The sequence below is a fragment of the Streptomyces sp. NPDC037083 genome, assembly GCF_055606485.1.
In genome coordinates this window covers 115,343-172,374 of sequence record NZ_JBVJSQ010000011.1, presented here as the reverse complement: position 1 = coordinate 172,374, position 57,032 = coordinate 115,343, and the positions used below count along the sequence as shown (strand labels likewise).

At 70.3% G+C, this 57,032-nt stretch carries 51 protein-coding genes and 1 riboswitch (2 of these 52 running past the window's edge); of the genes, 13 read left to right on the top strand and 38 right to left on the bottom strand.

Going from position 1 to position 57,032, the window contains the following annotated elements:
• From ACZ7DE_RS27780 to ACZ7DE_RS27730, 11 genes are all read right to left on the bottom strand, one after another.
• Positions 1–165, bottom strand: partial view of a C45 family autoproteolytic acyltransferase/hydolase gene (locus tag ACZ7DE_RS27780; protein WP_470765773.1) — the 5' end (the start) only. Its footprint begins 936 nt before the window's first position; 165 of the gene's 1,101 nt are visible here — the first part of the coding sequence; its start codon is at positions 163–165; its stop codon lies off the left edge, out of view.
• The gene (locus ACZ7DE_RS27775; protein WP_470765771.1) at positions 162–776 is read right to left on the bottom strand and encodes a GNAT family N-acetyltransferase; all 615 of its coding nucleotides are present in this window, start codon (positions 774–776) and stop codon (positions 162–164) included. Before ACZ7DE_RS27775 ends, ACZ7DE_RS27780 begins: the two co-directional genes overlap by 4 nt.
• Before the next feature lies 1 nt (position 777).
• On the bottom strand, positions 778–1,038 hold the full coding sequence (locus tag ACZ7DE_RS27770) for a phosphopantetheine-binding protein (protein ID WP_470765769.1): 261 nt from the start codon (positions 1,036–1,038) through the stop codon (positions 778–780).
• A complete protein-coding gene (locus ACZ7DE_RS27765; RefSeq protein ID WP_470765767.1) occupies positions 1,028–2,566 on the bottom strand; it encodes an AMP-binding protein in 1,539 nt (512 codons plus the stop codon). The genes ACZ7DE_RS27770 and ACZ7DE_RS27765 overlap by 11 nt, the downstream gene beginning before the upstream one ends.
• Positions 2,563–4,578, bottom strand: a complete 2,016-nt coding sequence (locus ACZ7DE_RS27760) for a class I tRNA ligase family protein (RefSeq protein ID WP_470765765.1) — start codon at positions 4,576–4,578, stop codon at positions 2,563–2,565. Before ACZ7DE_RS27760 ends, ACZ7DE_RS27765 begins: the two co-directional genes overlap by 4 nt.
• Positions 4,575–5,651 (bottom strand): NAD(P)/FAD-dependent oxidoreductase, encoded by a 1,077-nt coding sequence (locus ACZ7DE_RS27755; protein ID WP_470765763.1) that lies wholly within the window; start codon positions 5,649–5,651, stop codon positions 4,575–4,577. The genes ACZ7DE_RS27760 and ACZ7DE_RS27755 overlap by 4 nt, the downstream gene beginning before the upstream one ends.
• A 3-nt stretch (positions 5,652–5,654) precedes the next feature.
• Positions 5,655–6,950, bottom strand: a complete 1,296-nt coding sequence (locus tag ACZ7DE_RS27750) for a lysine N(6)-hydroxylase/L-ornithine N(5)-oxygenase family protein (protein WP_470765761.1) — start codon at positions 6,948–6,950, stop codon at positions 5,655–5,657.
• A 110-nt stretch (positions 6,951–7,060) separates the two neighbouring features.
• Complete coding sequence (locus ACZ7DE_RS27745) at positions 7,061–8,296, bottom strand: acyl-CoA dehydrogenase family protein (protein ID WP_470765758.1); 1,236 nt, start codon at positions 8,294–8,296, stop codon at positions 7,061–7,063.
• A 455-nt stretch (positions 8,297–8,751) separates the two neighbouring features.
• A complete protein-coding gene (locus ACZ7DE_RS27740; RefSeq protein WP_470765755.1) occupies positions 8,752–9,669 on the bottom strand; it encodes a 3-oxoacyl-ACP synthase in 918 nt (305 codons plus the stop codon).
• Between the two features lie 441 nt (positions 9,670–10,110).
• Positions 10,111–10,569 carry an acyl carrier protein gene (locus tag ACZ7DE_RS27735; RefSeq protein ID WP_470765753.1) on the bottom strand — a complete coding sequence of 153 codons (459 nt, stop codon included), beginning with the start codon at positions 10,567–10,569 and terminating at the stop codon, positions 10,111–10,113.
• 737 nt (positions 10,570–11,306) lie between these two features.
• Positions 11,307–11,867: a TetR/AcrR family transcriptional regulator gene (locus tag ACZ7DE_RS27730; RefSeq protein ID WP_470765751.1), complete on the bottom strand. Its 561-nt coding sequence runs from the start codon at positions 11,865–11,867 to the stop codon at positions 11,307–11,309.
• Between the two features lie 114 nt (positions 11,868–11,981).
• Between ACZ7DE_RS27730 and ACZ7DE_RS27725 the strand changes: the two genes are divergently transcribed.
• Positions 11,982–12,674, top strand: coding sequence for an SDR family oxidoreductase (locus ACZ7DE_RS27725; protein WP_470765749.1), 693 nt, complete (start codon positions 11,982–11,984; stop codon positions 12,672–12,674).
• 57 nt (positions 12,675–12,731) lie between these two features.
• A complete protein-coding gene (locus ACZ7DE_RS27720; protein ID WP_470765747.1) occupies positions 12,732–13,787 on the top strand; it encodes an aldo/keto reductase in 1,056 nt (351 codons plus the stop codon).
• Positions 13,788–14,003: 216 nt separating this feature from the next.
• Here ACZ7DE_RS27720 and ACZ7DE_RS27715 read toward each other — a convergent pair whose 3' ends face one another.
• The 4 genes from ACZ7DE_RS27715 to ACZ7DE_RS27700 form a co-directional block, all read right to left on the bottom strand.
• Complete coding sequence (locus ACZ7DE_RS27715) at positions 14,004–14,261, bottom strand: hypothetical protein (protein ID WP_470765746.1); 258 nt, start codon at positions 14,259–14,261, stop codon at positions 14,004–14,006.
• 410 nt (positions 14,262–14,671) lie between these two features.
• A complete protein-coding gene (locus ACZ7DE_RS27710) occupies positions 14,672–16,273 on the bottom strand; it encodes a tropomyosin (RefSeq protein ID WP_470765745.1) in 1,602 nt (533 codons plus the stop codon).
• A gap of 763 nt (positions 16,274–17,036) precedes the next feature.
• Positions 17,037–18,377, bottom strand: a complete 1,341-nt coding sequence (locus tag ACZ7DE_RS27705) for a class I SAM-dependent RNA methyltransferase (RefSeq protein ID WP_470765744.1) — start codon at positions 18,375–18,377, stop codon at positions 17,037–17,039.
• Between the two features lie 140 nt (positions 18,378–18,517).
• A complete protein-coding gene (locus ACZ7DE_RS27700; RefSeq protein WP_470765742.1) occupies positions 18,518–20,605 on the bottom strand; it encodes an APC family permease in 2,088 nt (695 codons plus the stop codon).
• Between the two features lie 438 nt (positions 20,606–21,043).
• Here ACZ7DE_RS27700 and ACZ7DE_RS27695 point away from each other — a divergent pair, with 438 nt between their 5' ends.
• Together ACZ7DE_RS27695 and ACZ7DE_RS27690 are read left to right on the top strand one after the other, a co-directional pair.
• The gene (locus ACZ7DE_RS27695; protein WP_470765740.1) at positions 21,044–21,712 is read left to right on the top strand and encodes a potassium channel family protein; all 669 of its coding nucleotides are present in this window, start codon (positions 21,044–21,046) and stop codon (positions 21,710–21,712) included.
• Positions 21,712–22,389, top strand: a complete 678-nt coding sequence (locus ACZ7DE_RS27690; RefSeq protein ID WP_470765737.1) for a potassium channel family protein — start codon at positions 21,712–21,714, stop codon at positions 22,387–22,389. Before ACZ7DE_RS27695 ends, ACZ7DE_RS27690 begins: the two co-directional genes overlap by 1 nt.
• 312 nt (positions 22,390–22,701) lie before the next feature.
• On the opposite strand, the gene ACZ7DE_RS27685 is transcribed toward ACZ7DE_RS27690, so the two are convergent.
• The 8 genes from ACZ7DE_RS27685 to ACZ7DE_RS27650 all read right to left on the bottom strand — a co-directional run bounded on the left by ACZ7DE_RS27685 (position 22,702) and on the right by ACZ7DE_RS27650 (position 30,679).
• Positions 22,702–23,460: a DUF3159 domain-containing protein gene (locus tag ACZ7DE_RS27685; RefSeq protein ID WP_470765736.1), complete on the bottom strand. Its 759-nt coding sequence runs from the start codon at positions 23,458–23,460 to the stop codon at positions 22,702–22,704.
• A gap of 3 nt (positions 23,461–23,463) precedes the next feature.
• Positions 23,464–23,862, bottom strand: coding sequence for an OB-fold nucleic acid binding domain-containing protein (locus ACZ7DE_RS27680; RefSeq protein WP_470765734.1), 399 nt, complete (start codon positions 23,860–23,862; stop codon positions 23,464–23,466).
• 114 nt (positions 23,863–23,976) lie between these two features.
• Positions 23,977–24,693, bottom strand: coding sequence for a response regulator (locus ACZ7DE_RS27675; RefSeq protein WP_470765732.1), 717 nt, complete (start codon positions 24,691–24,693; stop codon positions 23,977–23,979).
• Positions 24,687–27,239, bottom strand: coding sequence for a DUF4118 domain-containing protein (locus tag ACZ7DE_RS27670; RefSeq protein WP_470765731.1), 2,553 nt, complete (start codon positions 27,237–27,239; stop codon positions 24,687–24,689). Before ACZ7DE_RS27670 ends, ACZ7DE_RS27675 begins: the two co-directional genes overlap by 7 nt.
• 170 nt (positions 27,240–27,409) lie before the next feature.
• Entirely contained in the window at positions 27,410–28,567 is a 1,158-nt protein-coding gene (locus ACZ7DE_RS27665; RefSeq protein ID WP_470765730.1) for an alginate lyase family protein, read from the bottom strand.
• A 213-nt stretch (positions 28,568–28,780) separates the two neighbouring features.
• On the bottom strand, positions 28,781–29,545 hold the full coding sequence (locus tag ACZ7DE_RS27660) for a DUF3710 domain-containing protein (protein ID WP_470765728.1): 765 nt from the start codon (positions 29,543–29,545) through the stop codon (positions 28,781–28,783).
• Position 29,546: 1 nt separating this feature from the next.
• The gene (dut, locus tag ACZ7DE_RS27655) at positions 29,547–30,098 is read right to left on the bottom strand and encodes a dUTP diphosphatase (protein ID WP_470765727.1); all 552 of its coding nucleotides are present in this window, start codon (positions 30,096–30,098) and stop codon (positions 29,547–29,549) included.
• Positions 30,095–30,679, bottom strand: a complete 585-nt coding sequence (locus ACZ7DE_RS27650; protein ID WP_470765725.1) for a PaaI family thioesterase — start codon at positions 30,677–30,679, stop codon at positions 30,095–30,097. Before ACZ7DE_RS27650 ends, dut begins: the two co-directional genes overlap by 4 nt.
• A 58-nt stretch (positions 30,680–30,737) precedes the next feature.
• Between ACZ7DE_RS27650 and ACZ7DE_RS27645 the strand changes: the two genes are divergently transcribed.
• The gene (locus ACZ7DE_RS27645) at positions 30,738–31,202 is read left to right on the top strand and encodes a DUF3093 domain-containing protein (RefSeq protein ID WP_470765723.1); all 465 of its coding nucleotides are present in this window, start codon (positions 30,738–30,740) and stop codon (positions 31,200–31,202) included.
• A gap of 36 nt (positions 31,203–31,238) precedes the next feature.
• Here the strand turns inward: ACZ7DE_RS27645 and ACZ7DE_RS27640 are convergent, their stop codons facing one another.
• The 4 genes from ACZ7DE_RS27640 to ACZ7DE_RS27625 form a co-directional block, all read right to left on the bottom strand.
• Complete coding sequence (locus tag ACZ7DE_RS27640) at positions 31,239–32,246, bottom strand: hypothetical protein (RefSeq protein ID WP_470765722.1); 1,008 nt, start codon at positions 32,244–32,246, stop codon at positions 31,239–31,241.
• 13 nt (positions 32,247–32,259) lie between these two features.
• The gene (locus tag ACZ7DE_RS27635; RefSeq protein ID WP_003993510.1) at positions 32,260–32,556 is read right to left on the bottom strand and encodes a DUF4193 domain-containing protein; all 297 of its coding nucleotides are present in this window, start codon (positions 32,554–32,556) and stop codon (positions 32,260–32,262) included.
• A gap of 396 nt (positions 32,557–32,952) precedes the next feature.
• Positions 32,953–34,185, bottom strand: coding sequence for a sensor histidine kinase (locus tag ACZ7DE_RS27630; protein ID WP_470765720.1), 1,233 nt, complete (start codon positions 34,183–34,185; stop codon positions 32,953–32,955).
• Between the two features lie 6 nt (positions 34,186–34,191).
• Positions 34,192–34,845, bottom strand: coding sequence for a response regulator transcription factor (locus tag ACZ7DE_RS27625; protein WP_003993508.1), 654 nt, complete (start codon positions 34,843–34,845; stop codon positions 34,192–34,194).
• A 417-nt stretch (positions 34,846–35,262) separates the two neighbouring features.
• Between ACZ7DE_RS27625 and ACZ7DE_RS27620 the strand changes: the two genes are divergently transcribed.
• On the top strand, positions 35,263–35,436 hold the full coding sequence (locus ACZ7DE_RS27620; RefSeq protein ID WP_198655097.1) for a hypothetical protein: 174 nt from the start codon (positions 35,263–35,265) through the stop codon (positions 35,434–35,436).
• A gap of 80 nt (positions 35,437–35,516) precedes the next feature.
• Here ACZ7DE_RS27620 and ACZ7DE_RS27615 read toward each other — a convergent pair whose 3' ends face one another.
• A complete protein-coding gene (locus tag ACZ7DE_RS27615) occupies positions 35,517–36,332 on the bottom strand; it encodes an inositol monophosphatase family protein (protein WP_470765716.1) in 816 nt (271 codons plus the stop codon).
• A gap of 8 nt (positions 36,333–36,340) precedes the next feature.
• On the bottom strand, positions 36,341–37,468 hold the full coding sequence (locus tag ACZ7DE_RS27610) for a ferrochelatase (protein WP_470765714.1): 1,128 nt from the start codon (positions 37,466–37,468) through the stop codon (positions 36,341–36,343).
• Positions 37,469–37,705: 237 nt separating this feature from the next.
• On the opposite strand from ACZ7DE_RS27610, the gene ACZ7DE_RS27605 reads away from it, so the two are divergent.
• The 3 genes from ACZ7DE_RS27605 to sepH all read left to right on the top strand — a co-directional run bounded on the left by ACZ7DE_RS27605 (position 37,706) and on the right by sepH (position 41,800).
• Positions 37,706–38,944, top strand: a complete 1,239-nt coding sequence (locus ACZ7DE_RS27605; protein WP_470765712.1) for an MFS transporter — start codon at positions 37,706–37,708, stop codon at positions 38,942–38,944.
• Positions 38,904–40,223 carry a D-arabinono-1,4-lactone oxidase gene (locus tag ACZ7DE_RS27600; RefSeq protein WP_470765711.1) on the top strand — a complete coding sequence of 440 codons (1,320 nt, stop codon included), beginning with the start codon at positions 38,904–38,906 and terminating at the stop codon, positions 40,221–40,223. The genes ACZ7DE_RS27605 and ACZ7DE_RS27600 overlap by 41 nt, the downstream gene beginning before the upstream one ends.
• 533 nt (positions 40,224–40,756) lie before the next feature.
• The gene (gene sepH, locus ACZ7DE_RS27595) at positions 40,757–41,800 is read left to right on the top strand and encodes a septation protein SepH (protein WP_470765709.1); all 1,044 of its coding nucleotides are present in this window, start codon (positions 40,757–40,759) and stop codon (positions 41,798–41,800) included.
• A gap of 260 nt (positions 41,801–42,060) precedes the next feature.
• Here sepH and ACZ7DE_RS27590 read toward each other — a convergent pair whose 3' ends face one another.
• On the bottom strand, positions 42,061–42,912 hold the full coding sequence (locus ACZ7DE_RS27590; RefSeq protein WP_470765708.1) for a sulfurtransferase: 852 nt from the start codon (positions 42,910–42,912) through the stop codon (positions 42,061–42,063).
• On the opposite strand from ACZ7DE_RS27590, the gene ACZ7DE_RS27585 reads away from it, so the two are divergent.
• Positions 42,911–43,051, top strand: coding sequence for a hypothetical protein (locus ACZ7DE_RS27585; protein WP_470765706.1), 141 nt, complete (start codon positions 42,911–42,913; stop codon positions 43,049–43,051). The two genes, ACZ7DE_RS27590 and ACZ7DE_RS27585, sit on opposite strands and share 2 nt — an antisense overlap.
• A gap of 81 nt (positions 43,052–43,132) precedes the next feature.
• Positions 43,133–43,936, top strand: coding sequence for a VOC family protein (locus ACZ7DE_RS27580; RefSeq protein WP_470765704.1), 804 nt, complete (start codon positions 43,133–43,135; stop codon positions 43,934–43,936).
• A 28-nt stretch (positions 43,937–43,964) separates the two neighbouring features.
• Here ACZ7DE_RS27580 and ACZ7DE_RS27575 read toward each other — a convergent pair whose 3' ends face one another.
• The 4 genes from ACZ7DE_RS27575 to ACZ7DE_RS27560 all read right to left on the bottom strand — a co-directional run bounded on the left by ACZ7DE_RS27575 (position 43,965) and on the right by ACZ7DE_RS27560 (position 49,762).
• A complete protein-coding gene (locus ACZ7DE_RS27575; RefSeq protein WP_470765702.1) occupies positions 43,965–44,612 on the bottom strand; it encodes a thymidine kinase in 648 nt (215 codons plus the stop codon).
• A gap of 82 nt (positions 44,613–44,694) precedes the next feature.
• Positions 44,695–45,885 carry an alkaline phosphatase family protein gene (locus tag ACZ7DE_RS27570; RefSeq protein ID WP_470765700.1) on the bottom strand — a complete coding sequence of 397 codons (1,191 nt, stop codon included), beginning with the start codon at positions 45,883–45,885 and terminating at the stop codon, positions 44,695–44,697.
• Complete coding sequence (locus tag ACZ7DE_RS27565; protein WP_470765698.1) at positions 45,885–46,472, bottom strand: DUF5998 family protein; 588 nt, start codon at positions 46,470–46,472, stop codon at positions 45,885–45,887. The genes ACZ7DE_RS27570 and ACZ7DE_RS27565 overlap by 1 nt, the downstream gene beginning before the upstream one ends.
• 452 nt (positions 46,473–46,924) lie before the next feature.
• A complete protein-coding gene (locus ACZ7DE_RS27560; RefSeq protein ID WP_470765697.1) occupies positions 46,925–49,762 on the bottom strand; it encodes a bifunctional acetate--CoA ligase family protein/GNAT family N-acetyltransferase in 2,838 nt (945 codons plus the stop codon).
• A 181-nt stretch (positions 49,763–49,943) separates the two neighbouring features.
• On the opposite strand from ACZ7DE_RS27560, the gene ACZ7DE_RS27555 reads away from it, so the two are divergent.
• Positions 49,944–50,225: an HPr family phosphocarrier protein gene (locus ACZ7DE_RS27555; protein WP_069767459.1), complete on the top strand. Its 282-nt coding sequence runs from the start codon at positions 49,944–49,946 to the stop codon at positions 50,223–50,225.
• A 124-nt stretch (positions 50,226–50,349) separates the two neighbouring features.
• Here the strand turns inward: ACZ7DE_RS27555 and ACZ7DE_RS27550 are convergent, their stop codons facing one another.
• The 4 genes from ACZ7DE_RS27550 to ACZ7DE_RS27535 form a co-directional block, all read right to left on the bottom strand.
• On the bottom strand, positions 50,350–51,045 hold the full coding sequence (locus tag ACZ7DE_RS27550) for a GntR family transcriptional regulator (RefSeq protein WP_470765694.1): 696 nt from the start codon (positions 51,043–51,045) through the stop codon (positions 50,350–50,352).
• 187 nt (positions 51,046–51,232) lie between these two features.
• Complete coding sequence (locus ACZ7DE_RS27545; protein WP_470765693.1) at positions 51,233–51,979, bottom strand: M23 family metallopeptidase; 747 nt, start codon at positions 51,977–51,979, stop codon at positions 51,233–51,235.
• 14 nt (positions 51,980–51,993) lie between these two features.
• Positions 51,994–52,160: riboswitch (cyclic di-AMP (ydaO/yuaA leader) on the bottom strand.
• Positions 52,161–52,359: 199 nt separating this feature from the next.
• On the bottom strand, positions 52,360–53,748 hold the full coding sequence (locus tag ACZ7DE_RS27540; protein ID WP_470765691.1) for a M16 family metallopeptidase: 1,389 nt from the start codon (positions 53,746–53,748) through the stop codon (positions 52,360–52,362).
• On the bottom strand, positions 53,745–55,094 hold the full coding sequence (locus ACZ7DE_RS27535; RefSeq protein ID WP_470765689.1) for a M16 family metallopeptidase: 1,350 nt from the start codon (positions 55,092–55,094) through the stop codon (positions 53,745–53,747). The genes ACZ7DE_RS27540 and ACZ7DE_RS27535 overlap by 4 nt, the downstream gene beginning before the upstream one ends.
• A gap of 271 nt (positions 55,095–55,365) precedes the next feature.
• Between ACZ7DE_RS27535 and ACZ7DE_RS27530 the strand changes: the two genes are divergently transcribed.
• Positions 55,366–57,032: the 5' portion of a DNA gyrase/topoisomerase IV subunit A gene (locus tag ACZ7DE_RS27530; protein WP_470765687.1), read on the top strand. 796 nt of this gene lie beyond the right edge of the window; only the first 1,667 of its 2,463 coding nucleotides appear in the window; it begins with the start codon at positions 55,366–55,368; its stop codon lies beyond the right edge, outside the window.

Here is a 57,032-nt window from a genome sequence, read left to right as displayed (position 1 = left end):
GAGCCCGGCCGTCGTGACCGGTTCGTCCAGAAGCAGGTTGAGGCGACAGAGCGAGTCGTCGACGAAGCCGCGCAGCGGACCGGCGAGAGCCGCCCCGTGCTGTCGGCCGACCTCATAGGGATCGCCGCGGAGATGCAGATGGGTGACGCCCGCTCCGCCGGTCACACCGCCGTGCCCTGACGGGTCACCTTCGCGTGGGTGGCCAGCTCGTCCTTGAGCCACGACCACTCACCGCGCAACACGCTGTAGTAGACAGCGTCCCGGCGCCTGCCGCCCGGCATCGGGTTGAAGCTGCGAAGGACGCCCTCCTCCAGGGCGCCGATGTTGCGCAGGCCCCGTCGGGCCTGCGCGTTGAGCTGGTCCGTCTTGAACTCCACGCGCTCGGCGCCCAGGTTCTCGAAGGCGTGCTCGAGCAAGAGGTACTTGGCCCAGCGGTTGATGCCGCGGCCCTGGAAGTCGACGCCCAACCAGGACCAGCCGATCTCCAGGCGCGAGTCCGCCTCGGAGAGGTTGCCGAAGCTCATGCTCCCCGCGCATCGCCCCGTCGTCTTGTCGGTGATGTGGAAGACCACACGCCTGCCTGCCGCGTGGTCGGCGACCATGCCCTGGAAGAAGGCGTCGAAGTCCTCCTCCGTCTCGACCAGGCTCACGAAGTAGCGCCAGATCACCGGGTCCATCGCGATGTCGTGGATCGACTCGCGGTCCTCGGGACTGATCGGACGCAGCCTCACGTGGTCATTCTCCAGCGTGGCCGCGGCCAGCTCTGCCCAACTCACTCTAGGAAGCCTTTCCGGCGTAGCGTGACAGTGTGTCGACGACGTCGTGGAGCGTGCGCATCTCTGCGACGTCGCGCTCGGTCAGATTCGCGAGGTCGACCGCGAGGTCCTCGCAGAGCCGAGTCAGGAACAGGACCTTCTGCAACGAGGTCAAGCCGTAGTCGGTCAACTCGAGGTCTGGTTCGATCTCGTGCGGATCCGCGGCCGGCTGGAGCGCGGCCGACAGGTTCTCCCGCGCGATGGTCTCGACGTCACTGGGCATGGATACCGTCCTGGTTGTTCGTGATCTCCGACTGGAAGGCAGCGAAAATGGCCTGCCGTTTCGGCTTGAACTGCGAAGTGAGCATTCCGTTGGCGATACTGGGCCGCGGGCTCGCGACCACGACCTTGCGAATCTGTTCATCAGGGCCGAACGAGGCGTTGGTGCGGGCCAGTTGTTCGGCGATCGCCTCGAGGTCGGCCGTGTCGGAGGAAGGCGAGACCACCGCCACCAGTGACGTCTGCGCGGGGCAGAACACCACGCACTCCTCGATCGCCGGACTCGTCCGCATGTGCTCCTCGATCCGCCGGACGATCACCTTCTTGCCGTTCCCGAGCACGATGACGTCGTCGGCGCGCCCCTGGATGAACAGGAAGCCGTCCTCGTCCACGTAACCGAGGTCACCGGTGCGCACCACCCCGTCCGCGACGAACATCCGCTCGGAGTCACCGGGCTCGGCGAACTCGTAGCGCTGGTTCACCGGATGCTCGCTTCGTACGAGGATCACGCCGTCCTCGTCGAACAGCACCTCCTTCCCCCGCAGTACCCTCCCCGCGCTGCCCTCCCGGTGAGCACCGGGATGGTTCTTGCTGACGATGCACGTCTCGTTCAGCCCGTAGCCCTCGTAGATGGGAAGGCCCGCGTCGGTGAGGTAGCGCAGTACCCCCCTGTCCGCCGGCGCCGATCCCGTCCACAGGTAGCGGATCCGATCGCCGAACAGCCGCCGCGCGGCCGCGCGGCGAGCCTCCTCCGGCGCGACGCCGTCCATGCGAGCGGCATCCTGGCTGATCTGCTGCCTGGCGGCCTCGAAGAACGCCGGCACGCCCATCACCACGGTCGGCCGGGCCGTTCCCAGTGCGGCGAAGGCCGCCTCGTACGTGGTGACCGTCGCATCGTGGCCGAAGCACAGGGCGGAGTAGAGCCAGTACCGCTGCTGCAGCAGCGACAGCGGAAGGAAGACGAAGAGATTGTCGTCTCCCCGGTGCTCGAAGATCTCCTGCACAGCCTGGATCGACGCGTCGATGCTGCCGACCGTGGCCCCGAGTCCCTTCGGCGCACCGGTGCTGCCGGAGGTGAACTTGATCGTCGTCACGTCCTCGGGCTCGTACACGACGGGCCCGGGCGGCTCCGGCCATGCCTGCCTCGCAGCCTCGGCGACTTCGGTGAAAGTGCGGACAGTCGCCGGCGCGTCCGCCGGCACGTCCCGGTCGGTGAACACAACCGTGAGCCCGTAGCGTGCCAACAGCTCTCCGGCATCGGTGAACTTGCCCGGCTCGAAACCCGCGACCACAACCTTGAGCCGCAGCGCGGCAAGGTCCAACAGAACCCATTCGAGGCTGTTGGCCGCCAGGATTCCGATGCGGTCCCCGGACTCGACGCCGAGGCTCCGCAGGTAGGCGGCGACATGGCCTGACTGTTCGTAGAGTTCGGTCAGGTCCAGCGTCCTGTGACTGCCGAGCCGGATGAAGGAGATCCGGTGGCCGGGAGCCGGCGGCCCCGCCACCAAGCGGTTGATCACAGAGTCCGTCATCGCGTGGCTCCCTCGGCGAGCGACCAGTCCGACGGCAGGGCCTCGAAGTAGGACTGTTGTTCGAGGTCGATCCGGGTGCCGGCCGCGACCAGCTCGACCTGGGAAGGCCAGGACGAGAGGTCGGTCGTCCCCAGCGCCTGGGCGAGTCGGGCGGCGAATCGAGGCATGATCGGCGTGGCCGCGCGGGCCAACAGTTGTGCCGCGGCCAGTTCCAGCGCGATGGCCGTTCGGGCCTCGTCCTTCCAATCGGCGATCAGCGCGGTCCGTGCCTCTGCTTCAGCGAACCGCCGAGTGTCGTCGACGATCCCGTCCAATTCGGCGGCCGCACGGTTCAGCGAGAATCCGTCCTGTCCGAAGCTGTCGGCGACAGCGGCGAGCCGTACTCCCAGGCGGTTGAGGAACGCCGTGTGCTCAGGAGTCCAGACACCGGCGTCGGGGGCGATCCCGCCGTACTGCCCGGCGACCCGCGCGCCCAGGTCGTTCAGCCAACCCTGCCAGCCGTCCACCAGGACCCGCTGGACGGTCTCCGTGTACGCCTCGAGTTCGAAGTTCGTCCGTCGCCGTTCCGGACGCGTGAGCGCCAGGTAGTAGCGCACCGCGTCCACGGTCTGCGGTCGCAGGATCTGCTTGCCCCAGATGGCATGGCGCCTGCTGGTGGAGAACTTGCCGTCCTCCAACAGGTAGAACTCATTGACGTGGTAATCGACATCGGGATTCCACTGCGGGTACGCCAACCGGTAGAGAGCCGGGTAGAGCACGGCATGGTAGAAGCTGTTGTCGTAGCCGAAGAAGTGGACGAACTTCCAGTCCTGTTCGGGAGTCACGGCTTGCCAGTCACGGCCCAGACGGCCGCCGAGGGCCTCGATGCCGTGGAGAAAGCCGTAGGACATCTCGGGCCAGACCCAGATCACCTGCCCGTCCACTGTCGTATCCGCGGGCGCGACGCCCCAGTCCGAAGGGTGGGTCACGGGAATGTCGAGCCTGGTACGCGCGAACACCCGGTCCGCCAGTTCGCGGAGTCGGGCCGGGACCCGACCGAGACGGTGGTGATCGGCGACCTCGCTGCCGAACTCGTGGAGGGGCAGGACGAAGCGTGCGACAGGTTGCTGCTTCGGCGGCGCCTCCGACCGGCTGCTGCGCGGGTTGACCAGGTCGACGCAGACATTCGGTTCGCCGCACTCTTCGCAGATGTTGCCGCTGGTGCCGCCCCCGCATCCGGGACAGCCGCCCGAGACGTCCACCTCGTAGAGGTAGGCGCCCGTCTCGTCGTCCACCAGGGCAGCCGTCTGCTGGACGGTGACCGCCCCCGAGTCGACCAGCTTCGAGAAGTATCCGCGTAGACCGTCCCGGTAGCCGGGGTCCTCGTTGGTCACCGTGTACTGGTCGACCTCGATGTCCATCAGACGGAGCGTCGCGGCGATCTCGGCACTGTAGTGCTCGGCGGTACGCGCCGGTTCGCGCTCCTCACGGCGGGCGCGGTCGACCACGTAGCTCTGGAAGTCGTCGCTCCCGGTCAGGTGCCATGCCTCGGTGCCCTGCATGCGTTGGAACCGGACGTAGGCGTCAGCTCCCAGGTAGGGACCGGACAGGTGACCGAGGTGGAGGTCGCCGTTGGGAGTGGGCGGGGTCGAGAAGACGAAGACCGGCCTCTCGTGGAACCGGCGGCGTGTACCGCCTGCCGCTGCGGCCTGGGCGGCGCGCACCGGGTCGCGCCAGTACAGGTCGAAGAAGACCAGGTCGACGTCTCCGTCGTTCTCGACGACGTGTGTCTCGAAGGGCTCGAACTGGCACACCGTTCCCGGCTCCACCCGGACACGCCGACCATCGAAGGCCACCCATCCGGCTCCGGCGACGACGACGAACATCTCGATCTCGTCGTGCTGGTGTGGATCGGAGGTGACGCCCGGAGCGACCCGGCCCCAGCCGGCTCCGGCGCTCATCTTCTCCACGGAGCTCATCTCGATGCCGAATGCCTGGTGCAGTTCCTCCGTGGAAAAGACGCTCACGTTCATCGGTGGCTCCCTTGGTCGGAAACGTTCTCAACGGCTGTACGGAGCAGGTCCGCCGCCTCTGCGGCGATGGCGGGTGCGAGCCTGTAGCCGGAGCCGTTGGCGGAACCCGCGAACACCAGTCGGCCCTCCTCGTCCAGAGCGCGTACCAGCGGCTCCCGATCTGCGCTGTACGCGTCGCAGAACACCCTTCCGCTGCGGGCGGAGTCGGCCAGGCGGGGGGCGCGGCTGATCAGCACCTCGCGGGCCTCGGCCAGGTCCGACGGGGAGACACTGCCGGTGAGCCGGTCGGGGTCGACGTCCCAGATCCGACTGGTGTGGCTGAAGAGCCAACGCCTCTGCTCGTGCAGCGGGAGCAGAAACGCGTCCTCGTCGTGGAAGACGACGACTCCGTCCTCTGCCGCGGGCGGCTGTTCGATGTGCAGCGCGACGATCTTCTTCACCCTGACGTCCAGGGGGGTGAGCCGTTCCCGCCAGGCTGGTGCGGCCAGCCACGGGCCGGGTGCGAGCACGACCGAGTCGGCCGTGACGCGTTCTCCTGTGCCGAGCCCGAGTTCGTAGCCGCTCCCGACCCGGTCCAGGGAGTCGACGCAGACCCCTTCCCTGAAACTCGTCCGTGGCCGCAGGGACCGGGCCAATGCTCGGGTCAACGCCCCGACATCGGCGTACTGGCAGCCCTCGCCCGTCCAAGCCGCCGTCTCGTCCGACAGTGGTGGCAGCCAGTCCGGCAACGCGTCCACGCGGGACAGTCCAGCCTCGTCAAGATAGGCGGGCTCCACCAGGTCCACGGTGGCACGGTCGGACACCACCAGCATGGGAACCGGATGAATGGGCAACGCCGGATCAGCGTCGAGCAGGGCCCTGTAGTAGGCCTGGCTGTAGCGGGCCATGCGGCGCACACGCTCCGTCGCACCACGAGGGAAATGCAGACCGGCCGACCGGCGACTGGCTCCGGAGCCGACGGCATCCCTTTCGAGCACCAACACGGAAGCGTGCGGAGCCCGTAGCACCAACTCCCGCGCGATCATGCAGCCGATGACGCCGCCACCGACGATTGCGAAGTCGACATGCGTCATGGCTCACCCCACGCTCTCGTCCGGGCTGAGCTTCGCCGACCATTCGATGAACGAAGGAACCGGATCGTCACTGCGCACACATCGAACGCGGTCGATGATCCGCTGGCTCCGCCAGGCAAGCAGGCTGAGGTTCTTGTCCGCGAGTCCGCGCTGTCCCAGAGCCGCGTTCTGGAGGAAGATGCTTCGGTTCGAAGGACCGTCCCACTTCACGGCGAAATCACTGTCGATCCGGTACTCGTCGCCCTCACGCTCGAGTCGGTCCGCGATCGGCGCGAGGAAGTCGGGCGTCACGGTGCGAAATCCGGTCGCCCAGACCACCACGTCGGCGTCGACCTGCCCGAGGACCGCCGGATGGTTGCCGTTGTACAGCTTCAACGACCACGCGTTGTCGGAGGCGGAGACCGCGATCACGTTCCGGTTCGGGTACAGCGAGACCAGGTCGGTGTTGCCGTGGATGAACCGCTCGGCGTAGATGCGCTGGTAGATCTCGCGGAGTGTGCCCTCGGAGATGCCGTCACTGGTGAGGACGTGCTCCCGGTTGAGCGATTCGCGCGTCCCCTGGTCCAGCCTGGAGAAGTAGTCCGAATAGCCGGGCATGTAGAAGTCGTTGGTGAAGGGCGAGTCGTCGATGGGGTAGAAGTTGTGGCGGCGTGACACCCACGAGACCCGGCGCGGTCGCTCAGCGGACGGACGCGAGATGAGGTCGAGGAACGCCTCTGCGCCCGACTGGCCGCCGCCGACCACGCAGACCCTCTTCCCCGCCAAGTCGCGGCTGAGAGGCACGAATTCGCTGATGTGGAACTGAGTGAGGCCGAGGTGGTCACGGGCCACCGGCGGCACCCAGGCATGTCTGCCGATGCCGATGGACACGTTGTTCGCCGTGACAGTGCGTCGGTTGGTGCGCAGAACGAATGTGCCGTCGAAGTCGACGGACACGACCTCCTCGCCGAACACCACGTTCTGGTTGCGCCGGCTCGCCCATTCCAGGTAGTTGCGGAACTCCTGCCGCGGCACCTCGCCGAACTGAGCGTTGATGAAGTGGTAGATCCGCCCTTTGTCCTTCAGGTAGGACAGGAACGAGAAGGGACTGGTCGGGTCCGACAGACTCACCAGATCCTTGAAAATGGACACCTGGAGGGTCGCATCGGGGATCTGCTGTCCATCATGCCAACTGAACACCTCACGCTTCTCAAGGAAGAGGTTCGGCAGTCCCGGACGACCGTGCAACAGAGATGCAAGACTCAGGTTCGCAGGGCCGACGCCTATGCCGACACACTCGTAGTGCTGTTCGTCACTCATGGCTCTCCCCGTGTATGCATCGGATGTCTTTCCGCGCCCGGCAGCCGGTGCGAGCCAGGATCCACGGGTACGGATCTGCCCGTGTCACCGCTACGACAGGGGACGACAAGTCAGCGCTCCACTCGACTTGCACTGCGTCCGGATGCCGCTCGGGATCGGCCCGCGTGCGGCCGTCGTCCCAGCGCGTCCGCGATGATCAGCTTCTGGACCTCGGACGCTCCCTCGTAGATACGCAGGGACCTGACCTGCCGGTACAAGCGCTCGGGGACGCTGTCGGCAACCAGGCCGGCTGCCCCGTGGACCTGGACGGCAGCGTCGACGATCTCCTGCGCGGCCTCGGTGGCGGCCAACTTGGCGATACTCGAGTGCTTCGCGTAGCCGGGGTTCCCGTGGTCGAGCTCCCACGCAGCCCGCGCGACCAACATCGCAGAATAGTTCAGCTTTATTTCCATGTCGGCGAGCGCACCCTTCACCAGCTGAAGGTCCATCAGCTTGCCGCCGTGGATCCGCCGCTCACGGGCCCGCTGGACTGCCGAGTCGAAAGCGCGCCGCGCAAACCCCACCGCGGCCGCCCCCACCGTCATCCGGAATCGCTCCAGCAGGTCCGTCGCGACCACGAACCCCTGTCCGGGGCCTCCGAGTACGCTCGATTCTGGGACCAGGCAGTCCTCGAAGGCCAGGTGTCCGAACGAGCGCGGAGCAACCAACCGCACCTCCTCCAGCACCCGGACTCCAGGCGTGCGCGCCGGCACCAGAAACGCCGTGAGCCCGAGCGCACCGGGTCCCCCACCCGTTCGCGCGATCACGCAGTGCAAATCCGCGATGCCGGCATTGGCGATCCAGGCCTTTCGGCCGTTCAACAGATAGCCGTCGGAGACTCGGTCGGCGGTCAGACCGACTGCCGAGATGTCGGAGCCGGCCTCCTCCTCCGAGATCGCAAACGATCCCGTCACCTCGCCCGACGCCATGCGCGGCAGATACTCCAGCTGCTGCTCACTGTTTCCGTATCGGACGATCGGGGTCGCCGACAGCGCTTGGATGGAGAAGGCGAAGTCCGCCAGATCGTCGTTGTACGCAAGGATTTCCCTGGCCAGACAGATTGAGCGGTGGTCACCGGCGGCGGACCCGTTCGCGGGATCGAGGAATCCCAGCCATCCGGCGGAGCCAAGCGCACTCAGAATTTCCCTGCCGGCCTTCTCCGGGGTCTGCTCCAGAGGACGTGACCACAGGCCGGAATGGCCGGCGCACCAATCGGCGAGCTCCACGGCCAACGTGCGGTGCTGCTCCTCGTAGAACGGCAACGCCAGTATGTCCTCATCGAGACCACCGAGCAGCGCGTAAGTCATGTCGCCCTTTCAAATCCGCAGGTCAGCATCGGTTGAGACGGCCGCGACCCCGGCGGCACTTTGATCAGGCGATGCTCGATGAAACGTACGCGACCGAGGCTTGTCCCCGCCAGATCCGCCGCCCTCTCGCGGCACCACGCCGATATCGGCGCCATGAAGGGCGCCCTCCCATCAGGAAACGACGATGGCCGTGGATTCTCGGGCATGACAGACGGCGAAATCGTGGATCACTAAGCGCATCTTCTAATCACCGATGCCGGTTGAGCACCTGGTGGCGGGGATTCGGCAAGAAGACACGGAACCTGATGATCGTCTGGTGTCGGACACCTACGACCGCAGGATCCGCGCTCCGCCTGCCACTTCGCCATGAGCCTGCTGCGACCTATCGGCCGACGCGTGTCTCGCCAGCGAGACACGCCCCCGCAACGACCATTCCGATGATGCCGGTTCGAGTGCTAGCGCGTCTGCTTGCAAAGCAGAACCCCGTACCGTACCCCCGGAACCGAGGCGGCCAGAAGGTAGTGCCCGTTGTCGCGAAGGCGGCCGGCTGCCGCGAGGTCCGTCAGGTTGATGATCGGGTCAGCGGCGAAGCAGTGGCCTACCCGTGAGATGTTGTCCGTATACAGCTGCGCTGCGGCAAATCCCGCCTGAAGCTCTTTCATGACGATGATGGCTTCGAAGATATTGGCGTGCATGACGATGTCGACCTGGTCGATTCCTATGGATGCACGTTTCATCAGCTGCGTGTTCACACGGCGGGAGAGGTCCGGACTGATCTGGTTCGACCAGTCCAGGTCCTTCATCTCGTGCGCTGCGGCACTTGCGACGATCTCGTACTCCCCGTCGGTGTCCGACACCAGCACACCGGCCGCGCCATCGCTGAACAGGGCGAACTTGGCGAGTCTTTCCGCCTCGGCGGTGACTCGATCGGTGGTGACGACCAGGACCCGCCGATGAGTTCCGGCAGCTACGAAGGCCTCGGCGACTCGCAGGCCCGCCAGCAGGTTCGTGCATCGGTCGAGCGTGATGCCGAGGAAGTCGGCCTCACGCATTCCCAACCCCTCCGAGATGGTCCGCACGAAACCGCCGTGACTGTCCGGCCCCCCTGGAAAACTGGTGCAGCACAGCACCAGCGCGTCGACGGAGGAGGGGTCGACGCCGGCGGCGCGGAGAGTCGCCCTGCCCGCCTCGACCGCCAGGTCCTCCAGCGACTTGTGGCTCCGGTGCACGTGGCCCCAGCCCCAGAGCTCCGGGGCGTACGGCACCCCTAGTTCACCGGCCCGCGCCTCCAGATCCGGAGTCTCGCTATGGTGCGACGCGATCTCCCCCAGCACGTATTGCGGTCCGCTCAGGAAGACAGAGGAGGAACTCATCGAGGCTCCACAACGGGATGTGTATTTGGTCGGTCAAGCCACGGCGGTGACTGGCTCGGGCCCGGCACCGGCCGCCGATCGACGGCCCGGCGAATTCTGCGAACGACGCCGTCGTGCCCAGCTTCCCGTTGGCATCACGACACCGGCCGGGAGGGAGAGGAGCAGGAACGGCAGCACGCCGAGGCTGACAGGATCGCGACTTCCAGCGTCGATGACCTGAGCAGGACGACGCGCCAAGCGGGATCGTCAGGAGGGAGACCGACGAGCCGAGTTCACCGGCACGGTAGGCACGTGATCGACAAGCCGAGGACGCGATTCCCAAGAGTCCCTGTCGTACAACGCGCGGGTCATCGATCACGGGATTCACCAGTAGAGCCTCGATCACCGCACAGGCCGTCGGCCGGCACGAACGATGGACGGCCCGTGTCGGGGAGGCCGAGCTCAGTCCGCGGGCGTTGTCTCGGATCCGGGTCCGAGTCCGGCCGCCAGGCGCTCCATCCCCGCCTCGTCCAGGCCGTCGAGGGTCGCCAGCAGCTGCGCGGCCGCCTCCGGAGAGGCGTCGTCGAGGTCTGCTCCGGCGGGTCCGCCGGCAACCGGTCCGGCAGCGGACGCGGCGACAGACCCGCCTTCCGCCCGCACCCGCGCCGTCAGGCCATCCAGGGTGAGGTCCAGCAGCTCGTTGGCCGGGACGTCCACACCGAGGTCGGTCCGCAGCCGGCTCCACAGCTCGATGGCCGCGAGCGAGTCGAACCCGAGCGAGACCAACGGGACGTCGGAGCTGAACGGGCTGGTCACTCGCGCCCGGATCAGCCCGTCGAGATAGCCGCGGACGGCCAGGAGGCCGTCGCCGTCGCCGATCGTCACCTGCCCGCCGCCTCTCCGCCGCGACTCATCGGCCATCTCCCTGATCCTCGAACTGGGTTCGCCATGACTCTCCTGTGCAAACAATCCGACACTCGACATCCGAACGGCGGCCGACACCAACTTCGTCGCGGCACACGAACACCCTCGCGGGCCTCCCCATGCTGCGTCTGTCTCGCCGGCGAGACAACACCGCGCAGACCATTCCGGCCCGCTCCGCACGCAGTGGTCCGCAAGCGCGGCCGTTCCCACATCATGATGTGAATCCGAGGATGTGGAACGGGTGTTCTGCCCGTCGTGCTGCCCAGCGGGTGGCTTCGGTGGTGTCGTCGCGTCCGTGCGGGTGAAGCGCCCCGATGGCGAGGTTCCGCAGCGCGGCCATGGCACGCGGGCCGGAACATATGAGGGTTGGTGCCGGGGCGGGTACGAGATCGAGCTCGCCGACATCCCCGCCTGGCGCCTTGCCGTCCTCAAACCCATCACATCTCCGTGCCGTCGCGGCTCGCGCGTCCGCACACCGTGGTGCAGGCCGTACAGAGCGAAACCCAACCGCTGGGCCTCACGAAGCCCGTCCAAGGACGTGCCCTCCGGCTCCTCCAAGGTGTCGGGCTGCGGGGTGTCGTCGAGTGTGTCGGTGTAGGAGACGCGCACACGCAGCCGGGAGGGATCTCCAGCCAACACCAGCGACCTCCTCCCCCGCCCCCCAACCTCCGCCTGACCGCGGATGCCTCGTCGCCCACGAGCGCGGTCGATGTGCACCCGCGCCGCGCCCTTGATCAGCCTGCCTCGGTCAAGGCTGCGTGCGCGGCGGCGAGGATCTCTCCGGAGAGCGGGGAGCCCTTGGTGGCCCGGGACAGGACGAGCGCACCGAACAGGGTGCAGAGGCGGACGATGCCGTCCTGGTCGTCACTGGCCAGGAAACCGGCGAAGTCGGCCACCCCCTCGGCGTAGACGCGACGGGCCTCGCGCCCCCCGCCCTCGCGCGCGATGTCGGTGGCGAGCGCGGCGACCGGGCAGCCGTCCGCCGGGTCGTCGCGGTGCTCGACGGAGAGGTATGCGTCGATCAGCGCCTGCTGGGCGGCGGCGCGCTGCCCGTCGTGCCACGCGAGCCCGGCGCTGTAGCGCTGGGCGAGCTCGGCGAAGGCGTGGGCGGTGGCCTCGTCGACGAGCGCCTCCTTGGAGTCAAACTGCTTGTAGAAGGCACCGTGGGTCAGACCGGCTGCCTTCATCAGGTCGGCGACGCTGACCTGCATGCCCTGCTCCCGGAACAGCCGGGATGCGGTGTCCACCACCCGCCTGCGATTTTCCTCCGCCTGCGCCTGTGATACGCGGCCCATGACCACCTCCCATTTGGATGTCGACTGGCATCTATCATAGAGCCGTGTTTAGATTGGATTCATAATCTAATCTGTGCGGGTGGCCGACGGCGCCCGCCACGACCAGGAGCGAGCATGGAACTGAAGAACGCGGTCGCGGTCGTCACCGGCGCCAACCGGGGCCTGGGGCGGCACCTGGCCGCCCAGCTCGTCGAGCGCGGCGCCAAGGTGTACGGCGCGGCCCGACGGCCCGAGACGGTCGACGTGCCGGGCGTCATCCCGCTGCGGCTGGACGTCACGGACGAGGCGGCGATACGAGAGGCCGCGCGCGTGGCGTCCGACGCGACACTGCTGATCAACAACGCGGGCATCTCCACCGGCGCGACGCTGATCGGAGGCGACGTGGCTGAGGTGCGCCGGGAGATGGAGACCAACTTCTTCGGCCCGCTCGCCGCGACCCGCGCCTTCGCCCCCGTGATCGAGGGCAACGGCGGCGGTGCCGTACTCAACGTCCTGTCCGCCCTGTCTTGGTTCCACCCGGCAGGACTCGGCTCCTACGCCGCGTCCAAGGCCGCCGCCTGGGCGCTGAGCGACGCGACCCGTGAGGAGCTGGCGCCCCGCGGCATCTCCGTCTCGGCGCTGCACGTCGGCTACATGGACACCGACATGGCCGCCGACGTGCCCGCCGACCAGAAGGTCGCCGCCGACGACGTCGCGGCCCAGGCCCTGTACGGCATCGAGACCGGCCTGCCCGAGATCCTCGCCGACGAGACCAGCCGGTACGTCAAGCAGAGCCTGTCCGCGGCACCCCAGCCGAACGCGGGCTGACGCTCACCCCTCCACCCCGGCGCGACCCCCTTCACCCACCTCAGGCAAGGACATCTCATGCGCTACACGACCTTCGGCCACCGGACCGGACTGCGCGTGTCCGAGTACGCGCTCGGCACCGCGAATTTCGGCACCGGCTGGGGCGCAGGCGCCGAGCCTGAAGAGGCGCGGCGGATGTTCGACCGGTTCGCCGAGGCCGGCGGCACCTTTCTCGACAGCGCGGACGGCTATCAGTTCGGCGAGTCGGAGGAACTGACCGGAAAGCTGATCTCCGCCGACCGCGACCACTTCGTCCTGGCCACGAAGTTCACCCTCGGCGCCGCCCCGCAGCCGGACATCTCCAAGACCGGAAACAGCCGCAAGAACATGGTTGCCTCGGTCGAGGCCAGCCTGCAGCGCCTGGGGACCGACTACATCGACCTGTTGTGGGTGCACTTCCCCGACGAGCTCACCCCGATGGAGGAACTCCTGCGCGGGCTCGACGACCTGGTGAGCGCCGGCAAGATCCACCACGCCGCGCTGTCCAACTTCCCCGCCTGGCGCGTCTCGCGCGCGGTAACCCTCGCGGACCTGAAGAACTGGGCCCCGATCGTGGGCATCCAGCACGAGTACAGCCTCGTCGAGCGCACCGCCGACCGTGAGCTGCTGCCGATGGCCGAGAGTCTCGGGCTCGCCGCAGCGCTGTGGTCCCCGCTCGGCGGCGGACTGCTCACCGGCAAGTACCGCAGCTCCGCCGAGGGGCGCCTGAGCGACCTGGGCATGGTCATCCACACCGAGAGCACCGGCCAGAAGACCGTCGTCGTCGACACCGTCCTGGCGATCGCCGAGGAGACCGGCGTGACGCCCGCCCAGGTGGCGGTGGCCTGGGTACGCGAGCGCGCCGCCCGCTCCGTGGCCACGCTCGTCCCGATCATCGGCCCGCGCAGTCTCTCCCAGCTCGACGGCTACCTCGGCGCCCTCGACGTCCAGCTGACCGATGAGCAGTACACCCGCCTGGCAGAGGTCAGCGCGGTGCCGCTCGGTGTGCCCCACGAAGGGATCGCCGCCACCCTGGACCGCCTCCAGGGCGGCGCCGCCGACCGCGTCACCGCCCCGGTCGTGCCGGTGGCCTGACGGGTGAACGCGGCTGAGGACGAGGTGCGCCCGCACCGCAGCCAGGAGAGCAACACGAATCATCTCGTACTGGGAGAAGCCCGGGGCGAGCGGAGACCCCGGCCTTTCACGGACGGGAAGCGGAACGGAGACGACGACGGCTTTCATGGTCGAGAAGTACGGCGACCAGGCCGGGATGCGCACCGCCGAAACACCCGACCCCCAGGCAGGACTCACTCAGGCCGACACCTTGGGGATAAGGTCGGTCTGTAGTGGTGCGGGAGCAGAACGCCGGGCGCTGTCCGGGACGGGCAGGACGTTCCGACGCTGCAAATCGGCGACGCTGACCAGCGGTGACGTGAGAACACGGTCGAGCAGCTCATTCTTAGCCGGCTGCAGCTCGACCAACTCAGGATGAAGGCGAGGACGCAGCTTCCAGCGCGCCCCGAATGTCTCCACCAGCTTCGCCACCGGCAAGCTGATGGACGCCTCCATGTCGCTGACCCGCAGACGCCCCCTGCACTCGGACCCACAGTCCGACAGGAGAGTCCGTATCCACTCCTCCGGCACCTTGTCCCCCTCCAAGCTGTGGACGCGGACGGTGGATCACCGCAGACACAGCTTGTTGGAGGCGAAAGGACCGGCTCAGTGCGCACGGGGGGGCGCGAGGGGCACGGACGGCGCGTTCCGTGACCGCTGGGAAAAGAGGGGCGGATGTTGGTTCGGGAAGAGACCTCCAGAGCCCCCTTGACCGCCCCCTCAGGCGGGAAGGCGCTCTCGGGACGCCATTCCCGAGGGGTGCTGGAATCCTTCCTTCATTCCGTCATCGGAGCGATTCACAGTGTGCGAGTCACCGAGGTGGTCACCATGAGTGCCCACGGATGCCAGGTGTCCGCCGGGGCCGGCTACAGGTGCAGTCCCACATGGTTCACGATGAACCGCTCCTCCTCGGAGTCGAGGGCGAAGTAGATGCGTCCGACCTCATTGGGCGAGACGGCGTCCCGGACCTTGATGTGCGGCAGTCCGTCCCAACGCTTTCCGTTGAACATGAAGTAGCGCTTGTCCTTGTCCTTGCTGAGTTTCTCGTCGTTGGGCGCGAATTTCAGTCCGTGGTTGTCGTAAAACCACTGGGCCAGCCTGGGCATCCTGCCGCAATTGGAGTACAGGTCCGTCGCAGCCTGCGCGAGGGCGGTCAGCCGGTCGGTCATCTCCTGGGGGTACGGGTAGCGGGAGTCCTTCCAGGCGCGCGCCGCTCTCGCCGTGAACACGATGTGCTCCTCCGATGCCTTGGCGAGAGCTTCGAAAGTGGGTACGGCGTCCGTTCCCAGAGGAGGGATCTCGCTCCAGGCGTCGAATGTGGCCGCCTGCCCGCTCCCGCCCTTCGACAGGTTTACGTACTCGTTCTTCCAGTAGTCCCGGTCCTGACGCAGGGCCTCAGCGGTGGCGGCATCGTCTCGCGCCTTGTCGCGTTCCTCCATGCAGCTCTGTGCCATGTCCTCCCAGGATGTGGCGTCCTCTTCAAGCTGCCGGACACGTTTCTGCAGCGCTTCGAGCTCGGCGGTCGTGTCTCCGGCGGCCTGGGCGCGCGACAACTGCTCCGCCGCCCTGCGGGCTCCCGCGCGGTACGACGCCTGTCGCGCACGCTCCCACGCCGTGTCACTGCCGCGGGCGATGACAGAGAGATGGGCGAGCGACGGCATCAGCCGCCGTTCCACGAAGGGCGTCTGAGACACCTCCTCCCGTGAGTAGGCGGGGTGCTCCAGGCCGAGGTCGGGCCAGACCAGCCGGGCGCCACCGCTGGGTACGGCCACCTGCTCGTGGGCCCGGCGGACGGCATGTGCGGTCACGTAGTTCAGGGTCACCACCTGGGCCAGGCCCGCGAGTTGTCCCGACGCGTCGGCCGCCGCGCTCCATCCCGCCTGGTCCCTGGGGTGCATCAGGAGAATGGGGAGGCGCGTGCGCAGCGCCAGGACGTCGAGGAGTACGTCAGCGTGACTCTCCTCCCGGATCCTCTCGTATCGCCCCGTGGCGAGCTGGCTCAGCACCCGCACTTCAAGTTGCTCGTCGCCGAGCACCGCCCGCAGCAGGTTGGGGCGCTTGAGCGGCGGATCCTGCACCGGCGCTATCCAGCCGTCGGGGATCTCCCTGCCCATGACGATCCTGAGCCCGCCGCCTTCCCCCGACTGGGAGACCGTGACCCGGGTGACAAACTGAACCGGTCCCGTAGACAGCGGCTGGTGGATGGTCATGCGCAGGGCGCGGGTGAGTTCGTCGCCCGCCACGGTCCAGCTCACTGTGCAGTCACCATGGCCGGGAATCTTGCCGGCGAGCACCGCCCGGCCATCCCTGTCGAGTTCGGTCACCGACGGTGCCGGTACACGTCCGTGGTGGCCGAGCCAGTCGGCGAGATGGCCGCGAAGGCTCTCGTAGACGTGGCCCGACTGCTCCTGGGCGGACCGGATGTCGAAACTGACGGCATACAGCGCCTGCCCGGCGGCTCCCCTCACCCCCGATGCCCTGTGCGACGACCGTTTCCCCCTCGAAAGCGGTCAGGGCACCGCTCGGAGAGCAACCGTAATACCGCCACGCCCAGGTCCGTAATGCCCTGGGCGTGGCTTCGGGGCCGACCGTCCGGTCAACCGAACGCCATAGCTGCTGGCCCCGACGGGCCGGATGAAACGGGGAGCCGTCGTGCACTCCGCCCAGACCGTCTTGCCGGGCCGGGGCTGTCGCGTACGCCCCAGTCGGCGGCGAGCGCATCGACAAGGAGCACTCTGTGGCATCCGCCCTCGTCCGGATCGGGAGCCGATCGCGCCAGCCGGGTGGGGTGAATGTCGCAACTCGATTCGGACGACGCCCAGACTCTCGTCGTGGGAAAGGGGTGGGGCTAAGCACCGCCCGGGACACGGCCGTGGAGGACGGCGTTCGCGGCGAGTTCGGCCACGACCAGGACGACCGTGTCGTGTGCCTCGGTGCCGTGCGGGTGGCCCCCACCCGGTTACTGACTTTCGAACTCCGAGAACTGAGCTACCCGGTGTGGTGCGAGATACCGAGATCATCCCGCGATGGCCCCAGTAACGCCCAGAGCCCCGAAGCGAGCGTCAGTCGAGCGTCAAGATTTCTCGACGGAACCCCTGAAAGCGCCGCCGAAGCGACCGTCTGCCTCAAGAAGTCGCAGGTCAGGCAACCTTCAAGGATCGATCCGTCCGCTCGAACCGCTGCACGGTGGGAAACAGGTCGAGCAAACCACCAGAGCAACAAAACCGCAGCTCAGGCCCCCTTTGCGACGGGCTCCAGAATCGCCACGCACTCCACATGATGCGTCATCGGAAACAGATCGAAAGCCCGAAGCGTCCGCACCCGGTAGCCGCCGTCACGGAAGTACGCCAGGTCGCGGGCCAGCGCGGCCGGGTCGCATGCCACGTACGCGATCTTGCGCGCTCCCAGCGACGTCAGGTGCTCGACCGTCTTGCGGCCCGCCCCCGCGCGCGGCGGGTCCAGGACGATCAGGTCGACCTCGGTGATCCCGGTGCGCGGGAGCACGCTCTCCACCTTGCCCTGCTCGATCCGCACGCGTTCGAAGTCGGCGAGGTTGTGCCGGGCGTCCTCGACCGCGCGCTTGCCCGACTCGATGCCGAGCACCGCGCCCTTGTCACCGAGGCGGTCGGCGAGGGCGCCCGCGAACAGGCCGACGCCGCAGTACAGGTCGAGCGCCATGTCGCCCTTGCGCGGCAGCAGGCCCTGCATGACCGCCGTCACCAGGGTGTCCGCGGCCTTCGGGTGGACCTGCCAGAAGCCGCCGCTGCCGACGCGGTGGGTGCGGCCGTCGGCCCGTTCGCGTACGAAGCCGCGGCCGTGGACGCGGTGGATGCCGCCGTCGTGCTCCTCGACGCGCATGACGGAGACGGGCCGGTCGAGTTCGACGAGGGGAAGACGGGCCCCGGGCCGCGGCTCCAGGATCACCATGCGGTCCTGGGAGCCGGTGGCGGCGATCGCGTCGACGGACGCCATACCCGACCAGTCGCGCTCCTCGATGCCCAGCTCGCTGACGCCCGGGGCCGCGATCATGCAGTGGTCGATCGGCTCGACCTCGTGCGAGCGGTGGCGTCGCAGCCCGGCGTTGCCGTCGGCGTCCACCGCGTACTGCACGCGCGTGCGCCACTGCGGCACCTGGCCGGGCGGCAGCTTGTCGCCCTCGGCGGGCATCACGGTGCCGTCCCAGCCCGCCTCCTCGGGCGTGAGGCCCGCGAGCCGCTGCAGCTGCTCGGCGATCACCTCGCCCTTGAGCCGGCGCTGGGCGCCCGGCTTGGCGTGCTGCCAGTCGCAGCCGCCGCAGCGGCCGGGGCCGGCGTAGGGGCAGGGCGCCTCGACGCGGTCCTTGGACGCCTCCAGGATCCGTACGGCGTCCGCGCGCAGGAAACGCGCGCCTTCCTCGCCCTCGGTGACCCGGGCGACGACCCGCTCGCCGGGCAGCGTGTGCCGGACGAACAGGACCTGGCCGGCCTCGGTCCGGGCGATGCAGTGGCCGCCGTGGGCGACGGGGCCGATCTCGACCTCGTACTCCTCCCCCACCAGGGATGCCGCCTGCGACTTCTTCGGTTCTGCCTGCATGGCGGGGTGACTCCACAACGTCGAACGAGGAACGGCCGGACAACAGCCCACCAGTCTACGTGGCTGTCGTCCGGCCGTTCACCACGCGCCGGTGCGCGAGGGCGAGGGTCTGCGGGACGGAGGGTGTGCGCGAGCGGGAGTCAGCTCTTCTCGTCCGGCCCCGGGGAGCCCTGGGCGCCGCCGGAACCCGACGGCTCCTTGGGACGTCCCACCTGCGCCGGGCCGCGCCGCACCGAACCGGGGGCGTTCCACTCCTGGCGCCTGCGCGCCCGCTTCTTCGCCGCCTCGGAGGACTGCAGCTGGTAGGGGACGGACGTGACCATGACGCCCGGCGTGAACAGCAGCCGGCCCTTCAGCCGCAGCGCGCTCTGGTTGTGCAGCAGGTGCTCGTACCAGTGGCCGACCACGTACTCGGGGATGATCACCGACACCGCGTCGCGCGGCGACTCCCGGCGCAGGCTCTTGACGTACTCGATGACCGGCCGCGTGACCTCGCGGTACGGCGAGTCGAGGACCTTCAGCGGTACGTCGATGCCGCGCCGCTCCCACTCGTTGCGCAGCGCCTTGGTCTCGGCCGGGTCGACGTTGACGGTGAGCGCCTCCAGGGTGTCGGAGCGCATCAGCTTGGCGTAGGCGAGGGCGCGCAGCGTGGGGCGGTGGATCTTGGAGATCAGCAGGACCGAGTGGACCCGCGAGGGGCGCACGCTGTCGTCGCTGGGCCCCTCGGGGGCGACGAGTTCTGCGGCCACGCCGTCGTAGTGGCGACGGATCGCGGTCATCGTCCCGTAGAAGATCACCATGCCGAGCAGGGCCACCCAGGCGCCGTGCGTGAACTTGGTGACGAGGACGACGACCAGCACCAGGCCGGTGAAGAACGCGCCGAAGGTGTTGATCGCGCGAGAGCGGACCATGTGACGGCGCTTGTTCTGGTCGGTCTCGGTGGCCAGGAGGCGGTTCCAGTGGCGGACCATGCCGGTCTGGCTGAGCGTGAACGACACGAACACGCCGACGATGTACAGCTGGATCAGGCGGGTGGAGTCGGCGCCGTAGATGACGACGAGCAGCATGGCCGCGCCGGCCAGGAGCACGATGCCGTTGGAGAAGGCGAGGCGGTCGCCGCGCGTGTGCAGCTGGCGGGGCAGGTAGCGGTCCTGGGCGAGGATCGAGCCGAGCACCGGGAAGCCGTTGTAGGCGGTGTTCGCCGCGAGGAACAGCACCAGGGCCGTGGCGGCGGCGAGCACGATGAAGAAGAAGCTGCCCTTGCCGAAGACGGCCTCGGCGACCTGGGTGATCACCGGGTTCTGCACGTAGTCGGCGCCGACCGCGACGCCGCCGTTGAGCAGGTCGACGGCCGGGTTCTCGGCCATCCGGACCTTCGTGACCAGGGCCAGGACGATGATCCCGCAGAACATGGTGACGGCCAGCAGCCCCATCGCCGCGAGCGTGGTCGCCGCGTTCTTCGACTTGGGCTTGCGGAAGGCCGGGACGCCGTTGGAGATCGCTTCCACGCCGGTGAGCGCGGCACAGCCGGAGGAGAACGCGCGCAGCAGCAGGAACACCAGCGCGAAACCGGCCAGGCCCTGGTGCTCGGCCTTGATCGTGTACTCGGCCGTCGGCGCCCGCATCGTGTCGTCGAGGACCAGCCCGCGGAAGGCCCCCCAGGCGATCATGATGAAGACGCCCGCGACGAACACGTACGTCGGGATGGCGAAGAGTTTGCCGGACTCCTTGACGCCACGCAGGTTCATCAGCGTCAGCAGGACGATCACGGCGACCGCGCAGGCCACCTTGTGCTCGACGACGAACGGAATGGCGGAGCCGAGGTTCTCGATGCCGGAGGAGATGGAGACGGCGACGGTGAGGACGTAGTCCACGAGCAGGGCGCTCGCGACCGTCAGGCCGGCCTTGGCGCCGAGGTTGGTGGTGGCCACCTCGTAGTCGCCGCCGCCGCTGGGGTAGGCATGGACGTTCTGCCGGTAGGAGGCGACCACCGTGAACATCAGCACGACGACCGCGAGGGCGATCCACGGGCTGTAGTGGTACGCCGACACGCCCGCGATGGACAGGACCAGCAGCACCTCCCCGGGCGCGTAGGCCACGGAGGACAGCGGGTCGGAGGCGAAAACGGGTAGGGCGATGCGCTTCGACAGGAGCGTTTCTCCGAGTCGATCACTGCGCAGTGCGCGCCCGATCAGAATCCGTTTGGGCACGTCGGTCAGTTTGGACACAACAGAGGATCGTAGGCCTTCGAACACGGGACCGCCCACCCTGCCCCGGGCTCAGCCGGGTGACAGGTCGCCGCATCTGCCTCCCGAGTGAAATCGGCCAGGCCCCGGCTGCGGATTCCGCGCCCTCGACGATCCTCATGGCTATATGACAATCCCCGCCCGCTGACGCCCCTTCGGAGGGTCCATGCACACGACCGCGGAGCTCATCGGCGCCATCGGCACCCTCGTCGGCCTCGGAATCCTTACCTTCCTCAGTGTCGCGAGCATCAGCCGCCGCTGATCCCGCCGAACCGCGCGCGAACCGTGCACGGGGGTGCCCCGCGAGCACCGCGCGTGTGTAGCTTGGGCGACGGTCTGAGACCCTGTTCAAGGCCGAGCGCCAGAGCCAGGCCGGAAAACTCATTGACTTCTTGACTTCTTGACCTCGGAAGGACGGTCGTGCACATCGTCATCATGGGCTGCGGCAGAGTGGGTTCCGCTCTTGCGCAGACCCTGGAGCAACAGGGGCACACGGTCGCCGTGATCGACCAGGACCCCACCGCCTTCCGACGACTGGGCTCCGGTTTCGGCGGCCGTCGTGTCACCGGAGTCGGCTTCGACCAGGACACCCTGCGCGAGGCGGGCATCGAGGAGGCCGGCGCGTTCGCCGCGGTCTCCAGCGGCGACAACTCCAACATCATCGCCGCCCGCGTGGCGCGCGAGATGTTCGGCATCGAGAACGTCGCCGCCCGCATCTACGATCCCCGCCGCGCCGAGGTCTACCAGCGCCTGGGCATCCCCACCGTCGCCACCGTCCGCTGGACGGCCGACCAGATGCTGCGCCGGCTGCTGCCCTCGGGTGCCGAGCCGTTGTGGCGCGACCCCACCGGAGGCGTCCAGCTCGCCGAGGTGCACGCCGCCCCGTCCTGGGTCGGGCACAAGATCAGCAAGCTGCAGGAGGAGACGGGCGTCCGCGTGGCGTTCCTGACCCGCCTCGGCGAGGCGATCCTGCCCACCTCGCAGACGGTCCTCCAGGAGGGCGACCTGGTGCACGTGATGCTGCGCACCGACGAGGTCGAGAAGGTCGAGGCCCAGTTCGCCGAGGGTCCGAAGGAGGACGGTCACTGATGAGGGTCGCCATTGCCGGAGCCGGCGCCGTCGGCCGTTCGATCGCCGGCGAACTGCTGGAGAACGGCCACGAGGTCCTGCTCGTCGACAAGGCGCCGACCGCCATCTCGGTCGAGCGCGTCCCCCAGGCGGAGTGGCTGCTCGCCGACGCCTGCGAGATCACGTCCCTGGACGAGGCCGCGCTCCAGCGCTGCAACGTGGTGATCGCCGCCACCGGCGACGACAAGGTCAACCTGGTCGTCTCCCTCCTGGCCAAGACGGAGTACGGCGTCCCCCGGGTCGTCGCCCGCGTCAACAACCCGAAGAACGAGTGGCTCTTCAACGAGTCCTGGGGCGTGGACGTGGCGGTCTCGACCCCGCGTCTGATGTCCGCCCTGGTCGAGGAGGCGGTGAGCGTCGGCGACCTGGTCCGTCTGCTCCGCTTCAGCCACGGCGACGCCAACCTCGTGGAACTGACGCTTCCCGAGGAGTCGGCCCTGGCCGGCACCCAGGTCGGCGACGTGGAGTGGCCGGAGGACACCTCCCTGGTCACGATCATCCGCGGCACCCGGGTCCTGACCCCGTCCCGCGACGACTCCCTCGAAGCGGGCGACGAGCTGCTCTTCGTGGCCGCCCAGGCCAGGGAGGAGCAGCTGGAGGACCTGCTGTCGGTGCGCCGGGACGACACCGGCAGCTGACCGCCGGCAACGACATGATGGGGGCGCCCGGAGATCTCCGGGCGCCCCCATCACAATGTCCGACGAGCGCTGCACCTCCAGCACTGGGCCGAGCCATCCAGCACCGGGCCAAGCCTTCGAGCGCCGATCCGAACCATCCGGGACCGGGCCAAGCCATCCAGCGCCGGTCCGCACCATCCAGCGCCAGGCCGAGCCCTCCAGCGCCGGTCCGACCATCCAGCCCGTCCGGCGTTTGAGGACGAGGCCCTTTCGGGGCCGAAGCGGGGGTCTGGGGGCGGCAGCCCCCAGGGACGGTCACCGCAACGCCGGGTATCAGCTCTCCCGACGGTGCCGACCACCGGCCTCCGCGGCGGCAGCCTCCCGCTCGGCCGCCGCCTTCTCCTCCGCCTCCATCTCCGCGAACACGTCGATCGGGGCGGGTGCCTTCGCCAGGAACACCCAGGTCAGCCACACGGCGAGCAGGAACGGCGGGATCTTCAGCGCCACCAGCACCCAGCCCAGCTGCGCGGTGTTCGCCCAGAAGTACAGCGGGAAGAGGATGGCGCACTTGGCCAGCAGGATCAGTCCCCATGCCCAACTGGCCTTCGCGTAGGCCTTCTTGCGCCCCGGGTTACGGGTCCGCCAGGAGAGGTTCTCCTTGAAGACCGGTCCCAGGATCAGACCGATCAGCGGCACCCCGCACAGCGTCGTGATGATGTACGCCAGCGCCAGCCCCAGCGTGTAGAGCATGCCCGGCAGATAGAAGTCCTTGGCGTTGCCGGTCATCATCGCGAAGACGACGCCGAAGGCCACGCCGAAGACCCCGCTGAACGCGTGCTTGACGGTGTCCCTCATCGCCAGCCGGACCACGACCAGGACCAGCGACACCGCGAGCGCGGCGATCGCGGACATGTGCAGGTCCTTGTTGATCGTGAAGATCGTGACGAAGAGCAGGCCGGGCACCACCGTCTCGACCATGCCCCGCACGCCGCCGAACGCCTCGAACAGCGCGGCCTCGGTCACCGCCCGGGCGTCGGCCGCGGTCGTGTCCTCCGCGGTCGTGTCTTCGGTCGGCTTGTCGAGCGACGTCACCGGCTACTCCCTACCCACGGGTCTCAGTTCGTACTTGGGGTTGAACAGCACCCGGCGGCCACGGCTCATGGAGACCCGGCCCGATGCGATGAGCCTGCGCCCCGGCTCTATGCCCACTATCGAGCGCCTGCCCAGCCACACCACGTCCAGCGCGGCGCTGCCGTCGAACAGCTCGGCCTCAAGGGCCGGGACTCCGGCGCGCGGCCGCAGGGTGACCGTGCGCAAGGTACCAGTAACGGTGACGATCTGCCGGTCCTGGCAGTCTCCGATCCGCGTGCAGCCGGCCGTCTCGGCGTCCTCCCGCAGCTCCTCGGACTCCAGGTCCTCCTGGGACGAGGAGAGCCGGTCGAGCATGCGCCGGAACCGGCCCACCGGCTTTTCGGAACGAGGAACAGCACTCATATCTGAAGCGTACCGGGGCACGCCGACATAGCCGTACCCGCTGCCGTACCGGCTCTCGGACCCGCCGCCGTGCCGTCGCCGGACCGCCGTCGTGCCCGTCTCCGGGCCCCTGGACTAGCGCTCGAAGCGGTAGCCCATCCCGGGCTCCGTGACGAAGTGCCGGGGATGCGAGGGATCCGCCTCCAGCTTGCGTCTGAGCTGGGCCATGTACACCCGCAGGTAGTTCGTCTCCGTCCCGTACGAAGGACCCCACACCTCCTGCAGCAACTGCTTCTGGCCGACCAGACGGCCGGTGTTGCGCACCAGCACCTCCAGCAGATGCCACTCGGTGGGCGTCAGCCGCACGTCCTTCCCGGCCCGGTTGACCTTCTTCGCGGCCAGGTCGACGGTGAACTCGTCGGTCTCGACCAGGACCTCCTCCTCGCCGGCGCCGATGGGTTCGGCCCGGCGGACGGCGGCCCGCAGCCGGGCCAGCAGCTCGTCCATGCCGAAGGGCTTGGTGACGTAGTCGTCGGCGCCGGCGTCGAGCGCCTCGACCTTCTCGTCCGAGGTGTGGCGGGCGGACAGCACCAGGATCGGCACCCTCGTCCAGCCGCGCAGCCCCCTGATCACCTCCACGCCGTCCATGTCCGGCAGCCCGAGGTCGAGGACGACCACGTCCGGGTGGCGGTCGGCGGCGAGGCGGAGGGCGGTGGCGCCGTCATGGGCTGCGTCGACCTCGTAGCTGCGGGCCTTGAGGTTGATCACGAGGGCGCGCACGATCTGCGGTTCGTCGTCGATCACGAGCACCCTCGTCGGGGCCTGGGGTGTCTCCCCGGCGGGGCTCAGCATGAGGGCTGCCTTTCGGGTCGTCGTGCGGGTTGCGGCTCGGGGGGTGCTCCCGCCGCGCGGACGGTGAGGACCATGGTGAGGCCGCCGCCGGGGGTGTCCTCCGCCTCGAGGGTGCCGCCCATGGCCTCGGCGAAGCCGCGTGCGACCGCCAGCCCCAGCCCGACTCCGGCGCCGCGCGGAGCGTCACCGTAACGCTGGAACGGCGCGAATATCCGCTCCTTGGCCTCGTCGGGGACGCCCGGCCCGCGGTCCACGACCCGCACCTCGACCCGGTCGGACAGCGCGCTCGCCGAGACCAGCACGCGCTCGCCGCCCGGGCTGTACTTGACGGCGTTCTCCACCAGGTTGGCGACCGACCGCTCCAGCAGTCCGGCGTCCACGGCGACCATGGGCAGCGTCTCCGGGATGTCCAGCTCCACGCTCTCCTGCGGATCGGGGACACCGCCGAGGGCCATCGGCACCACCTCGTCGAGGTCGGTCTCGCGGATGATCGGCGTGACCGTCCCGGTCTGAAGGCGGGACATGTCCAACAGGTTGCCCACCAGGTGGTCGAGGCGGTCGGCGCCGTCCTCGATGCCTTCCAGCAGCTCCGCCCGATCCTCCTCGGACCAGGCCACGTCGTCGGATCTGAGGCTCGAGACCGCCGCCTTGATCCCCGCCAGCGGCGTGCGCAGGTCGTGGCTCACGGCGGCGAGCAGGGCCGTGCGGATGCGGTTGCCCTCCGCCAGCGCGCGGGCCTGGTCGGCCTCCTCCTGCAGGCGCCGCCGGTCCAGCACGACGACCGCCTGCGCGGCGAACGCGGCCAGCACCCGCCGGTCCTCGGCGGGCAGCACCCGGCCGGTGAGCGCCAGCGCCATGCGGTCGCCGACGGACACCTCGACGTCCGCGTCCTCGGGCCGCTCGACCGGCTGTCCGAAGCCGACGTGGCCGGCGCGGGTCCAGGGCGCCCTGTCGTCCGCCCGCTCCAGCAGTGCCGCCGACGCCATCCCGAAGGTCTCCCGCACCCGCTCCAACAGCGCCTCCAGGCTCGTCTCGCCCCGCAGCACGTTGCCGGCCAGGTAGGAAAGGATCTCCGACTCGGCCCGCAGCCGGGCAGCCTGGTGGGTACGCCGGGCCGCCAGGTCCACCACCGACGCCACCGCGATCCCCACCCCGACGAAGATCACGATGGCGACGATGTTCTTCGGATCGGCGATCGTCCATCTGTGCAGGGGCGGTGTGTAGAAGTAGTTCAGCAGCAGCGAGCCCACGGCCGCCGACGCCAGCGCCGGAAGCAGACCGCCCAGCAGCGCCGCCGCCACCGTGACCGCCAGGAACAGCAGCATGTCGTTGGCGAGGCCGAGATGGACGGTGTTCAGCAGCCCCGCCAGCAGCGCCGGGCCCGCCACCCCGACCACCCAGCCCCAGACGATCCGGCCCCGCCCGAGCCGGGCGCCACGGGCCACGGGCAGCCCCCGCCCCTTGGCGACCTCGTCGTGGGTGACGATGTGCACGTCGAGGTCCGCCCCGGAGTCCCGGGCGACCGTCGCGCCCACCCCCGGACCGAAGACGTACTGCCAGGCCTTGCGGCGCGAGGAGCCGAGCACGATCTGGGTGGCGTTGACCCCGCGGGCGAAGTCGAGCAGCGCGGCCGGGATGTCGTCGCCGACCACGTGGTGGAAGGTGCCGCCCAGGTCCTCCGCGAGGGTGCGCTGCACGGCCAGCTCCTTGGGCGAGGCCGAGGTGAGCCCGTCGCTGCGCGCGATGTACACGGCGAGCACCTCGCCGCCGGCGCCCTTCTCCGCGAGCCGAGCCGCCCGCCGGATCAGAGTGCGTCCTTCCGGCCCCCCGGTCAGGCCGACCACGATCCGCTCGCGCGAACCCCAGATCGCCGACACCCGGTGCTCGCTGCGGTACTGCTGCAGGTACTCGTCGACCCGGTCGGCGACCCACAGCAGGGCCAGCTCCCGCAGGGCGGTGAGGTTTCCGGGCCTGAAGTAGTTGGACAGGGCCGCGTCGACCTTGTCGGGCTGATGGATGTTGCCGTGCGCCATCCGCCGGCGCAGCGCCTGCGGCGACATGTCCACCAGCTCGATCTCGTCGGCGCGCCGGACGAAGTCGTCGGGCACCGTTTCCTGCTGCCGTACGCCCGTGATCGACTCCACGACGTCGCCCAGGGACTCCAGGTGCTGGATGTTCACCGTGGAGACGACGTCGACGCCGGCGGCGAGCAGCTCCTCCACGTCCTGCCAGCGCTTGGCGTTGCGGGAGCCGGGGACGTTGGTGTGGGCCAGTTCGTCCACCAGGGCGACCTTCGGGGCGCGGGCCAGGACGAGGTCCACGTCCATCTCGGTGAAGACGCCGCCGCGGTACTCCAGCTCGCGGCGCGGGATCACCTCCAGACCGTGCAGCATCACCTCGGTGCGCGGGCGCCCGTGAGGCTCGGCGAACGCCACCACGCAGTCCGTGCCGCGCTCCACCCGGCGGTGCGCCTCGGACAGCATCGCGTACGTCTTGCCCACGCCCGGTGCCGCACCGAGGTGGATCCGGAGCTTGCCGCGTGCCATGGCCTCATTGTCTTCCGGTGATTGCTGCCTGCGCAGCGTCGACCTTACGGCCAACGATTCAGGCAGAAGGGACGAATCGAGGGGCGCGGGCGCGCTTTGACGCAACCCTGACGCGTGAGGCGGACACCGGCGCCCCTCAACCCTTCATCGGACGAGCCCCCCGGATCGGTTCACGCGGGATTGTCTCCGTGGGTCAGCGTCTCCCAGGCGACGAAGAGGTTGTTGCTGCCGGCCGGACGGTTCCGCAGAGTGAGCGTCTGCGTGTTCGACATCGCGACGCCCAGGCGGTTGTGCAGCGCGTTGTAGCCGATCTCGGTGACCGGTCCGAGCCCCCCGGCGAGGGCGCCGTCGCACAGCCAACCCGGGACGGCCGCGCCCAGCTGGTACCTGGCCTGGAAGCCGAGGGCCTGCCGCAGCCGCTCGCCGACGTCGGTGCCGTACACGTCCTGCCCCTGGATGCGGCTGGTCTCGGCGACGTGCGAGATCGCGGAGATGCCGTACCCGGTGTGGGTGAGGTCCCGGCAGGTCTCCTGGGTCAGGCCGGTGACGAAGGTGCCCTGACCCTGCCAGTAGGCGACGATCTTGTCCCGGGTGTTCAGGTTCTGGCTCGGCACGGTCTTCGGCAGTTCGCCGTCGGAGGCCAGGTAGACGTAGGCGGCCGTGCGGGCGCGGAACTTCGCCATGGCCTTGTCGTACGAGCTCCGGTCCTCGAGGAAGACGGAGATGCCGATCGCGGCCTCCGTCATGGAAAGCTCCCAGTTGCCGTTGGAGTGGGAGCCGTTGACGACCTCGGGCAGGTAGACGTCCCGCAGCATGGTCGCGAAACGGCCGGAGTTCGCCCAGCCGCCGGTGTACGTGTACTTGATGATCTCGGCGGCCCTCGGCCAGGACGAGCCGGCCCAGCCGGTCTGGAGCGGCGCGTTGCTGTCGGTGTGGTCCTTGACGACGGCCGACCAGGCGTCCATCAGCTCGATGGCCTTCTTCGCGTACCGCTCGTCCCGCGTGATGTACCAGGCGAGGGCGTCGGTGTACGCCGCGAGCGCGTCCTCCCGCTCGTCCGTGCAGCCGTGGTTCGGGTTGGAGTAGGACCCGCACTCGACCACGGCCCGGGGCTTGGGGGTGCGGCTCGGACTGGCGTACTTGCTCGCCAGGAGTTGATCGAAGGCGCCCTTCCAGGGCTGGGCCGCCAAGTCGACCTTGCCCCGGACGAAGTCCAGTTGCGCCCGGGAGACGGTGACCCCGGGGTGGGCGAAGGCGGTGGGGGCGGCTTGGGCCCGGGGGACGTTCGGGGATGCGAGAGCGCCCACGATCAGGGCGGTGACGGTCACAAGGAATACGGTTCGACGCACAGCAGCTCCGTTCTCGTTCTTGTATGTGAACACAGAGCGCCCTTATGAACTTAGGCGTTGGGCGGAGACCGTAGGTCCAGACCAATGGACCGTCAAGGGTTCACACACGAGAAGAGCGGGGGACGCGGGCACGACAAAGGGCCGCACCCCGTGCGGGGTGCGGCCCTCTCAGCCGTGCGGTCCGTTGTCGGACTAGCGGACCTCGGTGATCTCCGGCCCGCGCTGGAGCTGGCCCATGCCGCCGGAGAAGCGGGAGCTCTCGTCCTGCTGCTGGACGCCCTCGGGCACCATCTGCGCGTCGTTCGGGAGCTTGAGGACGATCGGGTCGCGGGGGGCCATCGGACCCTCACCGCGCACGACGACCGTGTCCCGGAAGATCTGCTCGAGCAGTCCGGCCGCCTGCGGCTGCACCGCGCCCTGGCCGGAGATCACCCCGCGCAGGAACCAGCGGGGGCCGTCCACGCCGACGAACCGCACGACATGGAAGCCTCCCGTGCCGTCCGGCAGCTGCACCGGCACCTGCGCCCGCAGCTCCCAGCCCAACGGGCCCTCGACCTCGTCGACGATGCCACCCTGCTGGGTGATGCCGGAGCCGATCTCCTCGCGCACCTCGCCCCAGATGCCTTCCCGTTTGGGAGCGGCGAAGGCCTGCAGCTGGATGGCGCTGTCGCGCAGTACGACGGTCGCCGCGACGATCGCGTCACCGGCGACCTCGACCCGAAGCTCCATGCCGTCGACCCCGGGCACGAAGAGCCCGCCGAGGTCCACGCGGCCCTCCGCGGGGTCGCGCACCTCGGAGTCGTCCCAGGGCCCGTCGGGCCGCGGCTCGGGCTCGAGCCGCACACGCTCGCGCCGGCCCTCTACGTCGTCCGCCTCAGTGTCGACACTGTCGACGACCTGCTCGGCCTCGCCGGCCGCGTCCTCGGCGGCACCCTTCTTCTTGCGACGTCCGAACACGTCACTGTCCTTCCCGGTCGGATACGACCGAAGCGTATCGATTCCCACCCGTCGCGCCGCCCTCGGCGGCCTGACCGCTTGTACCGCTTGCGCCGCCCACGGCGGCATGGCCGCCGGTGGACCCGAAGCCCCCCGCGGCCCGCGCCGACCCGGGAAGCTCCGCGACCTCCTGGAAGCGGACCCTCTCGACCTGCTGGACGACCAGTTGGGCAATCCGGTCGAAGCGCTCGAACCGCACGGACTCGCGCGGGTCGAGATTCACCACGATCACCTTGATCTCCCCACGGTACCCGGCATCAACCGTCCCCGGGGCATTCACGAGCGCCACTCCGCACCGGGCGGCCAGCCCCGAGCGCGGGTGTACGAAGGCCGCGTACCCCTCCGGCAGGGCGATGGACACCCCCGTGGGCAGTACGGCCCGCTCCCCCGGCGCCAGTTCGCGGCTCTCGGTGGTGCGCAGATCGGCGCCCGCGTCCCCGGGGTGCTCGTACGTCGGAAGCGGTACGTCGGGGTCGACGCGCCGGATCAGGACGTCCAGGAAGTCGCGGCTCACGGGTTCACCTCGAAGGCGCGGGTGCGCCTGATCCGGTCCGGGTCGCTCATGGCGGCCCGGATCTCCTGCTCGCGGCCGTGGTTCACGAAGTGCTCGACCGCGACCTCCACGAAGAGCGCGTCGGCGCGGACGGCGACGGGCCCGTCGGGGCCGCCGATCCGGCCGGTCGCGCTCGAGTAGATCTTGCGACGGGCGACCGCGGTCACCTCGGCCTCCAGGTACAGCGTGGCGCCGACGGGGACGGGCCGCACGAAGTCGGTCTCCAGCCGTCCGGTCACCGCGATCGTCCGCAGCAGCCAGTTCAGCGAGCCGAGGGTCTCGTCGAGGGCGGCGGTCAGGATCCCGCCGTGCGCGAGACCCGGCGCACCCTGATGAGCCGGCTGCACCGTGAACTCCGCGGTGACGGTCACGCCGTCGCCGGCCCGCGCCTCCAGGTGCAGTCCGTGGGCCTGCCCGCCGCCACATCCGAAACAGTGTTCGTAGTGGGCGCCGAGGAGCTCGCCGGGCGCTGGGGCGTCGGGGTGACGCACGGGTTTCACGGCGTCGGCCGGAGGCTCAAGAGCTGCGGAAGTACCACTCACAGCCGCAGACCTTACCCGCGCGTCCGCCATATCCGGACACCGTGCCAAGCTTGGCTCCATGCAGCCCTCCGCCACCCCTTACGAAGAACGCCTCACCGCCCCCCGCTCGTGGTGGTTCGTCTCGTTCCTCGTGGGCGTCTCCATGGCCCTGATCCTGTTGCCCTTCGGCACCCTGCCGCTGCTCGGCGGGCTGATCGGCGGCACGGCGGCCGCGGCCGTGGTGGCCAGCTCCTACGGCTCGCTGCGGATCCGCGTGGTGGGCGACTCCCTGATCGCGGGCGAGGCGAAGATCCCGGTCACGGCCCTGGGCGGGGCGGAGATCCTGGACGCGGAGGAGGCGCGCGCCTGGCGCACCCACAAGGCCGACACCCGGGCCTTCCTGCTGCTGCGCTCCTACATCCCCACCGCCCTGAAGGTGGAGGTCACCGACCCGGACGACCCCACGCCGTATCTGTACCTGTCGACGCGGGAGCCGGAGCGCCTGGCGCAGGCCCTGCAGGCGGCGCGGGAGACGGCCGCCTGACCGGCGGCCGCGGCGCGGCCCCGGCCTCGGCGGGGCTCAGCCCCCGAGTCCCGCGGGCCCGTCGGGCTTCCGGGCGTCGTCGGGGCTCCCGTCGGGCAGGCTCTCGGGGTTCAGCGGGTTCTGGGTGATCTCACCGATGACCACGGGATGCGCGGGCTTCTCCAGCGGCGGCAGTTCCGGCAGCGCGTCCCACGGCACCTGCATCTTCCGCAGGTCGGCCCGGACCTTCGCGGCCACTCTCCTGGTGTCCCGCCGGTTCATGACCGCGCCGACGACGGCGCCCACCATGAAGGGCATCAGGTTCGGCAGGTCGCGCACCATGCGCTTCATGATCTGCTGGCGCAGTTCGCGCTTCATCTGGCCGCCGAGGGCCGAGTTGATCGAGGACGGCTTCAGGACGTCGACCCCGCGTTCGCCCGACCACGAGCGCAGATACGCGGTACTGCGGTCCTTGAGACCGCCGGCCGGCCGCACGCCGTAGACCTCGTGGAGCTCGGCGATCAGCTTCAGTTCGATCGCCGCGACCCCGGTGATCTCCGCGGCCAGTTCGGTCGGCATCGCGGGCGGCACGGGGAGCATCGCCGCGGCCCCGATGCCCGCTCCGACGGTGGACGTGGCATTCGCCGCGCCCGCCACGAGCTTGTCCGCGAGCGCCTCGGGCCCCAGGCCCGGGAACTGTCTGCGGAGCGTCTGAAGGTCCCGTACGGGCACGCGCGGTGCGATGTCGATGATCCGGTCGGCCAGGTGCGCCAAACCCGCCCTGGCCCGCTTCCCGCCCTGTCGGACGCCTTCCCGGGCCAGGCCCGCGGCCTTGTCCCGGATGACCGCCGCCCCCCGCCTGACGACGGGGGCGGCGTTCCGCGCCGGCGCCGGGAGGTCGTCCCGGTCCGCCGCGGGTTCGAGCGAGGCAGATCCCGCCGGGACCTCTCCCGTACCGGATGAGCCTCGCTCGTCGTCACGCACGCCGTGAGGGCCTTGGGAAGGCCCTTTGTCCGCTCCCCGCAGGGGGAATCGGCGCTTCCGAGGAGGGGTCGAGCCAGTCACGGCCGACCCCGCCTCAGTCGCAGTCGCGGCAGATCGGCTGACCGTTCTTCTCCCGGGCCAGCTGGCTGCGGTGGTGCACCAGGAAGCAGCTCATGCAGGTGAACTCGTCCTGCTGCTTCGGGAGCACCCGGACGGCCAGTTCCTCGTTGGAGAGGTCTGCGCCGGGCAACTCGAGGCCCTCCGCGGCCTCGAACTCGTCTACGTCGACTGCGGAGGCGGACTTGTCGTTCCGCCTCGCCTTGAGCTCTTCAAGGCTGTCGGAATCGACGTCGTCATCGGTCTTGCGTGGGGTGTCGTAATCGGTAGCCATTTCGCCTCTCCCCCTCTGGGTGTCTGCGGTGTCTCCAGCGCACGTAACGCGTGAGAGGCCGGACTTGTGCCCGCCTCGAGGCGGAGATTTTGCCTCACATCAAGGTCTGTTACTCAATCGACACCCAACCGGACCCCTCAAGAGTGATCGGCTTGGATGGCGATCGGGACCGTACACGGTCCGAATGCCGCACTTCAAAGGCGTCTCACCGTGTACTTCCCGTGATCAGGACCCTCGAAAACCCGGATTTTCCGGGCTGTTCAGGGGCATCCATGATCACGGAGAGTAGATGGCCGGAAATTCGCCCTTGTGATCGATCACACACGGGAGGGCCCAGTCGGAGTCCAGAAAATTCCGCGCAAAGCGAACATCCCCGCGTGTGTCGGCGACATGATCTCAGACGGGCAGGGTGACCCGCATCACGAGCCCACCCCCTTCGCGCGGCTGGGCCACGATATGGCCGCCGTGTGCCCGGGCCACGGACCGCACGATGGACAGACCGAGGCCGACGCCCTTGTCGCTGCCGGTCCGCTCCGTGCGCAGCCGACGGAACGGCTCGAACATGTTGTCGATCTCGTACGCCGGCACGACCGGCCCGGTGTTCGACACCACCAGGACCGCCTGCCCGTGCTGGACCTCGGTGGTCACCTCGACCCAGCCGCCGTCGGGCACGTTGTACCGTACGGCGTTCTGCACGAGGTTCAGGGCGATCCGCTCCAGCAGCACGCCATTGCCCTGGACGACCGCGGGTTTCTGCTCGCCGCGGATCACCACGCCCTTGGCGGCGGCCTCGCCGTGCACCTGGTCGATGGCCTGCTCCGCGACCTCCGCGAGGTCCACCGGCTTGCGTTCGACGATCTGGTTGTCGCTGCGGGCGAGCAGCAGCAGGCCCTCGACGAGCTGTTCGCTGCGCTCGTTGGTGGCCAGCAGCGTCTTGCCGAGCTGTTGGAGCTCCACCGGTGCGTCGGGGTCGGAGAGGTGCACCTCGAGCAGCGTGCGGTTGATCGCGAGCGGCGTCCTCAGCTCGTGCGAGGCGTTGCCCACGAAGCGCTGCTGAGCGGTGAACGCGCGCTGCAGGCGCTCCAGCATCTCGTCGAAGGTGTCGGCCAGTTCCTTCAGCTCGTCGTCCGGGCCGTCCAGCTCGATACGGCGGGACAGGTCCGAGCCCGCCACCGCGCGGGCGGTGCGGGTGATCCGGCCGAGCGGGGACAGGACGCGTCCGGCCATCGCGTAGCCGAAGGCGAAGGCGATCACGGCGAGGCCGAGCAGGGCCAGCAGTGAGCGGCTGAGCAGGTCGTCCAGCGCGTGGCGGCGCTGCTCGTTCACGCACTCGTTCATGGCGTGGTTGAGCTCGGTCGCGGTCGGCGAGGACGGGAAGTTGCAGACCTCGCTGGCCACCTGCCCCGAGAGGATCTTGAAGGGCAGTTCACTGCCCACGTTGAGGGCGTTCGCGGCCAGCAGGTAGATGATCGACAGCAGCAGGATGCCGGCGATCAGGAACATCCCGCCGTACAGCAGCGTGAGCCGTATGCGGATGGTCGGGCGCAGCCAGGGGAAGGGGAGCTGCGGGCTCCTGGGGTCCCAGGTGGGCTTCGGAGGCGCCTGGGGAGGCGCGGGCGTCGATGCCACGGCCGATCAGATCCGATAGCCGGAACCGGGGACCGTGACGATCACCGGGGGTTCGCCCAGCTTGCGGCGCAGCGTCATCACCGTCACCCGCACGACGTTGGTGAACGGGTCGGTGTTCTCGTCCCACGCCTTCTCGAGGAGCTGCTCCGCGGAGACCACCGCCCCCTCGCTGCGCATGAGCACCTCCAGGACGGCGAACTCCTTGGGCGCGAGCTGGACCTCCTTGCCGTCGCGGAAGACCTCGCGGCGGTTGGGGTCGAGCTTGATGCCGGCCCGTTCCAGGACGGGCGGCAGCGGCACGCTGGTGCGCCGGCCGAGGGCCCGCACGCGTGCGATCAGCTCGCTGAAGGCGAAGGGCTTGGGGAGGTAGTCGTCGGCGCCGATCTCCAGGCCCTCGACCCGGTCGCTGACGTCGCCCGAGGCCGTGAGCATCAGCACGCGTGTGGGCATGCCCAGTTCGACGATCTTGCGGCAGACGTCGTCGCCGTGCACGAGGGGGAGGTCGCGGTCGAGGACGACCACGTCGTAGTCGTTGACTCCGATGCGCTCCAGGGCGGCCGCACCGTCGTACACGACGTCGACGGCCATGGCCTCCCGGCGCAGTCCGGTGGCCACCGCATCGGCGAGCAGCTGCTCGTCCTCGACGACGAGTACGCGCACGTCGCTGTCCTTCCTGTGTCCACCCGCGTAGCGCTCGGTGAGCGCACGCGGGCGGGGGTCCTGGTGAGTGTGTGCTTCCATCCTGCCCTTTTCGGCCATAAGTCGGCGGTAAGGCGGGTGGGAGGGGAGATGAAGGACGGGCGTGAGGCACGGGAATGCGAGATTTTCTCGTGGAGTTGAGGTTTCCACGGAAGGGAGCGGGGGGAGGACGGCTTTACACCCCGCGATCACGCTCTGCATGTGCCGCTGCACCATGTGGCACTTCCCGGTCCGCTTGCCGCAGAGCGGGCGTGGGTGTCCGGCACCGTCGCCGCCCGGCAGGGCAGCGCTGGGCACCTGTGAGAGACGTGATCGCCCCTTCTCAAACCGGCACACCCCCGTGCCATCGACCCACGACCCAGGACGAGGGGGCGCAGCATGGACGCATTCACCGCAGGACTTCTGCAGCGCATAAGGGCGACCGAGACCGACCTGACACGGGCTCGCGACGAGGGCGACGACTTCCTCGCCGAGGTGGAGCAGGCCGAGCTCGAGGACCTGCGTCGCCTCGCCGCCGAGCACGGTGTGGAGGTCGGCGCGACGAGCGTCTGAGCGGTAGGCATGCGGAGGGGCCCCGGCGAATCCAGCGCCGGGGCCCCTTCGCGTGTCCGCGCGGCGGCGGCCGGGCCCGGTCAGTCGTGCCAGGCGCCGAAGTCCTCCAGGAGCCGCTGGAGGGGCTCGAAGACGCCCGGGGAGGCGGCGATCGCGAGATCGCGTGCGGGGCGCTCTCCGGGCCGTCCGCCGGTCAGCGCGCCCGCTTCCCGGGCGATCAGGTCGCCCGCGGCCAGGTCCCAGGGGTGCAGACCGCGCTCGTAGTAGCCGTCCAGGCGGCCGACGGCCACGTCGCACAGGTCGACGGCGGCCGAGCCGCTGCGCCGGATGTCCCTCAGCAGCGGGATCAGCCGCTGCGCGACGTCCGCCTGGTGGGCCCGCACCTCGGTGACGTAGTTGAAGCCGGTCGAGACCAGGGCCTGGTCGAGGGGGGCCGTCGGGCGGCAGGCCAGCACGCGCTCGCCCTCCCAGGCGCCGGTCCCGCGGGCGCCGTCGCCGCGCACGGCGTGGAACGTCTCGCCGCGCATCGGGATCTCGACGACCCCGACCACCGCCTCGCCGTCCTGCTCGGCCGCGATGGACACGGCCCAGGTGGGCAGCCCGTAGAGGTAGTTGACCGTGCCGTCGAGGGGGTCGATCACCCAGCGGACGCCGCTGCTGCCCGCGCTGGAGGCGCCCTCCTCGCCGAGGAAGCCGTCGTCGGGACGGTGCTCGGAGATCAGGCTCGTGATCAGCTTCTCGGCCGCGATGTCCATCTCGGTGACCACGTCGATCGGGCTGGACTTGGTGGCGGCGACCGCGAGGTCGGCCGGGCGGCCGTCCCGCAGCAGCTCGCCGGCGCGGCGGGCGGCCTCCCGGGCGAGCGCGAGCAGTTCTGAGTGCAGGGGGTCGGTCACGCCGTTCCTCACGCGTAGGGGCTGTCGGCGCCCGCGGCGGCGGGCCTGGGGGCACGGGCGGGGCAGCAGCCGGCCGGGCACAGGTGGTGGCTCGGCCCGAGCGCTCCGAGGGCGCAGGGGGTGACCTCACGGCCGTTCTCGACCGCGGCGCGCTCCAGGACGAGCTCGCGGATCGCGGCGGCGAAGCGGGGGTCGGCGCCGACGGTGGCCGAACGGCGCATCGGCAGGCCCAGCTCGCGCGCCTTGGCCTCGGCCTCCGTGTCGAGGTCGTAGAGGACCTCCATGTGGTCGGAGACGAAGCCGATGGGGGCGATGACGACCGCGGGGACGCCGGCCGCGTTGCGCTCCTCCAGGTGGTCGCAGATGTCCGGCTCCAGCCAGGGGATGTGCGGAGCGCCGGAACGGGACTGGTAGACGAGCTGCCAGGGGTGGTCCACGCCGGTGCGCTCGCGGACGGCGTCGGCGACCAGCCGCGCGGTCTCCAGGTGCTGCTTCACGTACGCGCCGCCGTCGCCGTGCTCCTCGACGGGGCCGGAGGTGTCGGCGGCCGCGAGGGGGATCGAGTGGGTCGAGAAGGCGAGGTGCGCGCCGTCGCGGACGTCCTCGGGGAGGTCGTCCAGCGACCGCAGCACGCCCTCGATCATGGGCTCGAGGAAGCCGGGGTGGTTGAAGTAGTGCCGCAGCTTGTCGACCTTCGGCGGCTGGAGGCCCTCGGCCTCGAGCTCGGCCAGCGAGTCGGCCAGGTTCTCGCGGTACTGGCGGCAGCCGGAGTAGGAGGCATAGGCGCTGGTGGCGAGGACGAGGACGCGGCGGCGCCCGTCGGCGACCATCTCGCGCAGGGTGTCCGTGAGGTACGGGGCCCAGTTGCGGTTGCCCCAGTGGATCGGCAGGTCCAGGCCGTGGTCGGCGAAGTCCTTGCGCAGGGCGTCCAGCAGGGCGCGGTTCTGGTCGTTGATGGGGCTGACCCCGCCGAACAGGAAGTAGTGCTGCCCCACCTCCTGGAGACGTTCCCTCGGGATGCCGCGCCCGCGCGTCACGTTCTCGAGGAACGGGACCACGTCGTCCGGGCCTTCCGGGCCGCCGAAGGAGAGCAGGAGCAGGGCGTCGTAGGGGGTGGCATCGAGCGCGTCTGGCATGAGTCGATCCTGCCACCCGGCTCCGACAGGCGGGAAACGGGCGGGGGTTCGAACGAGGGCGCGCACCCCGCGCGCGGGTGCGTTAGGGTTGCCTAAGTTCGTAAGCTGTATGAGCTGCCTTCACGCCTTACCGGTTCTGCCGGGCTCGCCGCACGCCCCACCGAGTCCGGCCGGGCCGCCTTCCCTCACGCCGCACCGAGCCGCCACGCGCGCGTGACCGGACCACCGGAGACCCCCGTGCCCAGCCCGTACCGCGCCCTGTTCGCCGCCCCCGGCTCCAAGCGGTTCTCCGCCGCGGGATTCCTCGGCAGGATGCCGCTGTCGATGATGGGCATCGGCGTGGTCACGATGGTCTCCCAGCTCACCGGCCGCTACGGGCTGGCCGGCGCGCTGTCGGCGACCATCGCGCTGGCGGCCGCGGTCTTCGGGCCGCAGATCTCGCGCCTGGTGGATCTGCACGGGCAGCGCAGGGTGCTGCGCCCGGCGACGCTGGTCGCGCTGGTGGCGGCGGCCGGGCTGCTGCTGGCCGCGCACTTCGAGTGGCCGGACTGGGTGCTGTTCGTGTGCTCCGCCGGCATCGGCGCCGTGCCCAGTCTCGGCGCGATGGTCCGGGCCCGCTGGGCGGCCGTGTACCGGGGGTCACCGCAACTGCACACCGCCTACTCGTTCGAGTCGGTGGTGGACGAGGTGTGCTTCATCTTCGGGCCGATCATCTCCATCGGCCTGTCAACGGCCTGGTTCCCGGAGGCCGGGCCGCTGCTGGCGGCCTGCTTCCTCGCCGTCGGCGTCTTCTGGCTGACCGCTCAGCGAGCCACCGAACCCGCCCCGCACCCGCACGGCCAGCGCGCCGAAGGCTCGGCCCTGCGCTCTGCGGGCCTGCAGGTCCTGGTGACCACGTTCGTGGCGACCGGAGCGATCTTCGGCGCGGTCGACGTGGTCACCGTGGCCTTCGCCGACGAGCAGGGCCACAAGGGCGCCGCCAGCGTCGTCCTGGCCCTCTACGCGGCCGGCTCCTGTCTGGCCGGGCTGGTGTTCGGCCTCCTGCGTCTCAAGGGGGCGCCGGAACGTCGCTGGCTGTTGGGCGTGTTCATGATGGCCGTGAGTATGATCCCCCTCCTACTGGTCGGAAACTTGCCGTTTCTGGCCGCGGCGCTGTTCGTAGCGGGCCTGGCCATCGCTCCCACGATGATCACCACCATGTCCCTCATCGAAGAGCACGTACCACGCGCACAACTGACCGAGGGCATGACCTGGATCAGCACCGGGCTCGCGGTCGGGGTCGCGCTCGGCTCCTCCGTCGCCGGCTGGGTCATCGACGCGGCCGGGGCGCGAGCCGGGTACGGGGTTCCGGCGGTGTCCGGAGCCGTCGCGGTCGCGGTCGGTTTCCTGGGCTACCGCCGGCTGAGCAGGCCGGCTCCGGGTCGTGGAGGCACCGTTGAGCAGCACAGCGAGCGGGAAGAACGGCACGTGGCGTAACTGGGGCGGCAACGTCGTCGCACGCCCCGCGCGGGAGGTCACGCCCGCCTCCGTCGACGAACTGGCGGAGGCCGTGCGGCGGGCCGCCGAGGACGGGCTGAAGGTGAAGCCGGTCGGCACCGGTCACTCCTTCACGTCGATCGCCGCCACGGACGGTGTGATGATCCGGCCGCAACTGCTGACCGGCATCCGCACCATCGATCGCGACGCCATGACCGTGACCGTCGAGGCCGGCACCCCGCTCAAGAGGCTCAACCTGGCCCTCGCGCGCGAAGGCCTCTCGCTCACGAACATGGGCGACATCATGGAGCAGACGGTCTCGGGGGCCACCAGCACCGGCACCCACGGCACCGGCCGCGAGTCCGCCTCGATAGCCGCCCAGATCAAGGGCCTGGAACTGGTCACGGCCGACGGCTCGGTGCTCACCTGCTCCGAGAAGGAGAACCCCGAGGTCTTCGCGGCCGCCCGGATCGGCCTGGGCGCCCTCGGCATCGTCACGGCCCTCACCTTCGCGGTGGAGCCCGTCTTCCTGCTCACCGCGCGCGAGGAGCCGATGCCCTTCGACAAGGTCCTCGCCGACTTCGACGAACTGTGGGCCGAGAACGAGCACTTCGAGTTCTACTGGTTCCCGCACACCGGCAGCACCAACACCAAGCGCAACAACCGCAGCGCCGGGCCGGCCAAGCCGGTGAGCCAGGTCGCGGGGTGGATCGAGGACGAACTGCTCTCCAACGGCGTCTTCCAGGTCGCCCAGTGGGTCGGCCGGGCGGTGCCCGCCACGATCCCGGCGATCGCCCAGGTCTCCAGCAAGGCCCTGTCCGCGCGCACCTACACCGACATCCCCTACAAGGTCTTCACGTCGCCGCGCCGGGTGCGGTTCGTGGAGATGGAGTACGCGGTTCCGCGCGAGGCGGTGACCGAGACGCTGCGCGAACTGAAGGCGATGGTCGACCGTTCGGGGCTGCGGATCAGCTTCCCCGTGGAGGTGCGCACGGCGCCCGCGGACGACATCACCCTGTCCACCGCCTCCGGCCGGGACAGCGCGTACATCGCCGTCCACATGACCAAGGGCACGCCCTACCAGGGGTACTTCACGGCCGCCGAGCGCATCTTCACCGCCCACGAGGGCCGTCCGCACTGGGGCAAGATCCACACGCGGGACGCGGAGTACTTCGCGGGCGTCTATCCGCGCTTCGACGAGTTCACGGCGCTGCGGGACCGCCTGGATCCCGGTCGCCTGTTCCAGAACGACTACCTGCGCAGGGTTCTGGGCGCATAGCGGGCGAGGCGGGCCCGGGGCTTGCCGACCGTCGGCTCCGGTCCCCCTGCAACCCGCAACCCGCGATCCGCCCCGCCATCCCGTCACCGCGTCACCGCGTCACCGGCCCCCACCACCCGACTCGGGCGGAACCATCGGCTCCACTTGGGGGAATCGCGTGAATTGTGCCACTCCCAAGATCGCGAAAGCCGTGTGACGGAGGGCCAGGACCCGCCTGTCGCCCGAAGTTGGGTGGCGCGCCAATCCACGCACGTGGCCCAAATGGAGTACTGTTGCGAGCCCTGGGCCCGGTCTCCCGCCAGGATGTCCGGGGCCTCGCTGGACCGCTCGGAGGGGGCTAGTTGCACAGGGTGACGGTGTTGGTCACTTAGCGTGGCGAATAGGTAACCGTGCCATAACGGCGAGGCAGGGCCCGTGCCCGACACGCCGGGCAACTCGGCAAGGTTGTGGCAGGCTGCACCCGGGCAGGCCACACTCGACTAGCGGAAGCAGCGACGCACGTGACGTCGGCAGGCACCACCCGGGAGGTCCCCATGCCCGAACTGCGTGTCGTGGCCGTCTCGAATGACGGCACACGGCTGGTGCTGAAGGCTGCGGACAGCACGGAGTACACGCTTCCGATCGATGAGCGTCTGCGCGCCGCCGTCCGCGGCGACCGTCCCCGCCTCGGCCAGATCGAGATCGAGGTGGAGAGCCATCTCCGCCCCCGCGACATCCAGGCGCGTATACGTGCCGGTGCGACAGCGGAAGAAGTCGCGCAGATGGCCGGCATTCCCGTCGACCGCGTGCGCCGGTTCGAGGGCCCCGTGCTGGCCGAGCGGGCCTTCATGGCCGAGCGCGCCCGGAAGACCCCGGTCCGCCGGCCCGGCGAGAACGCCGGTCCGCAGCTCGGCGAGGCCGTCCAGGAACGCCTGCTGCTGCGCGGCGCCGACAAGGACACCGTCCAGTGGGACTCGTGGCGCCGCGACGACGGCACCTGGGAGGTCCTGCTGGTCTACATGGTCGCGGGCGAACCCCACTCGGCGAGCTGGACGTACGACCCTCCCCGGCGGCTCGTCCAGGCCGTCGACGACGAGGCGCGTTCCCTGATCGGCGAGTCCGACGACCTGGCCGCCCCGGAGCCCAGCTTTCCCTTCGTTCCGCGTATCGCCCGGCTGCCACGCGACCGCCCGCTGGACCGCGCCCTCGACCGCGAGCGGCCGAGTCTGCCGGCACTGCCGTCCGAGCCGGACGAGGAGAGCACGAGCGAGCGCGAACGCGACTCGCTGACCAGCCTGTTGGAGGCGGTGCCGAGTTTCCGGGGCGACATGGTCGTCCCGGAGCGCCCGGCGGAGCCCGTCACGGAGGAGCCCGACGAGCAGGAGGTCGTCGCCGAGGAGCCCCCGGCGCCCGCCGCCTCCGCCGGTTCCGCCTACGCGGACGTCCTCATGCCGCGTTCCGTCGGCAGCCACCGCGACCGTCTCGTCGGCGCCACCGACCGTCAGGCCGAGGCGGACGGCGTGCGTCCGGGCCGCCGGGCCGCGGTGCCGAGCTGGGACGAGATCGTGTTCGGCACGCGCCGCAAGAAGCAGGAGTAGGCGACAGGGGCGGAGCAAGCGGCCCTCGGGCAACTCGCTCGAGGGTTCCGCCGGTTCGCGGGCTCTCTTCTCCGGTACCGCACGTCCGTGCAACGCGTCCGCACGTCCGTGCATGCGCCTACGCCCGTCGGGGCATACGCGTCTGCACGCCCGTACACACGCGTCCGTACCTCCGGAGACACCCGTCGGCAGTTCATGCCAACGCGGAGGAGGGCCTCACCCGTTCGGTGCGGCCCTCCTCCTCTGTCCGTGCGCAGGGGTCACTGGGGGTCGGGGCCCACGGCGACCGGCCGGGCCGGGTCCGCGGACCACTCCGACCAGGACCCGACGTACAGGGCCGCGGGAATGCCGGCGACCTCCAGAGCGAGCACTTCGTGAGCGCCGGAGACGCCCGAGCCGCAGTACACGCCCACCTCCACGCCGTCCGACGCCCCCAGCGCCTTGAAGCGGTCCTTCAGGTCCTCGGCGGGCAGGAAACGGCCGTCCGGGGCCAGGTTGTCGTTCGTGGGCGCGGAGACCGCGCCCGGAATGTGTCCGCCCACCCGGTCGATCGGCTCGACCTCGCCCCGGTACCGCTCCCCCGCGCGGGCGTCGAACAACACACCGGAGCGGGCCAGGGCCGCCGCGCCGTCCGCGTCGAGCAACCCCGCGGCTCCGGGCGCCGGCTCGAAGTCGCCCTCCACGCGCGCGGGGACGTCGGCCTCGAGCTCACCCCGCCATGCCGGCAACCCTCCGTCGAGGACCCGCACGTCCGGGTGACCTGTCCAACGCAGCAGCCACCACGCGCGTGCCGCCGCCCAGCCCTGCCCGCCGTCGTACACGACCACCGGCCGGCCGGCCGAGACGCCCGCCCGGCGCATCGCCGCGCCGAACTCCTCGAGGTCCGGCAGCGGGTGGCGGCCCCGGTCGCCCGCCGTTCCCGCGAGCTCCCGGTCCAGATCGACGTAGACCGCGCCGGGCACGTGCCCGGCCGCGTAGGCGGCCCGCCCGTCGAACGGCGGCTCCCCGGCCGCCTTTGCCACGCTGAGCTGCCAGCGGACGTCGAGGACCACGGGTGGATTGTCTCCGGCCAGCTCGCCGGCCAGTTCCGATGCGGTGATGATGGCGTTCATGGCCACCATCCTCGCGTACGGGGTGGCTCCGTCGCCCATGTCCGGCTACTCTGCTCCGCCGGACACGCTCGATCACGAGGAGTGCCGGGTCGAGCACATGCCGTACCGGCGATCGACATACGGCGACAACCGCGCGTGAACCGACGAGAAACCCCCCATCAGGCATCCTCCGAGGGCGGAAACGACGCGGCCGCCACGAGTGGCCGAGGAGAGAGTGACGATGACCGAGGCAGGTGGGTCGGCCGGCCCGACCGGCGCAGCACACGCTCGCTACGCGCCCGGCACACCCTGCTGGGTGAGTCTGATGGCGCACGGGTTGACCGCGACGCAGGAGTTCTACGGCGAGCTCTTCGGCTGGGAGTTCCAGCCCGGTCCACGGCAGCTCGGCCCCTACGTGCAGGCGCTGCTGGACGGCCGTGAGGTGGCCGGCATCGGCCAACTGTCCCCGGACAGCCACCTTCCTGTCGCCTGGACGCCCTACCTCGCCTCCTACGACGTGGACACGACCGCCGAAACGGTCCGGCTGTGCGGCGGCACGATCGGGGTCGGTCCCCTGGACGCCTCCGACGCCGGACGCCTGGCGATCGGTTCCGACCCGTCCGGCGCCGTGTTCGGCGTCTGGCAGGCCGCGGCACACGTCGGCACCCTCATCACTGGCGTACCCGGCACGCCGGCCTGGAACGAGCTGACGACCTATGAGACCGCGGGAGTCCGCAAGTTCTACGCGACGGTGTTCGGTTACGAGGAGGAGCCGGCGGTCTCCGCCGACCTCGACTACGTGACCCTGCGCGTCGCCGGCCGGCCGGTCGCCGGCATCCACGGTGTGGGCGCCTCGCTGCCACGGGACCTGGGGCCGCACTGGACGACGTACTTCGAGGTGGCCGACGCGGACGCGGCGCTCGCCCTCGTCGTCGGCCTCGGCGGGCGCGTCCTCGAGCCGGCCCACGACAGCGCGCACGGGCGCGTGGCGTCCGTGGCCGATCCCGAGGGGGCCCGCTTCTCCCTGATCCAGGAACCGCGGTGAGCGCGCTCCCCGGACCGGGTACCCGGCCCTAGATCTGCTGGACCGGCAGCACGTCGGGCGACAGGGCCGCCGCCCGTGCCGACGACGCGGTCATCCGGCGCCGGTGGTGGCGCCGGCACAGGACCTCGTAGCCGATCGTGTCCGCCTGGTCGACGTCCCCGACGACGACCTGTGCGCCCTCGACGACCATGACGCCGCCCGCCGTGCGGGCGTTGTGCGTGGCGCGGGCGCCGCACCAGCACAGCGCCTCGACCTGGAGGACCTCCACGCGGTCGGCGAGTTCGACCAGCCGCTGCGAGCCGGGGAACAGCTTGGAGCGGAAGTCGGTGGTGATGCCGAAGGCGTAGACGTCGACGCCGAGGTCGTCGACCACGCGCGCGAGCTGGTCGATCTGCTCCTCGGCCAGGAACTGCGCCTCGTCCGCGATCACGTAGTCCGCGCGGCCGCCCTGCGAGAGGTGTTCCACCAGGTAGGCGTACAGATCCTGGCCGTCCTCGACCTCGACCGCGTCGGTGACCAGGCCCAGGCGGGAGGACAGCTTGCCCTCGCCCGCACGGTCGTCCCGCGTGAAGATCATGCCCTGCAGACCGCGTGCGGAGCGGTTGTGCTCTATCTGGAGGGCCAGCGTCGACTTCCCGCAGTCCATGGTTCCGGAGAAGAACACCAGCTCGGGCATGGGGAGTCGAGCGCCTTTCGGTGAAGGAGAGGGACAACGCGGAAGGGAGGAGGACGGGGTCAGGAGGAGAAACGGTCCGGCTTCAGGAGCGTACTTCGAGCAGGGGGACCAGTTGCTCGGCAGGGGTCATCGAGCCGTGGTTGCCGACCATCGCCGACTCCTTCGGCTCCCGCTCGGAGGCGATGATCAGGACGTCGTCCCGGGCGGCCGCGATCACGTCGCCGAGGCGGGCGTACACCCGCTCGTCGATCCGCGGCCCGAACCAGCCCGCGGCGATCGCCTCGTCGCGTGAGGCCACCCAGAACTGCTCGCCGAGCACCTCGCGCCAGCAGGTCAGCACGTCCTCCTCGGCGCCCGGCACGGCATAGACGTGGCGGGCCCGGCCCTCGCCGCCCAGCAGGGCGACGCCGGCGCGCAGTTCCCAGTCCGCGTCGAAGTCGATGCGGTGCTCCTCGTCGAAGGGCACGTCGATCATGCCGTGGTCGGCGGTGACGTAGAGCGCGCTGCGCTGCGGCAGTTGCTCGGCGAGGCGCTGGACGAGCCGGTCGACGTACATGAGCTGACCGCGCCAGGTGTCGGAGGCGACGCCGTAGCGGTGTCCGGCGCCGTCCAGTTCGGCGTAGTAGGTGTAGACGAGGGAGCGGTCCCCGGCGGCGAGTTGCTCGGCGGCGAGGTCCATGCGCTCTTCGCCGCTGAGCCGCCCGTGAAACGTTCCGCCGCTGAGCGCGACCTTGGTCAGCGGGGTGTTCTGGAACGCGGGGGACGTCACCTGGGCCGCGTGCACACCCGCCCGCTGGGCGAGCTGGAAGACCGTGGGGTACGGCTGCCAGATGCCCGGCGCGGTCCACGGCTGCCAGCGGAGCTGGTTCATCAGCTCTCCGGTGGCCGGGTTGCGCACGGTGTAGCCGGGCAGGCCGTGGGCGCCCGGCGGCAGGCCGGTGCCGACGGAGGCCAGCGAGGTCGCGGTGGTCGCCGGGTAGCCGGCGGTCAGCGGACGCCCGGTGCCGCCGCGCGAGCTGCCAAGCAGCGCGTGCAGGTACGGCGCCTCGTCGGGGTGGGCCTTGATCTGCTCCCAGCCGAGGCCGTCGATCAGGAAGACGCAGTTGCGGTCGGCCGGCGCGAGCTCCGTGATCACCGCGGTCGTGCCGGGTACGTCCATGCCCGCCGCCAGCGTGGGCAGCAGGTCGGCGAGGGAGCCGGAGCCGTACTCGGGGACGGGGGCGGAACCGACGGGGAGCGGCTCGGGGTAGTCCCAGGGGGCGGACTGGGCCATCAGCGGGTGACGTCCGCGGTGGCTTCGGACAGCGACTGGGCGAAGGCAAGAGCCTGGCGCACCGTCTCCGGCCCGTCCCCGGCCTCGCTGACGCGCAGGCTGAGGTCGTCCGCCGTCGAGCTGCCGGTATAGCCGTGGTCGGCGTCGCAGTTGGGGTCGCCGCAGGCGGCCGGCTCCAGGTCGATGCGGGACACCGCGCCCCAGCCGATGGTGAGCACGACCTCGCGCGGCGGCGTGCCCGGCGTGTACGACTCGGGGTTGGCGACCACGCGGCTCAGCACGACCGACGAGATCCGGCCGAGCTTCACGGACTCCGTGGACGTCGTGGCGTACGGCGTCGGGGAGGTGGTGTCGGCGGCCTGCTCGTCGGTGTGGCTGACGATGAAGCGGTTGCCGGTGAGCACCAGCACGGTCACGTGCCGGCGCACCTCGTTCTGGTCGAACGTGGTCTCCTGGTGGACCAGGAACGACCGGATCGGCTCGCCGCCCACGGCGGCCTCCACCGCCTCGGCCACGAGGGCCGGGTAGTAGCCGCTGCGCTCGATCGCCGCGCGCAGCCCCTGGGTCGTCGTACTGGTCTTGGCCATGCCCTCATCCTACGGGGACCCACTGACTGCGAGGCACCGCTCGGCACCGCTTCCGTGGGCCTGTGGCGTCCGCGGTCCGATCCGCCGGAGCCCGCGGCGACCGTGTCCCGCACGGCGTGCTCCCCGACGATCTCCAGCCTCTCCCCGCCATCGGGCAGCAGGAGCGGGGTTCGGTCCCGCTGCGTCCGTGGCGACGGGCGAGGGGGGTGAAGTGCGCGGGAGCAACGGGGGCGGCTCCCGCGGGAACACCTTGGGATGCGTGATCGCGGCGGTCGGTGCCTGTGGGTGGTGGGCGTCCGGCGGTGGGTGCTGGGCGTCCGGCGGTCGGTGCTGCTCGGTCGGGGGTCGGTGGCGGTCGGTGCTGGGGCGGTCGGCGTCCTGCGGTGGGTGCTGGGCGTCCGGCTCGGCGGTCGGCGGTGGCCTATTTCGGTGCGTCGTGCGGCCCGCTCTGTTCAGTACGTGGGCAGCGTCCTCGGGCCGAGGTCGTCGCGGGCGGGCGGCGGCGCGAGGCGTACCGACGCGCCGAGGACGCTGAGGCCGTGCGGGGCGACGACGACCGGTTCCAGGGTGACGGCGACGACCTCGGGGTGGTCGTCGACCAGCCGGGAGACCCGTAGGAGGAGTTCTTCCAGGGCCGGAGTGTCGACGGGCGTCGAGCCGCGCCAGCCGAACAGGAGCGGGGCGGTCCGGATGGAGCGGACCAGCGAGCTCGCGTCGCGGTCGGTGACCGGGACCAGCCGGTGCGCCATGTCTTCGAGCAGCTGCGAGGCGGCCCCGGCGAGCCCGAAGGACAGTACCGCTCCCGCCGCCGGGTCGATGACCGCGCGGACGACCGTGTCGACCCCGCGCGGCGCCATCGCCTGGACGACCGGGCGCAGCTCCTGAGGCTTGCCGAAGAGCTCGGTCAACTCGGCGAACGCCCTGCGCAGTTGCTCCTCGTCGGCCAGGTCGAGGCGTACGCCGCCCAGGTCGGCCCGGTGGCGCAGGTGCGGGGCGGTGGCCTTGAGGGCCACGGGGTAGCCGAGGGCGTCCGCGGCCCGCGCCGCCTCGTCGGGGGTGGGCGCGGGGATCGCCCGGCGGGTCCGGATGCCGTAGCGGCCGAGCAGCTCGCAGGTGTCCTCGGTACCCAGGGTGAGGCCCTGCCCGCGCGCGAGGAGGCCGCCGATCAGTTCGGCGGCGCCCTTCTCGTCGATGTCGTCGTACTCGGGGACCTTGCCCGGCTCGGCCGCTTCGCGCCGCCACTGGGCGTACTTCACGGCCTCGGCCAGGGCACGGACGGCGCGTTCGGCGGCGGGGTAGGCGGGGATGAGGTGTGCTCCCTCGGGTGCCTCCACGGGCGCGGGCTGCGGCAGCCCGGCGTGCTGCGTCTGTGCCTGCGTCTGCGTCTGCGTCGAGGCACGCGCGCGTGTGGCGGCTTCCGCGCGCGGTGCGGTGCTCGCCGCGGCGGAGAGCGCCGCCGCGAGACCACCGAGTTCCACGTGCACGACGAGCACCGGTTTGGCGGGAGCGGCGGCCGCGGCCGAGCGCAGCGCCTGGGCGAGTTCCGCGTCGCCGGGCGACCTCTCCCCGATCGCCGGGATCGCCGTCACCACCACCGCGTCGCACGTCTCGTCGGCCAGGGCGCGCGCCAGTGCCGCGTGGAAGTCCTCCGCCGAGGCCTCCGTCGTCAGGTCCAGCGGAGGCAGGGGGCGCAGCCCCTCCGAGAGGCAGGCGTCGTAGGTGAGCAGCCCCAGGGACTCGGAGTTGCCGAGGATCGCGACGCGTGGTCCTGTCGGCAGCGGCTGACGGGCGAGCAGCAGGCCGGCGTCGACCAGTTCGGTGATGGTGTCGACGCGGATCACGCCGGCCTGCCGCAGCAGCGCCGACACGGTCGCGTGGGGCAGCCGGGTCGCCCGCACGGCGTGCCCTTGCGGGGCGGAGCCGGCGCCCTGGACGACGACCAGGGGCTTGGCCGCCGCCGTGCGCCGCGCGAGGCGGGTGAACTTGCGCGGGTTGCCGATGGACTCCAGGTACATGAGGGCGACGTCGGTGTCGGGGTCGTCGTACCAGTACTGGAGGACGTCGTTGCCGGAGACGTCCGCGCGGTTGCCGGAGGAGACGAACGTGGACACGCCGGTGACGCCGGTGACGCCTCCGCCGCGCCGGTGCAGCCGGGACAGCAGGGCGATGCCGATGGCGCCGGACTGGGCGAACAGACCGATCCGGCCGGCCCTCGGCATCTCCGGGGCGAGGGACGCGTTCAGCCGCACGTCCGGGGAGGTGTTGATGACCCCGAAGGCGTTGGGCCCGATGATCCGCATGCCGTACGCGCGTGCCTGCCGGACGAGTTGGCGCTGGCGCTCGCGCCCGTCGCGGCCGCTCTCGGCGTAGCCGGCGGACAGGACGACGAGTCCCTGCACGCCGTGCTCGCCGCACTCGGCGACGACGTCGGGCACGTACGCGGCCGGGACGGCGACGACCGCGAGGTCGACAGGCGCCTCCATGTCGCGCACGGAGCGGTACGCGGGTACCCCGTCGAGCTCTTTCAGGTCCTCGGGGAAGGCCTTGTTCACGGCGTACAGGGGGCCGGTGAACCCGGCCTCCCGGAGGTTGCCCAGGACGCTGCGGCCGACGCCGCCCGGGGCGCGGCCGACGCCGACGACGGCGACGGAACCGGGCGCCAGCAGGCGTCGTACGGAGTGCGCCTCCGCACGCTGCTCCCGCGCGCGCTGCACGGCGACGGAGCGCTCGGTGGGTTCGAGGTCGAACTCCAGGCGGACCACGCCGTCCTCGAAGCTGCGCTTCTGGGTGTAGCCGGCGTCCGTGAACACCTTGATCATCTTGCTGTTGGCGGGGAGCACCTCGGCGGCGAAGCGGCGGATGTCTCGCTCGCGTGCGACGGCCGCGATGTGCTCGAGGAGCGCGGAGGCGACGCCGCGCCCCTGGTGGGCGTCCTGCACGAGGAAGGCGACCTCCGCCTCGTCCGCGGGCGCGGAGGCGGCCATGCCGTCGGCGCCGATGCGGTCGTAGCGTACGGTGGCGATGAACTCGCCGCCCACCGTGGCCGCGAGTCCCACCCGGTCCACAAAGTCGTGGTGCGTGAAGCGGTGGACGTCCTTTGCGGACAGGCGCGGGTAGGGCGCGAAGAAGCGGTAGTACTTCGACTCGTCCGAGACCTGCTCGTAGAAGCTGACCAGGCGCTCGGCGTCATCGACGGTGATGGGGCGGATGCGTGCGGTGCCGCCGTCGCGCAGCACCACGTCGGCCTCCCAGTGGGCGGGGTACTCGTGCCGGTCCGACGCGCTTCGCATGGGGCCCAGAGTACGGCTCGCGTCCGACAACGGCGCGAGGCAGTCTGTGGAGGACGGACGTCGGATCGAGGCCGCGATCCGACGACCACACCACGGGAGGGGACGAAACGGACCCTCCCTCACACGCTTCACGTGTGGAACACTGGTCTAGACAACCTGAGACACCGAAGGGCAGCATCACATGGCTGAGCGCCGCGTCAACGTCGGCTGGGCCGAGGGCCTTCACGCCCGCCCCGCTTCCATCTTCGTCCGGGCCGCCACGGCCGCAGGCATCCCGGTGACGATCGCCAAGGCCGACGGCAACCCCGTCAACGCGGCCTCCATGCTGGCCGTCCTCGGCCTGGGCGCCCAGGGCGGCGAGGAGATCGTCCTCGCCTCCGACGCCGAGGGCGCGGACGTCGCACTCGACCGACTGGCGAAGCTGGTCGCCGAGGGCCTCGAGGAACTCCCCGAGACCGTCTGAGCGCGTCACCCTTAATACTGAAGGGCTCGCCCGAATTATCGGGCGAGCCCTTCGCATTTCCCGTCGACGGGCAGCAGAAATAATCCCCCGCGAATTATCCCCTTCTTTGTATACGGCCCTCTTGTTAATGCCGGAGACCCGTCATGTTTACGGGAGGTTGCGAAGTCCTCACGCGGTCGACGCGCTCCCCGCCACCGGAAAAACGCAGTCGGTGCGCCGCCGTCGCGCGCTCGGTGTGCAGCGCCGTGATCGCACGGGCCCGCTCCCCGTCGCCGCGCGTCACCGCGTCCACGATCGCGCCGTGCTCCGCCCAGGACTCCGCGGGGTCGGCGGGGGCGTCCACCGTGTACATCCAGGCGATCTTGTGGCGCAGCTGGGTGAGCATCGACGTCAGGGCATGGCTACCGGAGGCCTGGGCGAGCGTCTCGTGGAACCACCCGCCCAGGGAGCGCAGATCGTCGCTGTTGCCCCTCCTGGCCCGCTCCTGGCCCAGCCGGACGAGGCCGCGCAGCACCTTCAGATGGGCCTCGGTGCGCCGCTGGGCGGCCCGGGAGGCGCCGAGGGGCTCCAGCAGCATGCGCATCTCCAGCAGGTCCGCCGCCTCCTGCTCGGTCGGTTCCGCGACGCACGCGCCCGCGTGCCGCCGCGTCACGACGAAGCCCTCCGCCTCCAGCGTGCGCAGCGCCTCGCGGACGGGGACACGAGAAACGCCGTAGCGGCGGGCGAGGAGTTCCTCGGTGAGGCGGCTGCCGCGCTCGTAGACACCCGCGACGATGTCGTCCCGGACGGCCGTGCACACCGAGTGCGCCGGAATACGCATGACGGACCTCCGCCTTAATCCCCGTGAAACGTCGACGATTGACGTGTGTTCAGTGACTCTATTGCAATGAACGGGAATTTCCGATGGCGGACCGGAATCCGGGGATATTTTTTGGACAACACGCCCGGGGAAACGGCAAAGCCCCGGCCGAGAGGGCCGGGGCCAGACGATCTGTCGCCGTGTGTCGTCAGACGTTCACGCCGTGCTGGCGGAGGTAGGCGACCGGGTCGATGTCCGAGCCGTACTCCGGGGACGTGCGGGCCTCGAAGTGCAGATGCGGGCCGGTCACGTTGCCGGTGGCGCCCGACAGGGCGATCCGCTGGCCCGGGGTGACCTGCTGGCCGACCGACACCTCGATGGACGACAGGTGACCGTACTGGGTGTACGTGCCGTCGTTCATCTTGATGACGACCTGGTTGCCGTAGGCCCCGCCCCAGCCGGCCTCCACGACGGTGCCCAGACCGACCGCGTGCACGGTGGTTCCGCTGGCGGCGTGGAAGTCGATGCCGGTGTGGCTGCCGGAGGACCACAGGGAGCTGCTGGCCTGGTAGCCGGTGGAGACGTAGGAGCCGGTGATCGGCATCACGAAGGTGTTCAAGCGCTTGCGCTCGGCCTCACGAGCGGCACGCACGCGTGCCTCACGCTCTTCCACCGCCTTCTTCGCGGCGGCCTGGCGGGCGGCCTCCTCGAAGGCGGCGTGCTTCTGTGCGGCGACCTGGTCGTCGAGCTGCTCGGCGACGGACTCGCCGGCGGTGACGACGGGGATCAGACCGGTCTGCTCGGGCGCGGGCTCCGTGGCGGCGAACGCCGGAGTGGAGGCGACGGTGGCCATGACACCGGTGGTGGCGAGCGCCGCGACGCCCGCCGCGCGGGCGGTGGTGCGCTGCATCCGGCTGGGCCGACGGTGCTTCCCGGTGGCGCAGGTGAACGCCATGAAGTCAGGGGTGTCCTTTCCTTCCCTCTCGCCTACCGGGTTAGCTGACGGGTTCGGAGCAGGAAGGTCTCCTACGGACACCCTCGCGTTCGCGCGGGCGTCCGATTCACCCCAGGGACTGCACAAGTGGGTCCCCGGCTCCCCTGGCTCGCGCCGTACGGGGACTCGGCGATGACTGTCCGGTGCCGCGGCTGCGGCGCACTGCCTGACGAACAGCCCGGATGACGCTAAACGGCGCGGGTTTCAATCCTCAAACGAATCCAGGGTTTTGTAGCGCATCCCACAGGGCAGACGGGCCGCCTCCGCCCCAATTCGGACATTCAGAAGCCCTGGTGACGTGTCCGTCGACCAGGGCCCCTGCGCGCGCGTGCCGTTGCGGGCTACTCCGCGGAGACGACCTTCACCTCGCCGATGCCGAGGGCCTCGACCGGCTCCTTGATCCGGGCCGCGTCACCCACCAGGACGGTCACCAGCCGGTCCACCGGGAAGGCGTTCACGGCCGCCGCGGTGGCCTCCACCGTGCCGGTGGCGGCGAGCTGCCGGTACAGCGTCGCCTGGTAGTCGTCGGGCAGGTGCTGCTCGACCTGGTCGGCCAGCGTGCCCGCGACGGCCGCGGCGGTCTCGAACTTCAGCGGCGCGACCCCGACCAGGTTCTGCACGGCGACGTCCCGCTCGGCGTCGGTCAGGCCCTCGGCGGCGAGGGTGCGCAGCACCTTCCACAGGTCGTCCAGCGCGGGGCCGGTGTTGGGGGTGTCCACGGAGCCGCTGATGGCGAGCATCGCGGCGCCCGAGCCGTCGGGGGCGGACAGCAGGACCTGGCCGAAGGCGCGGACGCCGTAGGTGTAGCCCTTCTCCTCGCGCAGGACGCGGTCCAGGCGGGAGGTGAGGGTGCCGCCGAGGCAGTACGTGCCGAGCACCTGCGCGGGCCACACGCGGTCGTGCCGGTCGGCGCCGATGCGGCCGATCAGCAGCTGCGTCTGGACGGCGCCGGGGCGGTCCACGATGAGGACACGGCCGGTGTCGTCCGCGGTCACCGGCGGCACGGGCCGCGGCTGCGCGGAGGAGCCCGTCCAGGCGCCCAGGGTGTCGCCCAGGAGCGCCTCCAGGTCGATCCCCGTGAGGTCGCCGACGACCACGGCGGTGGCCGTGGCGGGGCGGACGTGCTTCTCGTGGAAGGCGCGGACGGCGGCCGAGTCGATCTTCTCGACGGTGTCCGCGGTGCCCTGACGCGGACGCGACATGCGCGCGGTGTCCGGGAACAGCTCCTTGAAGAACTCCTTGGCGGCGCGCCGGGCGGGGTTGGCCAGCTCGTGCGGGATCTCGTCCAGGCGGTTGCGGACGAGGCGCTCGACCTCGCTGTCGGCGAACGCGGGCGCCCGGAGGGCGTCGGCGAGCAGACCGAGGCCCTTGGCCAGCCGTGAGGCCGGCACTTCGAGGCTCAGGCGGACGCCGGGGTGGTCGGCGTGCGCGTCCAAGGTGGCGCCGCAGCGCTCGAGTTCGGCGGCGAACTCCTCGGCGGAGTGCTTGTCGGTGCCCTCGGAGAAGGCGCGGGCCATGATCGTGGCGACGCCGTCGAGGCCGGCGGGTTCGGCGTCCAGCGGCGCGTCGAGGAGGATCTCGACGGCGACGACCTGCTGGCCGGGCCGGTGGCAGTGCAGCACGGTCAGACCGTTGGACAGGGCCGTCCGCGCGGGCGCCGGGAATGCCCACGGTTTGGCCTCGCCCGCCCGGGGCTGGGGGTGGAAGTCCATCGTGGCGAGCTCGGTCACCGGGCCGCCTCCTCGTTCTCGTCCTGGTCGGCGGGGGCTTCGGCGGCGGTCGGCTCGTAGACGAGCACCGCGCGGTTGTCGGGGCGCAGACGGGCCTTGGCGACCTCCTGCACCTCCTCGGGCGTCACGTCCAGGACGCGCTGGACGGCGGTGAGGGCGAGCTGCGGGTCGCCGAACAGGACGGCGAAGCGGCACAGTTCGTCCGCGCGGCCGGCGACCGTGCCGAGCCGGTCCAGCCACTCGCGCTCCAACTGGGCCTGGGCGCGCTCCATTTCCTCGGCCGTGGGGCCCTCCTCGGCGAACCGGGCGAGCTCCTCGTCGATGGCGGACTCGATGACGGGCACCTCGACGTCGCCGGACGTCTTCACGTCCAGCCAGCCCAGCGAGGGCGCCCCGGCGAGCCGCAGCAGGCCGAAGCCGGCGGCCACGGCCGTGCGGTCGCGGCGCACGAGCCGGTTGTAGAGGCGGGAGGACTCGCCGCCGCCGAGGACGGTGAGCGCCAGGTCGGCGGCGTCGCACGCGCGCGTGCCGTCCTCGGGCAGCCGGTAGGCGGCCATCAGGGCGCGGGCCGGCACCTCCTCCTCGACGATCTCGCGCAGCTGCTCGCCGATGACGTCGGGCAGGGAGCCGTCGCGCGGGTCGGGCTTGCCGTCGTGGCCGGGGATGGAGCCGAAGTACTTCTCCACCCAGGCGAGGGTCTGCTCAGGGTCGATGTCGCCGACGACCGACAGCACCGCGTTGTTCGGCGCGTAGTAGGTGCGGAAGAACGCGCGCGCGTCCTCCAGCGTCGCCGCGTCCAGGTCGGCCATCGAGCCGATCGGCGTGTGGTGGTAGGGGTGGCCGTCCGGGTAGGCGAGAGCGGTCAGCTTCTCGAAGGCCGTGCCGTAGGGGACGTTGTCGTAACGCTGACGGCGCTCGTTCTTGACGACGTCGCGCTGGTTCTCCATCGACTCGTCGTCGAGCGCCGTGAGCAGGGAGCCCATGCGGTCGGCCTCCAGCCAGAGCGCGAGCTCCAGCTGGTGGGCGGGCATGGTCTCGAAGTAGTTGGTGCGCTCGAAGCTGGTGGTGCCGTTGAGCGACCCGCCCGCGCCCTGGACCAGCTCGAAGTGGCCGTTGCCCTTGACCTGGCCGGAGCCCTGGAACATCAGGTGCTCGAATAGGTGAGCAAGGCCGGTGCGGCCCTTGACTTCATGGCGCGAGCCGACGTCGTACCAGAGGCACACCGCCGCGACGGGGGTCAGGTGGTCCTCCGAGAGCACCACGCGCAGACCGTTGGCCAGGCGGTGCTCGGTCGCTGTCAGGCCCCCGGAGCCTGCCTGGGCTGTGGCGGTGTGACCCATGGGCATGTACGTCCCTTCCGATCGCGGACGCGGTCGTCGAAACCGCGGTTTTCCTGCCGGTCCTGCCACTGTATGCAAGCGTGCGCACGGTCGGCGAAGTTCCCGGACGACGTACGCCGAGAGCGAGATCGCGTAGCCTGCGGGCAGCCGTGGCGGAGGTGCCTGCGCGTGCGGGCCCGGACGGCCGACGCCGGGCCCTCGCCCGCACTGTCAGTGCCACGGTCCACAATGGTCCGCATCAGTTCCCGTCACACGCCCCAGCAAGGAGCCGGCAGCGATGGCCCGCCGCAGCACGAAGACCCCGCCGCCCGACGACTCGTACGAGGAGCGCATCCTCGACATCGACGTCGTCGACGAGATGCAGGGCTCCTTTCTCGAGTACGCGTACTCGGTCATCTACTCCCGCGCCCTGCCGGACGCCCGTGACGGTCTCAAGCCGGTGCACCGCCGGATCGTCTACCAGATGAACGAGATGGGCCTGCGCCCCGAGCGCGGGTATGTGAAGTGCGCCCGTGTCGTCGGCGAGGTCATGGGCAAGCTGCACCCCCACGGCGACGCGTCGATCTACGACGCCCTGGTGCGCATGGCCCAGCCCTTCTCCATGCGCCTGCCGCTGGTCGACGGCCACGGCAACTTCGGTTCGCTGGGCAACGACGACCCGCCGGCCGCGATGCGGTACACCGAGTGCCGGCAGGCCGCGGCGACCAGTCTGATGACGGAGTCGATCGACGAGGACACGGTCGATTTCGCGCCGAACTACGACGGCCAGGAGCAGGAACCGGTCGCGCTGCCCGCCGCGTTCCCGAACCTCCTGGTCAACGGCGCGTCCGGGATCGCGGTCGGCATGGCCACGAACATGCCGCCGCACAACCTGGGCGAGGTCGTCGCCGCCGCCCGCCACCTGATCCGCCACCCCGGCGCGGATCTGGACGCCCTGATGAAGTTCGTGCCGGGCCCCGACCTGCCCACCGGCGGCCGGATCGTCGGCCTCTCCGGCATCCGGGACGCCTACGAGAACGGCCGCGGCACGTTCAAGATCCGCGCCACCGTCGCGGTGGAGACCGTGACCGCGCGCCGCAAGGGTCTGGTCATCACCGAGCTGCCCTTCACCGTGGGTCCCGAGAAGGTCATCGCCAAGATCAAGGATCTGGTGGGCTCGAAGAAGATCCAGGGCATCGCCGACGTCAAGGACCTCACCGACCGCGCGCACGGCCTGCGCCTGGTCATCGAGATCAAGAACGGCTTCGTGCCGGAGGCGGTCCTGGAGCAGCTCTACAAGCTGACGCCGATGGAGGAGTCCTTCGGCATCAACAACGTGGCACTGGTCGACGGCCAGCCGCTCACGCTGGGCCTCAAGGAGCTCCTGGAGGTCTACCTCGACCACCGGTTCAACGTCGTGCGCCGCCGCAGCGAGTTCCGCCGCGGCAAGCGCCGCGACCGGCTGCACCTGGTGGAGGGACTGCTGACGGCGCTCGTCGACATCGACGAGGTCATCCGGCTGATCCGCTCCAGCGAGAACAGCGCGCAGGCGAAGGAGCGCCTGATGGAGCGCTTCTCGCTGTCGGAGATCCAGACCCAGTACATCCTGGACACCCCACTGCGCCGGCTCACCAAGTTCGACCGCATCGAGCTGGAGGCGGAGAAGGAGCGGCTCAACGAGGAGATCGCCGAGCTGACCCGGATCCTGGACTCGGACGCGGAGCTGCGCAAGCTGGTCTCGGCCGAACTGGCCGTGGTGGCGAAGAAGTTCGGCACCGAGCGTCGTACGGTGCTGCTGGAGTCGTCGGGAGCCACGACGGCGGCCGTGCCCCTGCAGGTCGCGGACGACCCCTGCCGGGTGCTGCTGTCGTCCACGGGTCTGCTGGCCCGCACGGCGAACGGCGAGCCCTTCGCGGAATCCGAGGACGGGGACGGCAGGCGCACCAAGCACGACGTGATCGTCTC

Coding starts and splice junctions, on each gene's coding strand:
- ACZ7DE_RS27635 (WP_003993510.1), bottom strand. CDS start 32,556: ATGGCTACCGATTACGACACCCCACGCAAGACCGATGACGACGTCGAT.
- ACZ7DE_RS27765 (WP_470765767.1), bottom strand. CDS start 2,566: ATGACGGACTCTGTGATCAACCGCTTGGTGGCGGGGCCGCCGGCTCCC.
- ACZ7DE_RS27750 (WP_470765761.1), bottom strand. CDS start 6,950: ATGAGTGACGAACAGCACTACGAGTGTGTCGGCATAGGCGTCGGCCCT.
- ACZ7DE_RS27590 (WP_470765708.1), bottom strand. CDS start 42,912: ATGAACGCCATCATCACCGCATCGGAACTGGCCGGCGAGCTGGCCGGA.
- ACZ7DE_RS27705 (WP_470765744.1), bottom strand. CDS start 18,377: ATGCAGGCAGAACCGAAGAAGTCGCAGGCGGCATCCCTGGTGGGGGAG.
- ACZ7DE_RS27565 (WP_470765698.1), bottom strand. CDS start 46,472: ATGGCCAAGACCAGTACGACGACCCAGGGGCTGCGCGCGGCGATCGAG.
- ACZ7DE_RS27555 (WP_069767459.1), top strand. CDS start 49,944: ATGGCTGAGCGCCGCGTCAACGTCGGCTGGGCCGAGGGCCTTCACGCC.
- ACZ7DE_RS27720 (WP_470765747.1), top strand. CDS start 12,732: ATGCGCTACACGACCTTCGGCCACCGGACCGGACTGCGCGTGTCCGAG.
- ACZ7DE_RS27545 (WP_470765693.1), bottom strand. CDS start 51,979: ATGGCGTTCACCTGCGCCACCGGGAAGCACCGTCGGCCCAGCCGGATG.
- ACZ7DE_RS27735 (WP_470765753.1), bottom strand. CDS start 10,569: ATGGCCGATGAGTCGCGGCGGAGAGGCGGCGGGCAGGTGACGATCGGC.
- ACZ7DE_RS27680 (WP_470765734.1), bottom strand. CDS start 23,862: ATGAGTGCTGTTCCTCGTTCCGAAAAGCCGGTGGGCCGGTTCCGGCGC.
- ACZ7DE_RS27770 (WP_470765769.1), bottom strand. CDS start 1,038: ATGCCCAGTGACGTCGAGACCATCGCGCGGGAGAACCTGTCGGCCGCG.
- ACZ7DE_RS27580 (WP_470765704.1), top strand. CDS start 43,133: ATGACCGAGGCAGGTGGGTCGGCCGGCCCGACCGGCGCAGCACACGCT.
- ACZ7DE_RS27755 (WP_470765763.1), bottom strand. CDS start 5,651: ATGACGCATGTCGACTTCGCAATCGTCGGTGGCGGCGTCATCGGCTGC.
- ACZ7DE_RS27745 (WP_470765758.1), bottom strand. CDS start 8,296: ATGACTTACGCGCTGCTCGGTGGTCTCGATGAGGACATACTGGCGTTG.
- ACZ7DE_RS27675 (WP_470765732.1), bottom strand. CDS start 24,693: ATGCTGAGCCCCGCCGGGGAGACACCCCAGGCCCCGACGAGGGTGCTC.
- ACZ7DE_RS27570 (WP_470765700.1), bottom strand. CDS start 45,885: ATGGCCCAGTCCGCCCCCTGGGACTACCCCGAGCCGCTCCCCGTCGGT.
- ACZ7DE_RS27725 (WP_470765749.1), top strand. CDS start 11,982: ATGGAACTGAAGAACGCGGTCGCGGTCGTCACCGGCGCCAACCGGGGC.
- sepH (WP_470765709.1), top strand. CDS start 40,757: ATGCCCGAACTGCGTGTCGTGGCCGTCTCGAATGACGGCACACGGCTG.
- ACZ7DE_RS27585 (WP_470765706.1), top strand. CDS start 42,911: ATGGCCACCATCCTCGCGTACGGGGTGGCTCCGTCGCCCATGTCCGGC.
- ACZ7DE_RS27610 (WP_470765714.1), bottom strand. CDS start 37,468: ATGCCAGACGCGCTCGATGCCACCCCCTACGACGCCCTGCTCCTGCTC.
- ACZ7DE_RS27740 (WP_470765755.1), bottom strand. CDS start 9,669: ATGAGTTCCTCCTCTGTCTTCCTGAGCGGACCGCAATACGTGCTGGGG.
- ACZ7DE_RS27670 (WP_470765731.1), bottom strand. CDS start 27,239: ATGGCACGCGGCAAGCTCCGGATCCACCTCGGTGCGGCACCGGGCGTG.
- ACZ7DE_RS27550 (WP_470765694.1), bottom strand. CDS start 51,045: ATGCGTATTCCGGCGCACTCGGTGTGCACGGCCGTCCGGGACGACATC.
- ACZ7DE_RS27715 (WP_470765746.1), bottom strand. CDS start 14,261: ATGGAGGCGTCCATCAGCTTGCCGGTGGCGAAGCTGGTGGAGACATTC.
- ACZ7DE_RS27575 (WP_470765702.1), bottom strand. CDS start 44,612: ATGCCCGAGCTGGTGTTCTTCTCCGGAACCATGGACTGCGGGAAGTCG.
- ACZ7DE_RS27560 (WP_470765697.1), bottom strand. CDS start 49,762: ATGCGAAGCGCGTCGGACCGGCACGAGTACCCCGCCCACTGGGAGGCC.
- ACZ7DE_RS27760 (WP_470765765.1), bottom strand. CDS start 4,578: ATGAACGTGAGCGTCTTTTCCACGGAGGAACTGCACCAGGCATTCGGC.
- ACZ7DE_RS27645 (WP_470765723.1), top strand. CDS start 30,738: ATGCAGCCCTCCGCCACCCCTTACGAAGAACGCCTCACCGCCCCCCGC.
- ACZ7DE_RS27620 (WP_198655097.1), top strand. CDS start 35,263: ATGGACGCATTCACCGCAGGACTTCTGCAGCGCATAAGGGCGACCGAG.
- ACZ7DE_RS27535 (WP_470765689.1), bottom strand. CDS start 55,094: ATGCCCATGGGTCACACCGCCACAGCCCAGGCAGGCTCCGGGGGCCTG.
- ACZ7DE_RS27730 (WP_470765751.1), bottom strand. CDS start 11,867: ATGGGCCGCGTATCACAGGCGCAGGCGGAGGAAAATCGCAGGCGGGTG.
- ACZ7DE_RS27690 (WP_470765737.1), top strand. CDS start 21,712: ATGAGGGTCGCCATTGCCGGAGCCGGCGCCGTCGGCCGTTCGATCGCC.